The organism is Amycolatopsis sp. NPDC005003 (assembly GCF_053600695.1).
Window position 1 is genome coordinate 1 of record NZ_JBSGAI010000029.1, and the last position, 55,876, is coordinate 55,876.

General features: G+C 71.0%; 56 protein-coding genes and 1 pseudogene (1 of these 57 cut by a window edge). 32 read left to right on the forward strand and 25 right to left on the reverse strand.

What is annotated here, in order from left to right; translation table 11 throughout:
* Window positions 1-120: 120 nt before the first annotated feature.
* Window positions 121-1,092: pseudogene (locus ACWED2_RS29635) on the reverse strand (sugar-binding transcriptional regulator); the annotation flags it as partial.
* A gap of 129 nt (window positions 1,093-1,221) precedes the next feature.
* On the opposite strand from ACWED2_RS29635, the gene ACWED2_RS29640 reads away from it, so the two are divergent.
* From ACWED2_RS29640 to ACWED2_RS29655, 4 genes are read left to right on the forward strand one after another with little or no spacing between them, the layout of a single operon-like run.
* Window positions 1,222-2,226 (forward strand): zinc-dependent alcohol dehydrogenase family protein, encoded by a 1,005-nt coding sequence (locus tag ACWED2_RS29640; protein WP_449693783.1) that lies wholly within the window; start codon window positions 1,222-1,224, stop codon window positions 2,224-2,226.
* On the forward strand, window positions 2,213-3,553 hold the full coding sequence (locus ACWED2_RS29645) for an ABC transporter substrate-binding protein (protein WP_449693784.1): 1,341 nt from the start codon (window positions 2,213-2,215) through the stop codon (window positions 3,551-3,553). The genes ACWED2_RS29640 and ACWED2_RS29645 overlap by 14 nt, the downstream gene beginning before the upstream one ends.
* The gene (locus tag ACWED2_RS29650) at window positions 3,553-4,485 is read left to right on the forward strand and encodes a carbohydrate ABC transporter permease (RefSeq protein ID WP_449693785.1); all 933 of its coding nucleotides are present in this window, start codon (window positions 3,553-3,555) and stop codon (window positions 4,483-4,485) included. The genes ACWED2_RS29645 and ACWED2_RS29650 overlap by 1 nt, the downstream gene beginning before the upstream one ends.
* Window positions 4,482-5,315: a carbohydrate ABC transporter permease gene (locus ACWED2_RS29655; protein WP_310971086.1), complete on the forward strand. Its 834-nt coding sequence runs from the start codon at window positions 4,482-4,484 to the stop codon at window positions 5,313-5,315. Before ACWED2_RS29650 ends, ACWED2_RS29655 begins: the two co-directional genes overlap by 4 nt.
* 44 nt (window positions 5,316-5,359) lie before the next feature.
* Here ACWED2_RS29655 and ACWED2_RS29660 read toward each other — a convergent pair whose 3' ends face one another.
* From ACWED2_RS29660 to ACWED2_RS29670, 3 genes are read right to left on the reverse strand one after another with little or no spacing between them, the layout of a single operon-like run.
* Complete coding sequence (locus ACWED2_RS29660) at window positions 5,360-5,554, reverse strand: ferredoxin (RefSeq protein ID WP_449664584.1); 195 nt, start codon at window positions 5,552-5,554, stop codon at window positions 5,360-5,362.
* A 36-nt stretch (window positions 5,555-5,590) separates the two neighbouring features.
* Complete coding sequence (locus ACWED2_RS29665) at window positions 5,591-6,781, reverse strand: cytochrome P450 (protein WP_449693786.1); 1,191 nt, start codon at window positions 6,779-6,781, stop codon at window positions 5,591-5,593.
* A gap of 10 nt (window positions 6,782-6,791) precedes the next feature.
* On the reverse strand, window positions 6,792-8,012 hold the full coding sequence (locus tag ACWED2_RS29670; RefSeq protein ID WP_449693787.1) for a cytochrome P450: 1,221 nt from the start codon (window positions 8,010-8,012) through the stop codon (window positions 6,792-6,794).
* Between the two features lie 179 nt (window positions 8,013-8,191).
* Between ACWED2_RS29670 and ACWED2_RS29675 the strand changes: the two genes are divergently transcribed.
* On the forward strand, window positions 8,192-8,830 hold the full coding sequence (locus ACWED2_RS29675) for a TetR/AcrR family transcriptional regulator (protein WP_449693788.1): 639 nt from the start codon (window positions 8,192-8,194) through the stop codon (window positions 8,828-8,830).
* A 179-nt stretch (window positions 8,831-9,009) separates the two neighbouring features.
* Entirely contained in the window at window positions 9,010-9,879 is an 870-nt protein-coding gene (locus ACWED2_RS29680; protein ID WP_449693789.1) for a GH12 family glycosyl hydrolase domain-containing protein, read from the forward strand.
* Here the strand turns inward: ACWED2_RS29680 and ACWED2_RS29685 are convergent.
* The 4 genes from ACWED2_RS29685 to deoC all read right to left on the reverse strand — a co-directional run bounded on the left by ACWED2_RS29685 (window position 9,876) and on the right by deoC (window position 14,352).
* Window positions 9,876-10,955, reverse strand: a complete 1,080-nt coding sequence (locus ACWED2_RS29685; RefSeq protein ID WP_449693790.1) for a beta family protein — start codon at window positions 10,953-10,955, stop codon at window positions 9,876-9,878. The genes ACWED2_RS29680 and ACWED2_RS29685 overlap by 4 nt on opposite strands.
* A 130-nt stretch (window positions 10,956-11,085) precedes the next feature.
* On the reverse strand, window positions 11,086-11,952 hold the full coding sequence (locus tag ACWED2_RS29690) for an aldehyde dehydrogenase family protein (RefSeq protein WP_449693791.1): 867 nt from the start codon (window positions 11,950-11,952) through the stop codon (window positions 11,086-11,088).
* Entirely contained in the window at window positions 11,945-13,378 is a 1,434-nt protein-coding gene (locus ACWED2_RS29695) for an aldehyde dehydrogenase family protein (protein ID WP_449693792.1), read from the reverse strand. Before ACWED2_RS29695 ends, ACWED2_RS29690 begins: the two co-directional genes overlap by 8 nt.
* Entirely contained in the window at window positions 13,378-14,352 is a 975-nt protein-coding gene (gene deoC / locus ACWED2_RS29700) for a deoxyribose-phosphate aldolase (RefSeq protein WP_449693793.1), read from the reverse strand. The genes ACWED2_RS29695 and deoC overlap by 1 nt, the downstream gene beginning before the upstream one ends.
* Before the next feature lie 162 nt (window positions 14,353-14,514).
* Between deoC and ACWED2_RS29705 the strand changes: the two genes are divergently transcribed.
* Complete coding sequence (locus tag ACWED2_RS29705; RefSeq protein WP_449693794.1) at window positions 14,515-15,039, forward strand: Uma2 family endonuclease; 525 nt, start codon at window positions 14,515-14,517, stop codon at window positions 15,037-15,039.
* Here the strand turns inward: ACWED2_RS29705 and ACWED2_RS29710 are convergent.
* Window positions 15,036-15,650, reverse strand: a complete 615-nt coding sequence (locus tag ACWED2_RS29710) for a DUF1707 SHOCT-like domain-containing protein (RefSeq protein WP_449693910.1) — start codon at window positions 15,648-15,650, stop codon at window positions 15,036-15,038. The two genes, ACWED2_RS29705 and ACWED2_RS29710, sit on opposite strands and share 4 nt — an antisense overlap.
* A gap of 86 nt (window positions 15,651-15,736) precedes the next feature.
* Here ACWED2_RS29710 and ACWED2_RS29715 point away from each other — a divergent pair, with 86 nt between their 5' ends.
* From ACWED2_RS29715 to ACWED2_RS29730, 4 genes are all read left to right on the forward strand, one after another.
* Window positions 15,737-16,159, forward strand: a complete 423-nt coding sequence (locus ACWED2_RS29715) for a protein-tyrosine phosphatase family protein (protein ID WP_449693795.1) — start codon at window positions 15,737-15,739, stop codon at window positions 16,157-16,159.
* 5 nt (window positions 16,160-16,164) lie between these two features.
* The gene (upp, locus tag ACWED2_RS29720) at window positions 16,165-16,788 is read left to right on the forward strand and encodes a uracil phosphoribosyltransferase (RefSeq protein WP_449693796.1); all 624 of its coding nucleotides are present in this window, start codon (window positions 16,165-16,167) and stop codon (window positions 16,786-16,788) included.
* Between the two features lie 128 nt (window positions 16,789-16,916).
* Window positions 16,917-17,486, forward strand: a complete 570-nt coding sequence (locus ACWED2_RS29725; protein WP_449693797.1) for an RNA polymerase sigma factor — start codon at window positions 16,917-16,919, stop codon at window positions 17,484-17,486.
* Window positions 17,483-18,748, forward strand: coding sequence for a hypothetical protein (locus ACWED2_RS29730; protein WP_449693798.1), 1,266 nt, complete (start codon window positions 17,483-17,485; stop codon window positions 18,746-18,748). The genes ACWED2_RS29725 and ACWED2_RS29730 overlap by 4 nt, the downstream gene beginning before the upstream one ends.
* On the opposite strand, the gene ACWED2_RS29735 is transcribed toward ACWED2_RS29730, so the two are convergent.
* On the reverse strand, window positions 18,721-19,338 hold the full coding sequence (locus ACWED2_RS29735) for a TetR/AcrR family transcriptional regulator (RefSeq protein WP_449693799.1): 618 nt from the start codon (window positions 19,336-19,338) through the stop codon (window positions 18,721-18,723). The genes ACWED2_RS29730 and ACWED2_RS29735 overlap by 28 nt on opposite strands.
* An 82-nt stretch (window positions 19,339-19,420) precedes the next feature.
* Between ACWED2_RS29735 and ACWED2_RS29740 the strand changes: the two genes are divergently transcribed.
* The 8 genes from ACWED2_RS29740 to ACWED2_RS29775 all read left to right on the forward strand — a co-directional run bounded on the left by ACWED2_RS29740 (window position 19,421) and on the right by ACWED2_RS29775 (window position 27,900).
* Window positions 19,421-19,822 (forward strand): MerR family transcriptional regulator, encoded by a 402-nt coding sequence (locus ACWED2_RS29740; protein ID WP_449693800.1) that lies wholly within the window; start codon window positions 19,421-19,423, stop codon window positions 19,820-19,822.
* 50 nt (window positions 19,823-19,872) lie between these two features.
* Window positions 19,873-20,796 carry an aldo/keto reductase gene (locus ACWED2_RS29745; protein ID WP_449693911.1) on the forward strand — a complete coding sequence of 308 codons (924 nt, stop codon included), beginning with the start codon at window positions 19,873-19,875 and terminating at the stop codon, window positions 20,794-20,796.
* 82 nt (window positions 20,797-20,878) lie between these two features.
* On the forward strand, window positions 20,879-22,414 hold the full coding sequence (locus ACWED2_RS29750) for an NAD(P)-binding domain-containing protein (RefSeq protein ID WP_449693801.1): 1,536 nt from the start codon (window positions 20,879-20,881) through the stop codon (window positions 22,412-22,414).
* Window positions 22,414-23,484, forward strand: coding sequence for an alpha-hydroxy acid oxidase (locus ACWED2_RS29755; protein ID WP_449693802.1), 1,071 nt, complete (start codon window positions 22,414-22,416; stop codon window positions 23,482-23,484). Before ACWED2_RS29750 ends, ACWED2_RS29755 begins: the two co-directional genes overlap by 1 nt.
* Window positions 23,481-24,710, forward strand: coding sequence for a cytochrome P450 (locus ACWED2_RS29760; RefSeq protein WP_449693803.1), 1,230 nt, complete (start codon window positions 23,481-23,483; stop codon window positions 24,708-24,710). The genes ACWED2_RS29755 and ACWED2_RS29760 overlap by 4 nt, the downstream gene beginning before the upstream one ends.
* Window positions 24,707-25,987, forward strand: coding sequence for a cation:proton antiporter (locus tag ACWED2_RS29765; RefSeq protein ID WP_449693804.1), 1,281 nt, complete (start codon window positions 24,707-24,709; stop codon window positions 25,985-25,987). The genes ACWED2_RS29760 and ACWED2_RS29765 overlap by 4 nt, the downstream gene beginning before the upstream one ends.
* A 63-nt stretch (window positions 25,988-26,050) precedes the next feature.
* The gene (locus tag ACWED2_RS29770; protein ID WP_449693912.1) at window positions 26,051-26,698 is read left to right on the forward strand and encodes a response regulator transcription factor; all 648 of its coding nucleotides are present in this window, start codon (window positions 26,051-26,053) and stop codon (window positions 26,696-26,698) included.
* Complete coding sequence (locus tag ACWED2_RS29775; protein ID WP_449693805.1) at window positions 26,695-27,900, forward strand: sensor histidine kinase; 1,206 nt, start codon at window positions 26,695-26,697, stop codon at window positions 27,898-27,900. Before ACWED2_RS29770 ends, ACWED2_RS29775 begins: the two co-directional genes overlap by 4 nt.
* A gap of 136 nt (window positions 27,901-28,036) precedes the next feature.
* Here the strand turns inward: ACWED2_RS29775 and ACWED2_RS29780 are convergent, their stop codons facing one another.
* The 9 genes from ACWED2_RS29780 to ACWED2_RS29820 form a co-directional block, all read right to left on the reverse strand.
* Window positions 28,037-29,290: a HEAT repeat domain-containing protein gene (locus ACWED2_RS29780; RefSeq protein WP_449693806.1), complete on the reverse strand. Its 1,254-nt coding sequence runs from the start codon at window positions 29,288-29,290 to the stop codon at window positions 28,037-28,039.
* A gap of 54 nt (window positions 29,291-29,344) precedes the next feature.
* Complete coding sequence (gene hisS, locus ACWED2_RS29785) at window positions 29,345-30,634, reverse strand: histidine--tRNA ligase (RefSeq protein WP_449693807.1); 1,290 nt, start codon at window positions 30,632-30,634, stop codon at window positions 29,345-29,347.
* Window positions 30,635-30,657: 23 nt separating this feature from the next.
* Complete coding sequence (locus ACWED2_RS29790; protein WP_449693808.1) at window positions 30,658-31,047, reverse strand: hypothetical protein; 390 nt, start codon at window positions 31,045-31,047, stop codon at window positions 30,658-30,660.
* Window positions 31,048-31,132: 85 nt separating this feature from the next.
* Window positions 31,133-32,293, reverse strand: coding sequence for an amidohydrolase family protein (locus ACWED2_RS29795; protein WP_449693809.1), 1,161 nt, complete (start codon window positions 32,291-32,293; stop codon window positions 31,133-31,135).
* A gap of 1 nt (window position 32,294) precedes the next feature.
* Window positions 32,295-33,419: an MAB_1171c family putative transporter gene (locus tag ACWED2_RS29800; RefSeq protein WP_449693810.1), complete on the reverse strand. Its 1,125-nt coding sequence runs from the start codon at window positions 33,417-33,419 to the stop codon at window positions 32,295-32,297.
* A complete protein-coding gene (locus ACWED2_RS29805; RefSeq protein WP_449693811.1) occupies window positions 33,416-33,937 on the reverse strand; it encodes a hypothetical protein in 522 nt (173 codons plus the stop codon). Before ACWED2_RS29805 ends, ACWED2_RS29800 begins: the two co-directional genes overlap by 4 nt.
* Window positions 33,934-34,353 carry an XRE family transcriptional regulator gene (locus ACWED2_RS29810; RefSeq protein ID WP_449693812.1) on the reverse strand — a complete coding sequence of 140 codons (420 nt, stop codon included), beginning with the start codon at window positions 34,351-34,353 and terminating at the stop codon, window positions 33,934-33,936. The genes ACWED2_RS29805 and ACWED2_RS29810 overlap by 4 nt, the downstream gene beginning before the upstream one ends.
* Window positions 34,354-34,648: 295 nt before the next feature.
* Window positions 34,649-35,101, reverse strand: coding sequence for a flavodoxin family protein (locus ACWED2_RS29815; RefSeq protein ID WP_449693813.1), 453 nt, complete (start codon window positions 35,099-35,101; stop codon window positions 34,649-34,651).
* A complete protein-coding gene (locus ACWED2_RS29820) occupies window positions 35,101-36,711 on the reverse strand; it encodes a phospho-sugar mutase (protein ID WP_449693814.1) in 1,611 nt (536 codons plus the stop codon). Before ACWED2_RS29820 ends, ACWED2_RS29815 begins: the two co-directional genes overlap by 1 nt.
* Window positions 36,712-36,741: 30 nt before the next feature.
* Between ACWED2_RS29820 and ACWED2_RS29825 the strand changes: the two genes are divergently transcribed.
* Window positions 36,742-37,908, forward strand: coding sequence for a glycosyltransferase (locus ACWED2_RS29825; RefSeq protein ID WP_449693815.1), 1,167 nt, complete (start codon window positions 36,742-36,744; stop codon window positions 37,906-37,908).
* A 66-nt stretch (window positions 37,909-37,974) separates the two neighbouring features.
* On the opposite strand, the gene ACWED2_RS29830 is transcribed toward ACWED2_RS29825, so the two are convergent.
* The 3 genes from ACWED2_RS29830 to ACWED2_RS29840 are packed head-to-tail and all read right to left on the reverse strand — an operon-like array spanning window position 37,975 to window position 40,036.
* Window positions 37,975-38,754, reverse strand: coding sequence for a purine-nucleoside phosphorylase (locus ACWED2_RS29830; RefSeq protein WP_449693816.1), 780 nt, complete (start codon window positions 38,752-38,754; stop codon window positions 37,975-37,977).
* A complete protein-coding gene (locus ACWED2_RS29835) occupies window positions 38,751-39,170 on the reverse strand; it encodes an ABA4-like family protein (RefSeq protein WP_449693817.1) in 420 nt (139 codons plus the stop codon). The genes ACWED2_RS29830 and ACWED2_RS29835 overlap by 4 nt, the downstream gene beginning before the upstream one ends.
* Window positions 39,167-40,036, reverse strand: coding sequence for a hypothetical protein (locus tag ACWED2_RS29840; RefSeq protein ID WP_449693913.1), 870 nt, complete (start codon window positions 40,034-40,036; stop codon window positions 39,167-39,169). The genes ACWED2_RS29835 and ACWED2_RS29840 overlap by 4 nt, the downstream gene beginning before the upstream one ends.
* A gap of 251 nt (window positions 40,037-40,287) precedes the next feature.
* Between ACWED2_RS29840 and ACWED2_RS29845 the strand changes: the two genes are divergently transcribed.
* Window positions 40,288-40,914, forward strand: a complete 627-nt coding sequence (locus tag ACWED2_RS29845) for a MerR family transcriptional regulator (RefSeq protein WP_449693818.1) — start codon at window positions 40,288-40,290, stop codon at window positions 40,912-40,914.
* Here ACWED2_RS29845 and ACWED2_RS29850 read toward each other — a convergent pair.
* Window positions 40,911-42,650 (reverse strand): serine/threonine-protein kinase, encoded by a 1,740-nt coding sequence (locus ACWED2_RS29850; RefSeq protein ID WP_449693914.1) that lies wholly within the window; start codon window positions 42,648-42,650, stop codon window positions 40,911-40,913. The genes ACWED2_RS29845 and ACWED2_RS29850 overlap by 4 nt on opposite strands.
* Window positions 42,651-42,803: 153 nt before the next feature.
* Between ACWED2_RS29850 and ACWED2_RS29855 the strand changes: the two genes are divergently transcribed.
* From ACWED2_RS29855 to ACWED2_RS29880, 6 genes are all read left to right on the forward strand, one after another.
* Window positions 42,804-44,639, forward strand: a complete 1,836-nt coding sequence (locus tag ACWED2_RS29855) for a methylmalonyl-CoA mutase family protein (RefSeq protein WP_449693819.1) — start codon at window positions 42,804-42,806, stop codon at window positions 44,637-44,639.
* Window positions 44,636-46,804: a methylmalonyl-CoA mutase gene (gene scpA / locus ACWED2_RS29860; RefSeq protein WP_449693820.1), complete on the forward strand. Its 2,169-nt coding sequence runs from the start codon at window positions 44,636-44,638 to the stop codon at window positions 46,802-46,804. The genes ACWED2_RS29855 and scpA overlap by 4 nt, the downstream gene beginning before the upstream one ends.
* Before the next feature lie 3 nt (window positions 46,805-46,807).
* Entirely contained in the window at window positions 46,808-47,791 is a 984-nt protein-coding gene (meaB, locus tag ACWED2_RS29865) for a methylmalonyl Co-A mutase-associated GTPase MeaB (RefSeq protein ID WP_449693821.1), read from the forward strand.
* Window positions 47,792-47,840: 49 nt separating this feature from the next.
* Window positions 47,841-48,143, forward strand: a complete 303-nt coding sequence (locus ACWED2_RS29870) for a hypothetical protein (protein WP_449693822.1) — start codon at window positions 47,841-47,843, stop codon at window positions 48,141-48,143.
* Window positions 48,144-48,340: 197 nt separating this feature from the next.
* Window positions 48,341-49,642, forward strand: a complete 1,302-nt coding sequence (locus tag ACWED2_RS29875) for an amidohydrolase (protein WP_449693823.1) — start codon at window positions 48,341-48,343, stop codon at window positions 49,640-49,642.
* Between the two features lie 201 nt (window positions 49,643-49,843).
* Window positions 49,844-50,677 carry a DUF559 domain-containing protein gene (locus tag ACWED2_RS29880; RefSeq protein ID WP_449693915.1) on the forward strand — a complete coding sequence of 278 codons (834 nt, stop codon included), beginning with the start codon at window positions 49,844-49,846 and terminating at the stop codon, window positions 50,675-50,677.
* Window positions 50,678-50,740: 63 nt separating this feature from the next.
* On the opposite strand, the gene ACWED2_RS29885 is transcribed toward ACWED2_RS29880, so the two are convergent.
* Window positions 50,741-51,193 (reverse strand): gamma-glutamylcyclotransferase, encoded by a 453-nt coding sequence (locus ACWED2_RS29885; RefSeq protein ID WP_187324689.1) that lies wholly within the window; start codon window positions 51,191-51,193, stop codon window positions 50,741-50,743.
* Between the two features lie 126 nt (window positions 51,194-51,319).
* On the opposite strand from ACWED2_RS29885, the gene ACWED2_RS29890 reads away from it, so the two are divergent.
* The 5 genes from ACWED2_RS29890 (at window position 51,320) to ACWED2_RS29910 (ending at window position 55,427) form a co-directional block, all read left to right on the forward strand.
* A complete protein-coding gene (locus tag ACWED2_RS29890; RefSeq protein WP_449693824.1) occupies window positions 51,320-52,720 on the forward strand; it encodes an NAD(P)H-quinone dehydrogenase in 1,401 nt (466 codons plus the stop codon).
* A 72-nt stretch (window positions 52,721-52,792) separates the two neighbouring features.
* Complete coding sequence (locus ACWED2_RS29895; protein WP_449693916.1) at window positions 52,793-53,251, forward strand: hypothetical protein; 459 nt, start codon at window positions 52,793-52,795, stop codon at window positions 53,249-53,251.
* A 124-nt stretch (window positions 53,252-53,375) separates the two neighbouring features.
* On the forward strand, window positions 53,376-53,894 hold the full coding sequence (locus ACWED2_RS29900; protein WP_449693825.1) for a hypothetical protein: 519 nt from the start codon (window positions 53,376-53,378) through the stop codon (window positions 53,892-53,894).
* 1 nt (window position 53,895) lies between these two features.
* Window positions 53,896-54,543, forward strand: a complete 648-nt coding sequence (locus tag ACWED2_RS29905; RefSeq protein ID WP_449693826.1) for a class F sortase — start codon at window positions 53,896-53,898, stop codon at window positions 54,541-54,543.
* Between the two features lie 80 nt (window positions 54,544-54,623).
* Window positions 54,624-55,427: a VOC family protein gene (locus ACWED2_RS29910; protein WP_449693827.1), complete on the forward strand. Its 804-nt coding sequence runs from the start codon at window positions 54,624-54,626 to the stop codon at window positions 55,425-55,427.
* 49 nt (window positions 55,428-55,476) lie between these two features.
* On the opposite strand, the gene glpK is transcribed toward ACWED2_RS29910, so the two are convergent.
* Window positions 55,477-55,876: the final stretch of a glycerol kinase GlpK gene (glpK, locus tag ACWED2_RS29915; protein ID WP_449693828.1), read on the reverse strand. Its footprint extends 1,115 nt past the window's final position; 400 of the gene's 1,515 nt are visible here — the last part of the coding sequence; the start codon falls outside the window, past its right edge; it ends in the stop codon at window positions 55,477-55,479.

Here is a 55,876-nt window from a genome sequence, read left to right on the forward strand (position 1 = left end):
ACCCCCCCGCCCCCGGGGCGGGACCCCAAACCCGGGGTGGTCCCCGCACCCCAAGCCCCCCCCGCGCGGTTTTTTTGTTTTTTTTTCTTCCCCAAACAACCCAAAAACCCCCCCCACGACGGGGTTTTTCGCCGCCAGCGCCAGCAATGGAACTGCCGCGGCCGCGTCGGTGATGAGCGTCGAGACCATGCCGGACCGCAACACCGCGTCCACCGCAGCGGCTTTGGGCCTGCTGTAGCCGAGGGCGATCACCTCCGGGACCGCCATCAGCTCCTCGTGGCTGATCGCCAGGACGTGGTGGGCCAAGCCGGTCGAGAGAGCGTTTCCCGAGGCGTCGAAGAGGCGGGCCGCGACCTCCGCCGTCGCTCCCCGGGCCGCGATCGCCGCGCGCTCGGCCTCGTCCAGGGCGTCGTACACCGTCGACTCGCCCGGCTGCCACGCGCCGATGCTGACCACGGCCTTCGTCAGGTTCTTGAACTGGCCGAACGTCTCCGCGATGCCCGGCTGCCGCCGCAACGTCTCCGTCGTGCGCCGGTCCGGCAGCACCAGCGGGCCGAAGATCGGGTACGCGTCGCCGCCGGAGACCGACGTCACGCGGCTGACCGTCTCCACCGAGCGGCCGCGCATGTCCATCCCGGCCTGCACCCCGCAGAGCTGGACGATCGGGCAGCGCGGCAGCGACCGGACCGCTTCCGTCATCGCGTTCACCGACCGCGCCCACGACAGCCCGATCACGTCGGACGGGACCGCGATCTCCTCCAGCAGCCGCGCCGCCAGCGAGCCGATCTTCGCCCGGACGACCTCCTTCGGCTCGCGCTCGGTTGAGCGTTCGAGCACCAGTGCCCGCTCCAGGCCGTACGCCGAGCGCACCTCGTCCGACAGCGCCAGGTCGACCGGCGCCGGCAGCGAGAACTCCACCCTGACCAGGCCGGACTCCATGGCCGTGTCGAGCATCCGCGCCACCTTGAACCGGCTGACGCCGAACTCGTCGGCGATCTCCAGTTTGGAGTGTCCCTGCACGTAGAAGCGCCGGGCGACGGTGGCGAGCAGCATCGCTTCAGTGAGCGAAGAGCTCTTACGAGAAGCGCTCATCTGAGCATAATAGCGCGAAATCCAGCCGAAAGGTTGACGTAATGCCGACGTCAGACCTGTAATGCCTTCACATGTTCTCGACGCGATAGGTCAATGTTGCTCATATGAGCGGCGAGGAAGGGGTAAGGCATGCGTGCCGCCATCGTCGACCGGCCCGGTGAGATCAGGGTCGGCGAGGTGCCCGATCCGAAACCCGGGGAACGTCAGGTCGTCGTCAAGGTCGGAGCGTGCGGCATCTGCGGCACCGACCTGCACATCGCGGACGGGCACTTCCCGCCCACCCCGTACCCCATCGTCCCCGGCCACGAGTTCGCCGGGGAGATCGTCGAGCTCGGCGCGGACGTACCGGGCGAGTGGAAGGTCGGCGACCGCGTCGCCGTCGACCCGTCGCTGTTCTGCGGCTACTGCGGCCCCTGCCGCGCCGGCCACGGCAACCTCTGCGCGAACTGGGGCGCCACCGGCGACACCGTCAACGGCGCCTTCGCCGAATACGTCGCCGTCCCGTCCTCCACCTGCTACCGCATGCCCGACGCGATGACCTGGGAGCAGGGCGCGCTGGTCGAGCCGGTTTCCTGCGCGGTGCACGGCGTCCGCCGGGTCGGCGTCGAGGCCGGCGAACGCTTCCTCGTCGTCGGCGCCGGGACCATGGGCCTGATCATGCAGCAGCTGCTGCAGCGGTCGGGTGCGCAGGTCACGGTGGTCGACCGCAACGAAGCCCGGCTGCCGCGCGCGAAGAGCCTGGGCGCGGTCGCCACCGCAAAAGACGTAACCGACCTCAACGGCGAGAAGTTCGACGTCGCCGTCGACTGCACCGGCGCCGCGCCCGCCATCGAAGCCGCCTTCGACTCGATCCGGCGCGGCGGACGGCTGCTCGTCTTCGGCGTCGCCCCGGCCGAAGCCCGCGTCGCGCTCTCGCCGTTCCGCATCTACAACGACGAGATCACCGTCGTCGGCTCGATGGCCGTGCTGCACAGCTTCGGCGCTGCCCTCGACCTCGTCGCGAGCGGCGCCATCGACACCGACGCCCTGCTCACCGACACCCTGCCGCTGGAGCAGTACCCCGAGGCGCTGGCCAAGATGCGCAGCGGCGCGGGCCTGAAGGTGCAAGTTCTCCCCGGAGGTGGCCGTGCGTAAGCTCCTCACCCTGCTCGCGGCGACGTCGCTGCTGGCCACCGGCTGCGCGGGCGCGGGCTCGCTCGGCACCGGCAGCAGCACGCTCGTCATCGCCATCGTGTCCAACCCGCAGATGAAGGACGCCATCGCGCTCGCGCCCGAGTTCGAGAAGGCCACCGGCATCGGCCTGAAGTTCGTGTCGCTGCCCGAAAACCAGGCCCGCGCCAAGATCACCGCGTCGACCGCCACCGAGGGCGGCGAGTTCGACGTCGTCATGATCAGCAACTACGAGGCCCCGCAGTGGGCGGCCAACGGCTGGCTCGAGAACCTCGAACCGCACATGGCGGCGACCCCGGGCTACGACGAAGGCGACTTCATCCCCAGCATCAAGACGTCGCTGTCGTACCAGAACCAGATGTACGCGGTGCCGTTCTACGGCGAGTCGTCGTTCCTGGCCTACCGCAAGGACCTCTTCGACAAAGCCGGGCTGACCATGCCGGCCAAGCCGACCTGGCAGCAGATCGCCGACTTCGCCGCGAAGCTCGACGACAAGGCCGCCGGCGTCGCGGGCATCTGCCTGCGCGGCAAGCCCGGCTGGGGCGAAAGCCTCGCGCCCTTCACGACCGTGGCCAACACCTTCGGCGCACAGTGGTTCGACAAGGACTGGAACGCCAAGCTGACGTCACCGGAGTTCACCGAGGCCGCGAAGTTCTACGTCAACCTCATCCGCGAGCACGGCGAAGTCGGCGCCTCCAGCGCCGGGTTCTCCGAGTGCGGCACCCGCTACACGCAGGGCAACGCGGCGATGTGGTACGACGCCACGGTCATGGCGGGCACCAACGAGGACCCGTCGAGCAGCAAGATCGTCGGCAAGTCCGGCTACGCGCCCGCACCCGTCGTCAAGACGCAGGCGAGCGGCTGGCTCTACACCTGGGCCCTGGGCATCCCGAAGGTGGCCAAGGACAAGGACGCGGCCTGGAAGTTCATGGCCTGGATGACCGACAAGGCGTACGTGCAGAAGGTCAGCCACACCTACGGCTGGAACCGCGTCCCGCCGGGCGTCCGCCAGTCGACGTACGCCATCCCCGAGTACGCCGACGCGGCGAAGGCGTACGCGAAGCCGACGCTGGACGGCATCGCGGACGCCAACCAGCAGAAAGTCATGGCGAACCCGGTGCCCTACCCCGGCATCCAGTTCGTCGGCATCCCCGAGTTCCAGGACCTCGGCACCCGGGTGAGCCAGCAGCTGTCGGCCGCGATCGCCGGCCGCGAATCCGTCGAAGACGCGCTGAAGCAGTCCCAGGACTACGCGCAAACCGTGGGCGACTCGTACAAGGCGGTGCAATGATGTCCACGCTCTCCGTATCCACGCCGGCGTCCACCACCCAGGAGAAGGTCGCGGAGAAACGCGGCCTGAGCACCGCGGCCAAGCGGCGGCTGCCGCTGCTGCCCGCGCTGATCTTCGTCATCGCGGTGACGCAGCTGCCGTTCCTGCTCACCGTGTTCTACTCCTTCCAGTCGTGGAACCTGGTCCGGCCGGGTTCGCGGCACTTCGTCGGCTTGCAGAACTACGTCGACGTCTTCAGTGACACGACGTTCCTGGTGGCGCTGCTCAACACGGTGCTGCTGACCGTGGTGTGCGTGTTCGTCGCGCTGCTGCTCGGCCTCGGCCTGGCCATCCTGCTCGACCGCAAGTTCCTCGGCCGCGGCGTCGTCCGGACGCTGCTGATCACGCCGTTCCTGATCCTGCCGGCGGCCGGCGCGCTGCTGTGGAAGACGACGATGTTCGACCCGACCTACGGGCTGCTGCACTTCGTCTTCGGCACCGACGTCGACTGGCTGTCGGAGTTCCCGCTGGCGTCGGTGATGGCCCAGATCGTGTGGCAGTGGACGCCGTTCATGATGCTGCTGATTCTCGCGGGCCTGCAGAGCCAGGCCAAGGACGTGCTCGAAGCGGCCAATGTGGACGGTGCGGGCCGCTGGCGGACGTTCGTCTCCATCACCCTGCCGCACCTTTCCCGGTTCCTGCAGCTGGCCACGCTGCTGGGCGCGATCTATATCGTGAACAGCTTCGACGCGATCTTCCTGATGACCCAGGGCGGCCCGGGCACGGCGAGCACCAACCTGCCGTACTACATCTACCAGCGCGCGTTCGAGGGCTTCGACGTCGGCCAGTCGTCGGCGATGGGCGTGGTCGTGGTGATCCTGACGATGATCGTCGCGACCTTCGCGCTGCGCCTGATGTTCCGGACCTTCTCGGTGAGCGGAGGGATCAAGTGACCACGGTTGCGCCCCGAAAGCGGGCTTACGGCAAGGGTTCGCTGACCGTCGCGACCTGGGTGATCGCGATCCTGTTCGTCTTCCCGCTGCTGTGGATGATCCTCACGGCGTTCAAGCAGGAGGCGGACGCCTACACCGACCCGCCGAAGCTGTTCTTCACCCCGACGTTCGAGCAGCTCGGCAACGTCCTGGGCGGCGGGTTCCTGCCGTACCTGTCGAACTCGGCGTTCGTCACGATCCTCTCGACGCTGCTGGTGCTGCTCCTCGGCGTCCCGGCGGCGTACGCGCTGTCGCTGGCGCCGGTCAAGGGCACGTCGAACGCGCTGGGCTTCTTCCTGTCGACGAAGATGCTGCCGATCGTGGCGGCGATCATCCCGCTGTACGTGATCTCGCAGAACACCGAGCTGCTCGACACGGTGTGGGCGCTGGTCATCCTGTACACGTCGATGAACCTGCCGCTGGCCATCTGGATGATGCGGTCGTTCTTCCTCGAGGTGCCGCACGAGATGATCGAGGCGGGCCGCATCGACGGCGCCAACCTGCCGACGCTGCTGCGCAAGATCATCATGCCGGTGGTCGCGCCCGGGATCGCGGCGACCGCGCTGATCTGCGTGATCTTCTCCTGGACGGAGTTCTTCTACGCGGTCAACCTGACGGCGGCGCGGGCCGGGACCGTGCCGGTGTTCCTGGTCGGGTTCATCACCAGCGAGGGTTTGTACTGGGCTCAGTTGTCGGCGGCGGCGCTGCTGGCCTCGCTGCCGGTGATGATCGTCGGCTGGATCGCGCAGAACCACCTGGTCCGCGGCCTGTCGATGGGCGCGGTCAAGTAGCGGGTCAGCGGTGAGGGCCACCGCGAGGTGGCCCTCACCGCGGTTCACTCCTGCAGGGAGAGGGCCTGGCTCGGACAGACGTGCACCGCTTCACGGGCCTTCTCGACCAGGTCGCCCTCGGGCTGGTCGTCGAGCACGATGACCGTGCCGTCCTCCTCGCTCTGGTCGAACAGCGAGGGCTCGGTGAGTACGCACTGACCGGCGCCGACGCACTTGCCGGTGTCCGCGATGATCTTCATGGTCCTCTTCTCCTGTGGTGGTTTGGCAGTTCGTCTCTACCAGGTCACCGGCAGCCGGTACAGGCCGTAGATGTTCGCGTCGTCCTTGAACGGCAGGTCGTCGACCGGCGCGGTCAGCTTCAAGCCGGGGACCCGGCGGAACAGCGTGTCGAACACGATCTGCAGTTCCATCCGGGCCAGGTTCTGGCCGAGGCACTGGTGCGGGCCGAACCCGAAGGCGACGTGGTGGCGCGCGCCGCGTTCGATGTCCAGCTCGTCCGGGTTGTCGAACGCGGATTCGTCGCGGTTGGCCGCGTACCCCAGCGCCAGCACACCCTCGCCGGCCCGGATCAGCTGGCCGCCGACCTCGACGTCCTCGACGCAGAGCCGGGCCGTGGCGGCGTCGACGATGGTGAAGTAGCGCAGCAGTTCCTCCACGGCGTCGAGCGTCTTGCCCGGGTCGCCGGTGATCAGCGCCAGCTGGTCCGGGTTCTCCAGCAGCCCGACCGTGCCGAGGGAGATCATGTTCGCCGTCGTCTCGTGCCCGGCGACGAGCAGCAGGAACCCGGTCGCGGCCAGCGACGCCCGCCGGTAGGTGCCCTCTTCGCGCAGCTTGACGATCTGCCGCCCGAGCAGGTCGTCCGGCGGGTTGTCCTCCTTACCGGCGATGAGGTCGCCCATGTACTCGCGCACGGCCTCGACCGCGGCCCGCCGCTCCTGCGGGGGCGTGTCGCGGTTGATCAGCTTCGCCGTGTGGGTCTGGAAGAAGTCGTGGTCGGCGTACGGCACGCCGAGCATCTCGCAGATGACCAGCGACGGCACCGGCAGCGACAGCGTCTCGACCAGGTCGCCGGGCTTAGGGCCGGCCAGCAGCGCGTCGATCCGCTCGTCGACGATCTCCTGGATCCGCGGCCGCAGCGCCTCCATCCGGCGCACGGTGAACTCGCCGAGCACGGCCTTGCGGGCCGGCCCATGCTCGGGCGCGTCCATGGTGATCATGGTGCGCTCGTCGTCCGGCCGCCGGAACCCGGGCACCAGCTGCGGGAAGTCCGGGTGCTGCCGGTCGGCGCTGAACCGCCGGTCGTTCAGCACCGTCCGGACGTCCTCGTGCCTGCTGACCACCCAGGCCTGCTTGCCCTCGGGCAGCCGCACCCGGGTGATCGGGTCTTTCTCGCGGATCTCGGTGTACGCCGGCGGCGGCGCGAACGGGCACGTCCGCGTCATCGGGAATTCGTGGACCGCGGTCATGACGTCTCCCTCACCAGGTCACGGGCAGGCAGTAGAGGCCGAAGATCGACGAGTCGTGCTTGAAGGGCAGCCGGTCCACCGGTGCGGCCAGCTTGAGGTCCGGGATGCGGCGGAAGAGGGTGTCGAAGACGATCTGCAGTTCCATCCGGGCCAGGTTCTGGCCGAGGCACTGGTGGGGGCCGAACCCGAAGGCGACGTGGTGGCGGGCACCGCGCTCGATGTCCAGCTCGTCCGGGTTGTCGAACGCGGCCGCGTCGCGGTTGCCGGAGTAGCTCAGGCCGAGCACGCCCTCGCCCTCGCGGATCAGCTGCCCGCCGAGCTCGACGTCCTCGGTGGCGACGCGCGAGGTCGCGAACTCGGCGATGGTGAAGTACCGCAGCAGCTCCTCGACGGCGTCGAGGGTCTTGCCGGGGTCGTTCTTGATGATCTCGAGCTGCTCCGGGTTCTCCAGGAGGGCGACGGTGCCGAGGGAGATCATGTTCGCCGTCGTCTCGTGCCCGGCGAGCAGCAGCAGGAAGGCGAGCGAAACGAGCTCGTCGTGCGCGGCTTCGCCGTGCTCCTCGCGCTGCTTGAGGATCTGGCGGCCGAGCAGGTCGTCGGTCGGGTTCGCCTCCTTCGCGGTGACCAGCTCGTCGAGGTAGTTCTGGAGCCCTTCGACCGCCTGCATCCGCGCTTCCTGCGAGACCTCGCGGTTCAGCAGGGTGGAGCTGCGCGACTGGAAGAAGTCGTGGTCGGCGTACGGGACGCCCAGCTGCTCGCAGATGACCAGGGACGGCACCGGCAGGCTCAGCGCGGAGACCAGGTCGGCGGGCTTGGGGCCGGCCAGGATCGCGTCGATGTGCTCGTCGACGATCTGCTGGATCCGCGGCTGCAGCGCCTTCATGCGCTTGACGGTGAACTCGCCGACGACCTCGCGGCGGGCGGCGCCGTGCTCCGGGGGATCCATGTTGATCAGCGACGCGGTGAAGCGGCGGCGCTGCGGGCGGCCCTCGCGGGTCAGGATCGGGAAGCCGGGGTTGAAGCGGTCGGAGCTGAACCGCGGGTCGTTCAGCACGGTCCGGACGTCTTCCAGGCGCGTCACCGCCCACGCCTCCTGGCCGGACTGCAGCGTGACGCGGTGGACCGGGCCGGCTTCGCGCAGCTTTTCGTAGGCCGGCGGCGGGGCGAACGGGCAGGTGCGGGCCAGCGGGAAGGTTTCGTTCTGCGTCGCGGGCTCGGCCAATTCGGTCATTTCGGATCCCCTAGATCGGACGGAAAGTATGCGGAGGATTACATTCCGGTTCTCTGGTCCAAGGTACCGAAGCGGAAGGAAGTCGTCCACTAGATGCCGACTACCCGTTCGAGGAGGCGGTGTGTGGCCGGTTGACCATGCGAGAATCACCCCGCGCGATTCAGCGGAAGGCGAACGGCATGACGGCAGACCCCGAGACCACCCTGCGGGCGGACGCGCGCCGCAACCGCGACCAGATCCTGGCCGCCGCGAAGAGCATCTTCGCCGTTTCCGGTCCCGAGGTGCCGATGGAGGAGATCGCCCGCGCGGCCGGCGTCGGCGTCGGCACGCTGTACCGCCGCTTCCCGGACCGCGACGCGCTGGTCCGCGCGGTCGCCATGGACAACTTCGAGCGGGTGCTGGTCGACGCGCGGGTGATCGCGGCCGAGGAGACGTCGTCGTGGCGCGCGCTGGAGCGGCTGCTGCGGCAGTCGGTGGAGCTGCAGCTGAGCGTGCAGCTGGCGATGGTGTCGCACCGGGCGCTGGTGATCCTCAAGAGCGACCCGGAGGTCCGCCGGCTGCGTGACGAGATCTTGGACGTCCTCGACGGCTTCGTCGAAGGCGCCAAGGCCGAGGGCAAGCTCCGCGAAGACGTCGGCGCCGGCGACATCGCGATCCTCTTCGCGACACTGCTGCGCCAGATGCGCGCGAAGTCGCCGGAAGTGTCCGAGATGGCGGCGCGCCGGTGCGTCGGCATCATGATCGACGGCCTCAGCGCGCGGCCGGGTTCGCCGCTGCCCGGCCGTCCGATCACCTCCGGCGACCTCGACCCGGACTGAATTCGCAGAATCTCCGTTGTCAATCCGGCCGAAAGTAGGCGGATGCGGACGGAAGAGCTGTGCGTCGGTGCCTTTGTTCCGCCGTGACTGCCGGCTGGATTGACAACCATCGGCAGGGTAGGGTTCCGCCTCGTTCTGCCGGAATTGCAGCTGCGGGCGGGAAAATGCGACGAAGAACAATGGCCGTGCTGTTGGCGATTTCCTTCCCGGTGCTGGCCGGGTGTGGCGGCACACCCGTCGACGGCGTCGCGGCCGCTCCGGTGCCGCCGCCTGCGCCGGCGACCTCGCCGCCGGCTGCTCCCACCACGTCCGGGACGCCGGCTTCGGCTTCGCCTTCCTCGGCCCCACCTGCGACTTCGCCCCCGCCGACGCCGACGCCGCCGTCGACAACGCCGGTCCGTAACTGCCGCACCCCGGAGTTCGCCACCAGTGACCCCGACGGCGGCTGGTCGGACGGCGGCTACTACGTCCACAACAACATGTGGAACACCGGGGAGGCGGGCCCGGAAACGCTGCGTGCGTGCGCGTACGACAACTGGTACGTCGATTCCACCCAACCCGATTCGACGTCGGTGAAAACCTATCCGAACGTGCACAAGGACATCAACAACCTGAACGGCAAACCGTTCAACGACTATTCGGTGATCAAATCCACCTTCGCCGGACGCGGCCCGGGCACCGGCATCTACGACGTGGCCTACGACCTGTGGCTGAACGGCGTGGGCAACGGCAAGGGCGTCACCGAGGTGATGATCTGGACGGAGAACCGCAAGCAGGTCCCGTCGGGCGACAAGCTGACGACGTACACGGCGGGCGGCTTCACGTACGACGTCTGGGCGGACGACGAGGGGTACGTGGCGTTCGTGTCCCGGTCGACGCAGTACTCGGGCAGCGTGGACCTGAAGGCGATGATCGCGTGGGCGATCGGCAAGGGCCTGATCCCGGCAAACCCGACGATCAACCAGATCGGCTACGGCATCGAGTTCTGCTCGACGGGTGGCGGCAAGGCCCGGTTCACGCTGTCGGACTTCTCGGTGACGATGAGCTAGCGGGTGTCTTGCCGGCCGGTCAAGTGGGCCAAGTGCGCCAGGTGGTGTGAAGTGGCGAGCGCGACCGGCTTGCTGCTCGATCCGAAGCCTCCGCCGCGTCCGTCGGCGGCTTCGAGGATTTCGCGATCGCCCCAGGAGAAATCCGGGCCGGAGAAACCGCCGGACTCGACCAGGTGGCGGCACACGACGCGGAACGTGCGCGTACGCGCGGAGTCGGTTGCCTGCTCGTCCGGATCCGGCATGCGCTCGCGCGAGTAAAGCCAATGACGCGGGCAGGTGTACTTCATGCTGACGTGCTTGCTGGGGAACCCCTTGCCCAAGACGGGGTGAGTGGTGCCGTAGTCGCCCAGCCGGAGGCCTGTGGTGTTGCCCCGGCTGAGCTTCTCCCAGAGGACCTCCTCGGCTCGGGGTTTCTCCCAGACCGATGTTTGCGCAAGAGTGCGGGGGATAGAGCCGCTCAACAGGGTCGTCGTCCTGAAGTTGCCGAGCGTGGCCAGCGTGGCGAGAACGGTCTCGGTTTCGTCGATGACCAGCGTGGTCACCTCCGGGACGTACTGCAGATCGATGATCACATCGATGCGGGAGGGATCCAGTGCGAGCTTTCGGATGAGTTGCTCCAGGTTGCCCGAGTCCGCGGTGGCCGGCCGGACGCGAAGGGCTCCGCCGGCGTCCAGTTCGTGGCACAGGCGTCCCAGGGCGGCCGCCGAATCCGGATCGATGTCACTTCGGATCACGGGAACGAAGGTGGCCGGGGCCAGCGTGTCGAGCAGGTCCACCGGCGCGTTCAGGCGATCGGCCACCTGACCGAGTGCGCTGGTCGGCCCATGTCCGAAGGCGGGAAGGTGCGCGACCTCGGAAGCGTCCACCATGATCCGGCGGCCCAGCCTGCCGAGAGTGCGGATCACTTCCTCGACGGCATCCAGCTGACTCGCCGGCGCGCTGCCCTCCGGTTCGAACTGCAGCAACGGCTGCACCAGCCGGACCTGCTCCGGGGCCGAGAACGCCCGCAGGGCGGTCAGCTCGCCGCTCTTCACGCGCAATGCGACGAGACTTTCGAATCCTTCCGCAGCGTCCACGGCACCCCTCGATCACACCAAGTGAGAACCTGGTCACTCATCGAGGGTAGGTCGCGAAGATCGAAGTGAGAATCCACCACAAGGTGGACGGCCGCCACCCAGCTTCGGGTGGCGGCCGCCGCTTGTGGGGTCAGACGCCCAGGGGGTGCCAGACCGTCTTGGCCTCCAGGTACCGCCGCAGCCGGGTGAGGTCCGGGGCTGCCGTCCAGTCCGGTTCTGCCTCCGGGACCGTCAACACCCGCTTCACCGTGCTCGCCGCTTCGCGCGCCAGGCCCGGGCGGTCCGCCGGGGCGGCTCCCGTCGGGTCCAGGGCGTTGACGTCGCCGTGGGAGGCCAGCCAGGGGCCCAGCTCCGCGGCCCGCCCGGTCAGGATGTTCGCCACCCCGCCCGGGACGTCGGACGTGGCCAGGACCTCCGACAGCGTGATCGACGGCAACGGCCGCTCCGCGCTCGAGACCACCACCGCCGTCGAGCCCGTCGCCAGGACCGGGGCGAGCACCTCGACCAGGCCCAGCAGGGACGACCGCTGCGGCGCCAGGACGCCCACCACGCCCGTCGGCTCCGGGACCGTGAACGAGAAGTACGGGCCCGCCACCGGGTTGGCCGCGCCGAGGACCGTCGCGATCTTGTCCGTCCAGCCCGCGTACCAGACCCAGCGGTCGATCGCCGCGTCCACAAGGGACTCGGCCTTCTTGCCGCCGAGGCCTTCCGACGCCGACACCTCGGCGATGAACTGGTCGCGGCGGCCCTCCAGCACCTCGGCCACCCGGTAGAGCACCTGGCCGCGGTTGTAGGCCGTCGCCGCGGCCCAGCCTCCGAACGCCTTGCGGGCCGCCACCACGGCATCGCGGACGTCCTTGCGGGACGCGTGGGCCGCGTTCGCCAGGAACTTGCCCTTCGCGTCCGTCACCGGGTACACCCGGCCGGACTCCGAACGGGGGAACTTGCCGCCGATGTACAGCTTGTACGTCTTCGCGACGGAAATCCGGTCAGACATTCAGGTACGCCTCCAGCCCGGTGCGGCCGCCTTCGCGCCCGAAGCCGGATTCCTGGTAGCCGCCGAACGGGGCGGCGGGGTCGAAGCGGTTGAAGGTGTTGGCCCAGACCACGCCGGCGCGCAGCTGGTTCGCCATCCACAGGATCCGGGAGCCCTTTTCGGTCCAGATGCCCGCCGAAAGCCCGTACGGCGTGTTGTTCGCCTTCGCGACGGCCTCGTCCGGCGTGCGGAACGTCAGCACCGAGAGCACCGGGCCGAAGATCTCCTCGCGCGCGATCCGCATCGACTGGTGGACGTTCGCGAACACCGTCGGGGCGAAGAAGAACCCGCGGTCCGGCACCGGGCAGGGGCTGGTCCAGCGCTGCGCGCCCTCGGCGTCACCCGACTCGACGAGTCCGCGGATCTTCGCCAGCTGCTCGGCGGAGTTGATCGCGCCGATGTCGGTGTTCTTGTCCAAGGGGTCGCCGATGCGCAGCGTCGAGACGCGGTAGCGCAGCTTCTCCAGGACCTCTTCGGCGATCGACTCCTGGACCAGCAGGCGCGAGCCCGCGCAGCAGACGTGGCCCTGGTTGAAGAAGATGCCGTTGACGATGCCCTCGACGGCTTGGTCGAGCGGCGCGTCCTCGAAGACGATGTTCGCCGCCTTGCCGCCCAGTTCCAGGGTCAGCTTCTTCGGCGTGCCCGCGACCTGGCGCTGGATCGCCTTGCCGACCTCGGTCGAGCCGGTGAAGGCGATCTTGTCGATGTCCCCGTGCTCCACAATGGACGCACCGATGTCACCCGCGCCCGGGAGGATGTTCACCACACCCGGCGGCAGGTCGGCCTGCTGGCAGATCTCCGCGAAGACCAGCGCGGTCAACGGCGTCGTCTCGGCCGGCTTGAGGACCACCGTGTTGCCGGTGGCCAGCGCCGGGGCGATCTTCCACGCCAGCATCAGCAGCGGGAAGTTCCACGGGATGATCTGCCCCGCGACGCCGAGCGGACGCGGATTCGCGCCGTAGCCCGCGTACTCCAGCTTGTCGGCCCAGCCCGCGTGGTAGAAGAAGTGCGCGGCGGCCGTCGGGACGTCGGAGTCGCGCGACTCCTTGATCGGCTTGCCGTTGTCGAGGCTCTCCAGCACGGCCAGCTCGCGCGAGCGTTCCTGGATCAGCCGGGCGATGCGGAAGAGGTACTTCGCGCGCTCGGTGCCCGGCATCTTCGACCAGACACTCGTGTACGCCTTGCGCGCCGCCTTCACCGCGGTGTCCACATCGGACTTCGACGCGGTGCCGACCTCCGCCAGCACCTCTTCGGTGGCCGGGTTGATCGTCTTGAGCGGCTCACCCGAGCCGTCGACGAACTCGCCGTTGACGAACGGCTTGTAGGAATCCTTGAGGTTCGCGATGGCCCGGGACTCCGGCGCCGGCGCGTATTCGAAAACGGGCATCAGTCCACCGTCACGTAGTCGGGGCCGCTGTAGTGGCCGTCCACCTGGGTGCGGCGCTGCAGCAGCAGGTCGTTGAGCAGGCTGGACGCGCCGAAGCGGAACAGGTCCGGGGTCAGCCACGGCTCGCCGGCGACCTCGTGCACGGCGACCAGGTACTTGATCGCGTCCTTCGTCGTCCGGATGCCGCCCGCGGGCTTCACACCGCGCAGCTCGCCGGTCTGGACGTGCCAGTCGTGGACGGCCTGCAGCATGATGTGGGTGACCGGCAGTGTCGCGGCGGGGGAGACCTTGCCGGTGGACGTCTTGATGAAGTCACCGCCGGCCAGCAGCGCCAGCCACGACGCGCGCCGCACGTTGTCGTACGTCGCCAGCTCGCCGGTCTCGAGGATGACCTTCAGGTGGGCGTCGCCGCAGGCTTCCTTGACGGCCTGGATCTCTTCGAACACGGCCATGTACCGGCCTTCGAGGAAGGCACCGCGGTCGATCACCATGTCGACTTCGTGCGCGCCGGCGTCGACGGCGATCTTCGTGTCGGCCAGCTTGATCTCGCGGCTGGTGCGCCCGGCGGGGAAGCCGGTGGCGACGCTGGCGACGTGCACGCCGCTGCCCTTGAGCGCTTCGACGGCCGTGGCGACCATGTCGGGGTAGACGCAGACGGCGGCGACGCGCGGGGTGTCCTGGCGTTCGGGATCGGGCCGGACCGCCTTCGCGGCCAGCGCCCGGACCTTGCCCTGGGTGTCGGCGCCCTCCAGGGTGGTCAGGTCGACCATGGAGATGGCGGTGTCGATGGCCCACCGCTTGGCGTCCTTCTTGATGCTGCGCGTGCCGAGGCCCGCCGCGCGCTGCTCGACGCCGACCTGGTCGACACCGGGCAGCCCGAGCAGGAAGCGGCGCAGGCTCGCGTCGTCGCGAGTCGCGTCCATCAGCGGTGCCGGGGTGGCCGGCGCCGCTGACGTGCTGGTCGTGGCTGTCATGCGCCTGAGTCTAGGCGGCGGGTCCGACACTTCGCGGTGTCCCGGTCAGACCGGGTCGGATAGGCTGTATACACACTTGTGATCAAGCGCGGCGGTGGTGATGGGAGGGAGAGCATGACGGCTCTACCCGACTGGATGTTACTGTCGGCATCCGGATTGAGTGTGGACGATTACGAAGCGTTGCCGGAAGAGGTCTGCCGCCGCATCGAAATCGTTGATGGAGCCATCGTCGTGAATCCGGCCCCGCGCCGTTCGCACCAGATCTTCGTCCGGCGGCTGGCGAACGCGCTCGAAGCGGCCTGCGGTCCCGCGTTCGAGGTTTCCACCGACGTCGACCTGCGGCTCCGTGACGTACCGCTGCTGAACCGGCGGCCGGACATCGTCGTCTACGACTCGTCGCTGCCGGACGACTTCGTGCTGAGGGCCGAGCACTGCGTGCTCGTGGTGGAGCTGATGTCACCCGGTTCGGTCACGGCCGACCGGGTCGACAAGCCGGGCGAGTACGCCGCCGGCGGCATCGAGCACTTCTGGCGCATCGAAAACACCGACGACCTGGAAAAGCTCCGCGTCTACCGGTACGTGCTCGATCCGGCGTCCAAGGCCTACGCACCCGCGGCCGTGCACGACGGGCCGTTCACCGTGACCGCGCCCTTCACGGTGAACGTCGACCTCGCCGCGCTGCGCTAAGCCCCTTCGATCTGCGGTGGCTCGGTCCGTTTCGCCGGCTTCCGGTACACGACCACCCCGCCCCAGAACGCCAGCCCGTTGATCTTCACCGTGGGTGCCGTCGGCGGCGCGGGCGGCGCGCCCGACTTGTCCTCCAGCACGAACCCGCCCATCAGGCCGAGCCCCGTCACGTCGACGTTGATGTCGTCCGGGACCGTGATCTGGATGCCGCCCATGATCGCCACCGCGGTGATCGTGCAGTGCCGGTCCGCGAAGCGGGCCTGCCGCAGGTCGATCTCCGCGCCGCCCCAGAACGCGAAGCTGTTGTGCTGCGGGGGCAGGACCCAGCTGCCCTTGCGGACCGCTCCCGACAGCACGCCGATCGACACCGGGCTGCCCGGGTGGCCGCCGATGCGCTGGTCGGGGAAGCCCAGAGCGCGCGTCGTGGCCGGTTCGACGGCCGCCGCCGACGACGGCAGGTCCGCCGTCACCGGTTTGAGTTCCCCCAGCGTTTTCGCCGCGTAGACCGTCGTGAGCCGTTCTTCCAGCTCGTTGACCGTGATCCGCCCCTCCGCGAGAGCGTTGTGCAGCACCTGGGCGACGCGTTCGCGGTCCGCGTCGGAAGCCCGCATCTGGTCGGGCGTCAGTTCGCTCACCCGGCGCAGCTTATCCGCGAAAACCACCCCGCGTGTCCACCTTCTGCGAGGACACTGGGTGGATGGTCGAGTTTCCGGACGGCACCCGCGTACACGGGCGTGGGCTGCGGCGCCCCCGCCCCGACGGACCCGAGCCCGATTTCGGGCTCTACCTGGGGACGAGCAAGCTGCGGCGCAAGTACGGCGGGGGCATCACCTGGCCGCACGAGTGGATCACCTGGCCCGACTTCCTGCTGCCCACCCAGCCCGCCGATGCCCGCGAAAAGATCAAGGCCCTCCACGAACGGGCGAAGACCGAGACCGTCGAAGTCGCCTGCTACGGCGGCTCCGGCCGGACCGGGACGGTGCTGGCCTGCCTGGCGGTCCTCTCCGGCGTCCCGGCCGACCAAGCCGTCGCCTGGACGAGAGCGCACTACCACGAGCGAGCCGTCGAAACGCCCTGGCAGCGCGGCTGGGTGAAGAGCTTCGCGAAACAGCTAGATTGACCCGCATGGATGTGCACGTCGTCGACCACCCCCTCGCGAAGGCCCGGCTCTCCACGATGCGCGACGCGCGCACCGACAGCGCCGCGTTCCGGGCCGCGCTGCACGAGCTGACCGTCATGCTGGTCTACGAAGCCACGCGCAACGTGCCGGTGAAGGTCGAGAAGATCCACACGCCGGTCGCCCGCACCGACGGCCACAAGCTGGCCAAACCGCCGCTGCTGGTGCCGGTGCTGCGCGCCGGGCTGGGCATGGCCGACCAGGCGCACAAGCTGATCCCGGACGCGCAGATGGGCTTCGTCGGCCTGGCGCGCGACGAGGAGACGCTGAAGCCGACGCCGTACCTGGAGTCGCTGCCGGAGTCGCTCGCCGACCGGCCGGTGCTGGTGCTCGACCCGATGCTCGCCACCGGCGGCTCGATGGAGTACACGATCCGCCTGCTCACCGACCGCGGCGCCGACGACGTCACGGCGATCTGCGCGCTCGCGGCCCCGGAAGGCCTGGCGCACCTGGAGAAGACCGGCCTGCCGGTCCGGGTGGTCACGGCGAGCATCGACGAGCGCCTCAACGACTCGGGCTTCATCGTCCCGGGCCTCGGCGACGCGGGTGACCGCCAGTACGGCGCCGTCTGAGCCGGTACCGGTCCTGAAGTGGCGGTGGATCGCCGTGACCGCGGCGGTCCACATCCGCGGTTCGCGGACGCGCGGTTTCCTGCCACCGAGGAGCGCAACATCCGGGCCGGTGCCGGCCATGAGTGGGTGTGACCAGCCATGCGACGGGGGCGCCGGTGGACGACCGGGATCTGTGGGACCGGGCGTCCGAAGGTGACGAAGCAGCCTTCAGCGAGCTCTTCGAACGCCATGCGGAGGCCGTCTGGAACCACGCCTACCGGTTGACCGGCTCGTGGACCGCGGCCGAGGACCTGACCTCGAACACCTTCCTCACCGCCTGGCGCCGCCGCGCCGACGTGCGGCTGGTGCGCGACAGCGCGCTGCCGTGGCTCTACACCGTCGCCGCCAACGCGGCCCGCGACGAGTACCGCGGCGCGCGAAGACGGCTGAGGCTGCTGCGGAAGATGCCGGACCCGCCGGTCGTGACCGACCACGCCGACGCGGTGGCCGAGCGGCTCGACGGCGAGCAGCGGCTGCGTGAGGTTCTCGAGGCCGTCCGGACGCTGCCGAAGGCGCAGCGGGAGGTCGTCGAGCTGTGCCTGCTCGGCGACCTCAGCGCCGCCGACGCCGCGGCGCTGCTGACCGTCGCCGAGGTCACCGTCCGCTCCCACCTGTCCCGGGCCCGCGCCCGGCTGCGCACGTTGCTGGAGGAGAAATGAGCGACGACTTCGGCCTGCCGTCCCGGCAGGAGCTGCCGGACGACGTCCGGGCGCGGGTGCGCGCCGAACTCCGCCAGGGCATCGCGAAACCACGGCGGACGAAGCACCTTTGGTACGCCGCCGCGGCCGCGGTGCTCGTTCTGGCCGTCGGTGCGGTCGTGGCGACGCAGGTGATCAGGCACCCGTCCGTGGCCGGCCCGGGTCCGTCGCCCGGCCCGGACGACCGCAGCCCGCTCACCCTCGACCTGAAGGTGGCGACCTCGTCCCTGGACCGCTGCTGGGCGGCTGTGCAGACGGCGGGCAAGGCGGACCGGGTGCCGCCGCGCGCGGACTGGGTTCCGTTGTTCACCAAGGTCCTGCGGACGGACGCGGTGGTCGCGGCGACCGCCGCCAGCAAGCCGATGTTCTGCGAGACCACCGATACGACCGTGACGCTGACGGATCCGGCAGCCGTGCCCGCCTACGCCCCGGGCACGCGCACGGGGCTGCTGCTGCACAGCGCGACCGGGGCGGTCGGCGGGGTCCTCGCCACGGGCGGGGACGGCAGCTACCTCGAGACGGAAACCGAGAGCGGGGACAGCGGCAGGTCGGACCTGTTCGCCTCCCCGGTCACCCGCCAGTTCGTCGACATGACCCAGAGTCGCCCGGCGGCGACGAGGCTTGCCATCGGCAAGCCGGCGCAACCGGATGTGCCGCTGCCCGCCGCACCGCCGCCGCTGCTCGCGGTCGTCGACCGGCCGGTGACCGCCGACCGGACGTCCCCCGCGGGCCGGGCGTTGGGCGACTGCCTGGCGGCGGCGGACTTCGAGGCGCTTCCCGATGCCGCGGCGTACGCGCCCGGGCCGCTGCTCGAAACGGACGTCTACCGGGTGGCCACCGGTCGCTACGGCGACCGGACCGTGGTGTGCACGACCGAGCCCGACTACCAGCGGCCGGGCAAGACGAAGTCCCGTGCCACCTTGGACGAACCCCCACCGCAGGGACCAGCGGCGTACACCTTGATGGTGAGCACCCTGGGCGCGGTCGAAGCGGGCGGCGAGCCGGGCAAGTCACGGACGCCGTTCGCGGCGGCGCTGCCCGCCACGGCGACCAGCGCGACAGTCGACTTCGGCGCCGGGGCGAGCGTCGACGCCGCGGTCACCGTGGGGATGCTCGCCGTCTGGATCCCGAAGGACCGGTACGAGCCGGGCCGGCAGGTAGGGGTGGTGGCGCGGGACGCGCGCGGCGAGGTCGTCTATGCCGGCGAGCTGCTGCTGATGTGAGGCCGCAGCCAGCCGGAGGCGTTCGCACGCAGGGCCGCTTCGTAGGAGGTCGTGACGTCGAACTCCTCCGGCAGGTTGCCGGTCAGCTCCAGGGACACCAGGCCGTGCACGATGGCCCAGCAGCCGACCGCCACCGTCTCCGGCGGGACGTCGAGGAAGACGCCGTCGGCGATGGCGCGGCGGATGATCCGCTCGAGGGGCTTGAGCGTCTCGCGGGCGAGCTTCTCGGCGTCTTCGTTCGGCTCGAACCCGGGGACCGACTTGGTGAACATGATCCCGTAGAGGTGCGGGTCGGCCAGCGCGCTCGTCCGGTACGCGCTGCCGAGCGCGACGAGGTCCTCGACGGGGTCGCCGGTCAGCGCCGTGCCGGCCATCCGGGCGCCGAAGCGGCGGAAGCCTTCGGTGTAGAGGGCGTTCACCAGGTCGGGCTTGCTGCCGAAGAGCGAGTACACGGCGGTGGTCGACGTCCCGGCGTCGGCGGCCAGCTTGCGCAGCGAAAGCGCCTTCGGCCCGTCGGCCGCGAGGAGCTCGCCGGCCCGGTCGAGCAGCTTGAGCCGGAGCGCTTCGTCGTGCGTGCGTGGTCGCGCCATGCACCCAGCGTATCGGAACAGTGTTATGGAAAGCGAGGGACGGATTTGACCTGGAGTGCACTCCAGGTCGTACTGTCGGCGCATGAGCTACTCGATAGCGGAAGCCGCGCGACGTAGCGGACTGTCCATCGACACCCTCCGGTACTACGAGCGCATCAAACTGCTCGACCCGCCCGCGCGGGACGCCGCGGGCCGCCGCGCCTATTCCGACGACGACCTCAACTGGCTGGGCTTCCTGACCAAGCTGCGCACCACCGGGATGCCCATCAAGAGCATGCGCGAGTACGCGTCGCTGCGCCGGCACGGCGTCGCGAGCGCGGGCCGCCGCAAGGCCCTGCTGGTGGAGCAGCGCCGGTCGGTCGCCGAGCGGATCGCCGAGCTGCAGGGCTGTCTCGACATCCTCGACTACAAGATCGAGAACTACGCCCAGGTCGAGCGCAACGTGCTCGGCGTGGAACCCGGTAGGGAGGAGATTTCGGCGTGAAGAACAGGAAACTGGGCGGCCTGGAAGTCGGCGCCCAGGGGCTCGGCTGCATGGGGATGAGCCAGGCCTACGGCGTCCGCGACAACGACGACGAGTCGATCGCGACCATCCACCGCGCGCTCGAGCTCGGCGTGACGCTGCTGGACACGGCGAACGTCTACGCCAACGGCGTCAACGAGGAGCTGGTCGGCCGCGCGATCGCCGGCCGCCGCGACGACGTCGTGCTCGCGACCAAGTTCGGCATCGTGTGGAACGACGGCGCGATGGGCGCCCGCGGTGACGCCGCGTACGTCAAGCAGTCCTGCGACGAGTCGCTGCGCCGGCTCGGCGTCGACCACATCGACCTGTACTACCAGCACCGCGTCGACCCGGACACGCCGATCGAGGAGACCTGGGGCGCGCTGGCTTCCTTGGTGGAGGCCGGAAAGATCCGGTACGCCGGGATTTCCGAGGCGAGCGCGGCGACGATCCGGGCCGCGCACGCGGTGCACCCGGTGACCGCGCTGCAGAGCGAGTGGTCGCTGTGGACCCGGGGGATCGAAGGCGAAATCCTGGACACGTGCCGGGAGCTCGGCATCGGGATCGTCCCGTTTTCGCCGCTGGGCCGGGGTTTCCTGACGGGCGCGGTGACGTCGGTCGCCGACCTGCCCGAGGACGACATGCGCCGCGGCCTGCCCCGCTTCGCCGAGGGCAACTTCGAGCGCAACATGGCGATCGTCGAGGCGCTGCGCAAGCTGGCCGGGGAGAAGGGCGTCACCGCCGGGCAGCTGGCGCTGGCGTGGGTGCAGGCCCAGGGCGAGGACGTGGTGCCGATCCCGGGCACCAAGCGCCGCAAGTACCTCGAGGAGAACGTCGCGGCGGCGTCGCTGGAGCTGACCGCGGACGACCTGGCGGCCATCGAGGCGGCCGCCCCGGCCGACGCGATCGCCGGAGAGCGCTATCCGGAACGGCTCGCCCGCGCCGCCGGGAAGTAACTTTCCTCTGAGGCTTTTCTGAGATCTCCGGGGCAGGCTCGGCGCCGATCACGTGGTCGGTGCCGAGCCCCAGGAGGTCGTCGTGGCGGAGGAAGTGCTCGATTATCTGATCGTCGGGGCCGGGCCGGCCGGGGTGCAGCTGGGGCAGCACCTCGGCCGCGCCGGGCACCGGTACCTGGTGCTGGAGGCCGGGTCCGCGCCCGGGCACTTCTTCGAGACCTTCCCGCGGCACCGGACCCTCATCTCCATCAACAAGAAGCACACCGGGTACACCGACCCGGAGCTGCGCCTGCGGATGGACTGGAACTCGATCCTCGCCGACGGCGACGACGACCCGGTCCTCTTCACGGACTACAGCGAAAAGCTCTTCCCGGACGCGCCGGACCTCCTGCGCTACCTCGCCGACTACGTCGAGAAGCACCAGGTCGAGGTCCGCTACGACACCCGCGTCACGCGCATCCGCCGCGACGGCGAAACTTTCGTCCTCACCGCCGGTGAAGAAGAGTTCCGGTCGAAACGGCTGATCATGGCCACCGGCGTCACCAAGCCGTACCTCCCGGACTTCCCCGGCGTCGAGCTCATCGACCAGTACGTGGACGTCGACGTCGACCCGAAGAGCTTCACCGACCGGCGCGTCCTCGTGCTCGGCAAGGGGAACTCCGCCTTCGAGACCGCCGACAACCTCATCGAGCACGCCGCCGTCGTGCACGTCGGAGGGCCGCGGCCGGTGAAGCTGGCCTGGCGCACCCACTTCGTCGGCCACCTCCGCGCCTACAACGCCGGCATCCTGGACATGTACCAGCTCAAGCTGCAGCACGCGATCCTCGACGGCGACGTCCGCGAAGTCCGCAAGGACGCCGACGGCTACCACGTCAAGTTCGCCTTCGCCCGCGCCGACGAAGTGATCAAGGAGATCCGCTACGACCGCGTGATCGGCTGCACCGGCTTCCGGTTCGACGCGTCGCTGTTCGACGAGGACTGTCGTCCGGAGCTCACCATCAACGACCGCTTCCCCGCGCAGACGCCGAGCTGGGAGTCGGTCAACGTGCCCGGGCTCTACTTCGCGGGCACGATCACGCAGGTCCGCGACTTCAAGAAGGCCACCAGCGCGTTCATCCACGGCTTCCGCTACGGCGTCCGCGCGCTGGCGAAGGTGCTGAACGAACGCCACCACGACGTCCCGTGGCCGCACACCGAGCTCCCGGCCAAACCGGACGCGCTGACCGAGGCCGTGATCACCCGGATCAACCGGACTTCCGCGCTGTACCAGCAGTTCGGCTTCCTCGGCGACGTCGTGGTCGTGGACGGCGACACCGCCCGCTACCTCGAAGAGGTGCCGGTCGACCGGGTGCTGGCGAACCCGCCGGGCGACGCCTACGTCGTCACCCTCGACTACGGCCCGGACCACGACAAGGTCGACCCGTTCGACTTCGTCGCCCGCGCCGCCCAGGACAAGGCCAACGACCACGGCGAAGGCCACTACCTGCACCCGATCGTCCGGCACTACCGCGCCGGTGAGCTGGCCGCCACCCACCACGTCACCGAGAACCTCGAGAACGAGTGGGACAAGGAAGTGCACGTCGAGCCGCTGATCGCCTTCTTCACGCGGGAGCTGTGATGCGCACGGTCGCGGAGTTCGAGGCGGCCGCCCGGCAGCGCCTCGACCCGGTGCACTACGACTACTTCGCGGGCGGCGCGCAGGACGAGATCACCCTGCGGGAGAACGAAACCGCGTTCCAGCGGTTGCGGCTGGTGCCCCGGGTGCTGCGCGGCAGCGACAAACGGGACCTGAGCATCGAGCTGCTCGGGACACCGTCCTCGATGCCGATCCTCGTCGCGCCCACGGCGTTCCACCGGCTCGCGCACCCCGACGGCGAGCTCGCCACCGCGCGGGCCGCGGCGCGGGCGGGCACGATCATGATCGTCAGCATGGCCTCGACCACGGCGATCGAGGACATCGCCGCGGCCGCCCGCGAGGTCGCGCCGGACCCGGGCCTGTGGTTCCAGCTCTACCTGCAGCCGGACCTGGAGTTCACCGAGGCGATCGTGCGCCGCGTCGAAGCCGCGGGGGTGAAGGCGTTCGTCGTCACCGTCGACTCGCCGGTGCTCGGCCGCCGCGAACGCGACGACCGCAACGCCTTCCACGACCTGCCGGCCGGGTTGTTCGTCGAGAACCTGCGCAACATCGGCGAGAACCGCAGCGGCGGGAACACCAGCCATGTTCGCGAGATCGTCATGTCGGCCGGGTTGAACTGGGACCACATCGCGTGGCTGCGCTCGAAGACCAAGCTGCCCGTGCTGATCAAGGGGGTGCTGCACGCCGAGGACGCGCGGCTGGCCGTGCACCACGGTGTCGCCGGGATCGTCGTGTCCAACCACGGCGGCCGCCAGCTCGACACCGTTCCCGCCACCATCGACGTCCTGCCCGAGATCGCCGCGGCCGTCGGCGGGGCGGTCCCGGTGCTGCTGGACGGCGGGATCCGCCGCGGCACCGACGTCGTCAAGGCGCTCGCACTGGGCGCGGACGCGGTCGGCGTCGGCCGCCCGGTCGTGTGGGGCCTGGCGGCGGGCGGCCGCGAAGGCGCCTCGGAGGTCCTGGAGCTGCTGCGTACCGACTTCGACCAGGCCCTCGCGCTGTGCGGCGGACGGCTGCCGGCGGAGCTGACCGCGGACCAGGTGCGGCGATGATCGGCAAGGCGCTCGCGTGGCTGCCCGAGCATGTCGTCGCGCTGCGGATGCGGATCTTCGCGCTGGTCAACGGCCAGGACGTGGTGACGATCCCGGGCCCGCAGGTCGGCGCCGCCGACTTCCGGCGCGTCTACGCCGACCCGGCGGCGAACGGCCGCAGCCGCGGCGCCGCGCTGTCCGACCTGTTCTGGTACTGGCTGTCGCCGGGCCCCGAAGTGCACCAGGAGCACCTCGAAGCCGGCCCGCGCTACGACGAGGTCGCCAAGTGCACCCGCCACATCCTGGTCAAGTCCAAAAAGGACTCCGAGGAGCTGGCCCGGCGCGTTGCCGGCCACGTCCTGGACGGCGTCCGCCCCGGGCTCGTCCGGCTGCGCGACGAGATGATGCCGATCTGGGCCGAGCTGTACTACGAGCTGGTGTTCGACGAGCCGTGCCCGCCCGAGGCGCGTGCTCTGATCGTGGCCCACGCGGACGACGTCGCCTCGGCGCTGAAGTGCGTGCGGCCGCGGAACATGCGCCGCCGGGCCCGGCTGACGAAGTACCTCAGGCAGCGGCTCGCCGACGTCCCGCACCCGCTCCCGGAGTCACTGAGACCCCAGGAGCAGGCGTACTACCTGCAGGGCACCTTCTTCACCACCGCCGTCGTGCAGATGTCGGAGGCGATGGCGCACCTGCTGATGATCATCGCGCAGGACGAACGCGGCCAGCGGCGCCTCGCCGGCCACCCGGAGGACATCGACCGCGTCATCGAGGACGGGCTGCGCGCGTACCCGCTGTTCGGCATCGCGCACCGGATTTCCACCGCGGACATCGAGCTGGACCGGCTGACCATCCCGGCGGGCACGGTGCTGTGCTTCAGCTACCCCGATTTCGCCGAGCAGTCCACGAAGGAGGAGTTCGTCCCGTTCGGCGTCGCGCAGAACCGCGCCTGCCCGGCCCGCGGGCTCGCGCCGCCGACCATGCGGGTCGTCGCGCAGGAAGTGCTGCGCCGCTTCAGCCTCGCCTCGACGGCCGCCCACACGCGTTCGATCCCCAACCGCGGCCCGGTGCTGCTGACGCCGCGCGGTGCCCGGCACCGGCGCGCACCCCTGGTGTGGCTCGCGGTCCGCGACCGCTGGGAAGACGTCTGGCGCAGCTTCGCCCAGCTCGTGTTCGGCACGTACATGGTCCTCGACGCCCGTCGCCAAGCCCTGTGTTCGACCTACTTCGCCGGAGGCAACCGATGAGCCCGTCCGAAGCGGCGCCCGTGTTCTTCCTCGCCGTCGTGGTGATCCTCGTGGTGGTCCGGCTGGTCTGCCTGGCCGCGGTCAAGCTCGGCCAGCCGCCGGTGGTCGGGGAGATGATCGCCGGCGTGCTGCTCGGCCCGTCGCTGTTCGGGCTGCTGCTGCCGGGCGTGCAGGCGGCGCTGTTCCCGGACGGCATCCGCTCGCTGCTCTACGTCGGCGGCCAGATCGGCCTGGTCATCTACATGTTCGGCGCCGGCTACGAGTTCAACCTGGGCAGCGTCGTGAAGTCGCGCAAGTCGGTCGCGGCGATCTCCTCGGCCGGGACGCTGGTGCCCTTGGCGCTCGGGGTCGGCGTCGCGGTGCTGGGCACGTCGTGGGTCGGCATCGGCAAGGACGGTGTTTCGCCGGCGACCTCGGCGGCGTTCGTCGGCGTCGCGCTGGCGATCACGGCGTTCCCGATGCTGGCCCGGATCATCACCGAACGCGGGATCGCCTCGACGAAGTTCGGCTCCCTGGCGCTGGCCTGCGGTGCGCTCGACGACGTGCTGGCGTGGCTCCTGCTGGCCGTCGTGCTGGGGATGCACGCGGGGTCGGCCGGGCCGGTGGCGCTCGCGCTGGGCGGCGGCCTCCTGTTCGCCGGGCTGGTGTTCATCATCGGACGGCGGCTGCTGGCGAAGGCGATGCGCAGTGAGCGCATGGGGCTCGACCAGCGGGTCCTCGTCACGGCGATGACGTTGTTCGCCGCCGCCTGGTTCACCGACGTGATCGGCTTGTACGCGGTGTTCGGCGCGTTCTGCGTCGGGATCGCGTTCCCCCGCACGCCCGCCGCGGACGCCGTGCTGGCGAAGATCATGCCGATCGGCCGGATCGTGTTCCTGCCGCTGTTCTTCACCTATTCCGGCCTGAACACGCGGTTCGCCCTGCTCGCCGACCCCAAGCTGCTCGCGTTCGCCGTGCTGTGCGTGGTGGTCGCGATCGTCGGCAAGCTGGGGGCGTCCTGGGGTGCGGCCCGGCTGGCGGGGGAACCGCCGGCGATCGCGTCGCGCGTCGGCGTGCTCGTCAACGCGCGTGGCCTGATGCAGCTGATCGCGCTCAACATCGGGCTGGCCGCCGGGATCGTCTCGCCGGCGCTGTTCACGGTGCTGGTGCTCGTCGCGCTGGTCACCACGATCATGACCGCGCCGGTGCTGGCCTGGCTCGACCGGCGCGATGCCCGCAAGGGGAGCACCGAAGTACTCCTGACGGCCGAACCCGTTCCGGTAACCGGGAAAAGTTGATTATTCAAGGTCGGAAATAACTGTCAAGATGGATCGGTGCGCGACGGGGTGGCGAAACCGAAGGTGCTGCTGGTCGAAGACGACCGGGAGCTGGCGGGCATGCTGGGGGAACTGCTCGCGGACGAGGGCTACGAGACCGAGGCGGCGCACGACGGCCAACGGGGTCTCCACCTCGGCCTCACCGGGCACTACGACGTGCTGGTCATCGACCGCCGGCTCCCGGTCATCGACGGGCTGGAGCTGCTGCGACGGCTGCGGGCCCGCGCGGTGACCACGCGGGTGCTGGTGCTCTCGGCGCTGGGGGAGGTGGCCGACCGCGTGGCGGGCCTCGACGCCGGCGCGGACGACTACCTCGTCAAGCCGTTCGAGGCCGAGGAACTGCTCGCGCGGCTGCGCGCGCTGGGCCGCCGCGACCTCGACGGCGCCGAGTGCCTGCCGCTCGGCACGGCGGCGCTCGACCTGCAGCGCCACGAAGTCGTGTTGCCGCGCGGCGAGCGGATCACGTTGTCCGGGCGCGAGTTCGAGCTCCTGCGGACGCTGGCGCAGCGGCCCAAGGCGATCCACCCGCGGGCGGCGTTGCGCACGCGCGTGTTCGCCGACTCGACCGGCGAGTCCATTGTGGACACGTACGTGTACTACCTGCGGCGCAAGCTCGGCCGGGACGCCGTGCGGACCGTGCACGGCCTGGGGTACCAGATCGGCGTGGTATGAGTTCCGAACCCGAGGCGCGGGCCCTGCGGCGGGCGCGGTGGGTGATCACCGCGCAGATCGCCGTGGTGGTGTCGCTGCTCGTGGCCGTCGCGGGCGCGATCGCGTACGGGATCCTGCTGTCCGGCCAGCACGCCGACGCGGACCGGCTGCTGGCCAGGACCATCCAGCTCGGCCCCGGCGCGACCCCGCCCGGCTGCGTCTGGCTGTTCACGCCGGGAGCGCACGCGCCGGCGGGACCGCCGCCCGCGGGGATGCCGATCCCGGAGCTGAACGCGCTCGTACCGGCCCCCGGCGACGTCCACACCGAACGGCGGGCGATCGACGGGATGACGTACACGTTCCGGGTGGAGAACCGCGGCGGCGTCGTCTCCCAGGCGTTCTTCGAAGAGCGGTACCAGATCCAGGACCGCGCGTCGCTGGTGTCCGGGCTCGGCGTCGCCGAGGTGCTGGCGCTGCTGGCGGCCCTCGGGTGCGGGCGGGTGCTGGCCCACCGGGCGATCCGGCCGCTGGAAGACGCCCTGCGGCGGCAGCGGACGTTCGTCGCCGACGCGTCCCACGAGCTCCGGGCACCGCTGACCCGGCTGCACACGCGCGCGCAGCTGCTGGCCCGGCGCGCGTCCGGCCGCGACGCGGCGGAACTCGACCACCTGGTCCGCGGCACGCGGGAACTCGGCGAAGTCGTCGAGGACCTGCTGCTGTCGGCGCAGGCGTGCGGCGAACGGCCGTCGCTGGAGCTGGTCGAGCTGGGTGTGCTGGCCGAGGAGGCGGTGGCGGCCGAGGCGGTGCGCGCCTCGGCGGGCCAGGTCCGCTTGGCGGTGACGCGCGAGCGGCGGCCGTACGTCGTCCAAGGCGTGCCGACGGCGTTGCGCCGCGTGCTGTCGGCGTTGCTGGACAACGCGCTCGGCCACACCCCGCCGGGCGGCTCGATCGAGGTGTGGCTCGGCGTCCCCGACGAACGGCACGTGGAGCTGCGCGTCCGCGACACGGGCGTGGGTTTCCCGGCCGCGGACGCGGACCGCATCTTCGAGCGGTTCGCCCGGGGCTCCGACGGCGACGGCCGCCGCTTCGGCCTCGGCTTGGCCCTGGTCCGCGAAGTGGTGACGGGCCACGGCGGAACGATCGCGGCCGCGGCCCGCCCCGGAGCCGGAGCAACATTCACCCTCCGCCTCCTCCGCGCCGACCCGCCGGGGCAGCACGCGTGATCGAGCGGGCATCTCGCGTGACTGAAGGGGCATCACGCGTGATTGAGCGGGCATCAGCGCGATGCCTCCCCGATCACGCGAGATGCCCCGCTGGTCACATGAGATGCCCCTCCGATCACGCGAGATGCCCCGCTGGTCACGGGAGCTTCGGGAGGGCGAAGCGGATCTCGCGGGCCATTTGCGGGGGGAGGGCCGAGCAGGCCGCGTCGATTTCGGCCGCCAGGGGCGGGGGCGGGGTGGTGTAGGTGGCGGCCGAGTGCTGGAGCCAGGCGTGGAGGTCGTGGTGGGCGTCGGCGGCCAGGTCCGGGTCGGCGAGCAGGGTGAGGTTCGTGTGCAGGCGCAGCCAGGTGTCGTGGTCGCGGAGCAGGGCCGCGGCCGCCCGGCGCGTGTGGCCCGGACGTCCCGGCGCCAGCAGCTCCCGCAGGGTGGGGACGCCGACGAGGCCGGGCTTGCCGCGCAGGAATGCCACCACCTGACGGACCACCGCGGGCGACGGGTCCGTCAGCAACGGCTGCACCGACGCCGACTCCGGCGCGATCCGGCGCAGGCCGCGCACGGCCGCCCGGCGGATCCGGGGCCGGTCGTCGGCGAGGTGTCCCTCCAGGAACCCGGCGTCGGCGGCGGTGCCGGTCTCACCGAGCCCGGCGAGCACGCCGAACGACACCGGCATGGCGCGGTAGTGCGCCGCCGGGTCCCCGCCGGCCTTCAGGACCAGGGCCTGCGCCATCGACCGGACCGCCGACGACCGGTCCGCCAGGTGAGCCACGGCGGCCTCGGGCCCGAGCAGCGTCAACGCCCGCATCCGGACCTTCGGCACCCCGGCCCGCAAGAGCTCTTCGACGCACTCGCCGCCGTCGAGCAACGCGTTGCCGCACACCGCGCGGACGACGAAGTCGGGGTCCCGCACCGCGATGTCGAGCAGCCGCTCGCGGGGAAGAAGCCCGATCGCCTCGCCGTGGAGCCAGCGGCGGGTCTTCCGGTCCTCCAGCGCCAACGCGTCCTCGAGCATGCTCGGCAGTGCTTCGCGCAGCAGCGTGGTCATCCAGTCGTCGACCTGACGCCGGCGCAGCACGCCGAGCAACGGCAGCATCGCGCGGAGCCCGGACGTGTCCAGCTTGGACACCACCGCCGCCCGGGCCGCCGCCCGGACCTGCGGGACCCAGTCGACGCAGCGCACCAGCAGCAGCGGCAGCGCTTCGGGGTCCGGGCTGACCGCGAGCCGGTGGATCGCGGCCTCGCGCAGATAGCCGTCACCGGAGCAAGCGGCGACGACCAGCGCTTCACGCGGGGTGCAGCGGGTGCCGGCGGGCCAGTACGTCCGCCGCAGTTCGAGGTCGAAATCCGCCCAGCGCCGCACGTCACCGGCGAGCAGGCGGTCGAGATCCAGCATGGCCATCCCCTCCGGCGCCCAGGATGCCCGGGTCCCGGAGGGGAGTCGAACCGATTACGCCAGCAGCGCCCGCACCGCGGCGGGGGCCTCGGCGATCGCGACCGGGTTCTGCTCCCGCGTCGCCAGGCTCCGGACCGTCACGTTCCCCGCGGCCCAGTCCTCCTGGCCGACGATCACCACCGCGGCCGCGCCCGCCTTGTCCGCGCGGGTCAGCTCCTTGCCCAGCTTGCGGTGCTCGATCGGGGTCGACGTCCGCAGCCCCGCCGCGCGCAGCGACGAAGCGACCGAGCGGGCCGCGTCGGAGAGGTCCTCGGTCACCGGGATCACCATGACGTCGACCTCGCTGCGCGGGGCCGGCGTCAGGCCGTGCGTGTCGAGGAAGTCCATCAGGGTGACGTCACCCATGCCGAACCCGATGCCCGGGATCTGCTGCGGCGTGAACATCGACGCCAGATCGCTGTAGCGGCCGCCGCCGAAGAGGGCCCGGCGGTTTTCCGGCGAGGTGTCGAAGACCTCGAACACGGTCGACGTGTAGTACGCCAGCCCGCGCACGATCATCGGCTCGTACTTGACCAGCGAACCCGCGCTGCTGTTCAGCACGCGGACCAGGTTCGACTGCTCCCGCACCTCGGCCGGCAGCTCGTCGAGCAGCGCCTCGCCCGCGTCGAGCGTCTCGGCCAGCTTCTCGAACTGCTTGTCCGAAAGCCCGATCTCGCCCGCGCTCTCGGCCAGCTTCTCGCGCGGGTACTTCTCCCAGCGGTCGACCAGCGCGAACACCTGGGACAGGTGGTCCTCCGACACGCCGGCGACGTCGGTGAGCGCCGACGTCAGCAGGTTCCGGTCGTTGACGCGCAGCACGAACATGTCCGGCGTCGCGCCCAGCGCGGCCATCATGTCGTGCACCAGCTCGAAGATCTCGATCTCGCAGTTGGCGCTGTCCGAGCCGAAGATGTCCGCGTTGATCTGCCAGTGCTCGCGCACGCGGCCGCGCTGCGGCGCCTCGTAGCGGTGGCAGTTCGGGTGGCTGTACCAGCGGACCGGGAACGACAGCGACTTCGCGCTCCCGGCGATCATCCGCGCCACCGACGGCGTCATCTCCGGCCGCAGCGCCAGCCGCCGCCCGCCCTTGTCGGTCAGCGTGTACAGCTGCTTGTCGGCGATCTCCTGGCCGGACTTCCGCTCGTAGATCTCGGCCGACTCGAGGATCGGGCCGTCGTAGCGGAGGAAGCCGCGGCGCTCGAGGACGTCGTAGAGATGACCGAACACCTGGGTACGCACGGACATTTCGGCGGGCAGGAAGTCCCGGGTCCCCTTGTAGGGCGCGGTCGGCAGGTATTCAGGCACGTCACCAGCTTAACGACCGGCGCTCAGGCGAAAGCGACCCCGTACGCCGTGAGCAGCGTCGCCGCCGCCAGGAGCACCGCGCCCACCGACGTCACGCGCCCGCCGAGCTTGCCGCGGTTCGGCAGCAGGTGCAGGAAGAAGCCACCCGACTGGGCGAGGATCCCGAACAGCAGCAGGAAGCAGGTGATCCACAACGTCGGGTCGGACAACGTCGTGCGGCTGAGGATCTGCAGCGCGACCAGGGCGAGGATCAGCAGGACACCGGCGTGGGCGTGACCGGCGCGGAACATCGCGCGCTGGTGCTCGGTGAGCTTGCGGTCGCGCAGGACGCCCATCAGCGCGTAGCCGCCGTACATCACGGTCGGCAGCGAGACCAGGGCGATCACCGTGAACAGCTGGGTGGGTCCGTGCATCGGGGGGCTCCTTCGAAGTGGCTGCGGCTACAGTAACACTGTTTTAAAACGCTGTCACCAAAGCCGGCATTCCCCGATCGGGAAGTCAGGCGACGCGGCCCTGGGCGAGCACCAGCAGGGGGTTGCGGAGCGCGGCCAGCGAGGCGAGCGGGTCGCCTTCGACGACCAGGACGTCCGCCGCGAGCCCGGCCTCGAGCCGTCCGGTCACGTCGCCGAGCCCCAGCCCGGCCGCGCTGTCCTCGGTGGCGATCTCCAGGATCCGGCGCCGGGGGAAGCCGAGCCACTCGTACAGCTCGAGCGCGCCGGCCGGGTCGTCGAACACCGAACCGGCCAGGCCCGCGTCGGTCCCGGCGAGCAGCCGGACGCCCTGTTCCTCGAGCCAGGGCAGCCGTCCGTACACCGCCAGCCCGAGCTCCTCGCCGAGCCGCTCGACGATCGTCCGCCAGTTGCGGCTGCTCGTCGAGCACGCCGAAATCCCGTCGGCGACCATCCGCTTGGCCACGTGCTCCCGGCGGTCGAACGAGCGCGGGCCGGTCATGAAGCTGCAGTGCTCGACCGTCGACACCCCGGCCTCGACGGCGGCCTCGATCGCGTCGGCGCCGTGGGCGTGCGCCGCCACCGGCAACCCGTGGCGCGTCGCGTGCTCGGTGACCACCCGCAACTGCCGGGCGTCGAACTGCGACTCCCACATGTCCGCGCCGCCTTCGGTGATCTGGCCGCCGCTGGCCATCACCTTGATCACGTCGGCGCCCGCGGCCGCGTTCGCGTCGATCAGAGCGCGGATTTCGCCGTCGGAAGCCGTTTCACCGCCGAAAAAGTGGCAGTGCCCGCCCGGCACGGTGATCGGCGGTCCGGACACCAGCAGCCGCGGCGCCACCGAGCCTTCGAACGAGCGCCGGACGGCCGCGCCGAGGTGCCCGCGGTCGCCGAGGTCCCGCACGGTCGTGACGCCGCTGCGCAGCATCGCCTCAAGCCGCGAGCGGGCGCCCTCCAGCGGAGCGTCGGACAAGTGCGCCAGCATCTCGCGGGACGCGTCGAACGCCAGGTGCACGTGGACGTTGAACAGGCCGGCGAGTGCGGTCCCGGTCGGGAAGTCGTGCCGGGCCGCGTCCGGCGCGGCCTGCGCGACGACGTCCGCGCGCCGGCCTGCCGCGACGATCACGCCGTCGCGCACCAGCACGGCGCCGTCTTCGATCGGGGTGGCCGGCCGGGGCAGCACCCGGCCGGCGGTGATCAGGGTGTCCACGTCACTTCCCGTTCGTCATCGCGGCCGACAGCGCGAGCAGCGGCCGGACGTCGGATTCGAGGTCGTCCGCCCCGGCGGGCAGGACCTGCTTGGCGCGGCCGTCGCTGGGCTCGCCGTCCGCGTGCCGCCGCAGCGCCGCCTTCAGCGCGGCCGCCGCGGCACCGGGATCTTCGGCGACGACCGTGCCGAAGTCCGCGTCGAGGTACGGCGACAGCTGCACCAGGCCGTCGCGGATCTCGATCACCCGGCGGTAGTGCCCGCGGTGGGTGCCGCGCGGGGACAGCCGGTCGCCGCGGCGCGGCGGGGTGCGCAGCACGATGCTGGGGAACGCCTCGACGAGCACCGTCCACAAGGGAGCGAGCGCCGCGTGCTCCCGCCGGTGCCGCCGCCGGCGCCGCAGCGCCGAAACCCGCGCCCGCATCCCGGGGTAGGTCACCCCGGCGAGGAACAGCATCCCGCCGGCGATCACGAACGGCACGCCGAGCAGCAGCAGGATCTTGACGACGGGCCCGAACACCCACGCCACCACGATGTACAGCGCGCGGAAGATGCTGCCGGCGGCCGCGCTGGACAGGCCGATCGCACCCAGCCGGAGCCCGATCCGCAGGTCCCGGTCGGCCACCCGCTGGTACCGCAGGATCCAGGCGGTGCAGGCGATGAGGCCGTAGATCAGGTACAGCCCGGCGCCGAGGTAGAACACCGCGACGCCGCTGTCGTGGATCGTCGACGGCCCCAGCGGCAGTCCCCGCAGTTCCGGCGGTGTCGCCCTCATCGCGACGACCATCAGCGTGATCGCGGCCGCGAGCGGGACGAGTTCCAGCGCCACCCGGCGGTACCGGCGGGGCCCCAGCGCCGAGCCGAGGAAGAAGATGACCAGCGCGCAGAGGCCGCACGCCAGCAGCGCGTTGTTCGCCACCCGCGCCGCGCCCCGGCCCAGCAGCGCGTCGACTTCGTCGGAGAGCACCGGCTGCTGCAGCAGGAAGGCCGCCGCGAACCCGGCCACGCACGCGGTGACGGCCCAGTTCGGCACCGTCGGCGCGCGCGTCACCTGGTAGATCCGCCACGCGAGCGCGGCGGAGAACAGCACCAGAGCCAGCAGGTTGACCGGGCTGAAAAGCGTGCTCACAACCACCCTTGGTGATCGCCGAGCGTCCCTTGGATCCGGCGGAGATCCCGGTCCGCGGCACGCCGGGGGATCGTGTAGTTCAGGACCGACGCCCATTCGAGGATGATCGTCGCGACCGTTTCGGCTTCCCACTCGTGCGCGTCATCGTAGGACGAGCGGCGCAGTGCGCGGTGTACGGCATCCGGGTCGAGATCCGGCGCCGGGCCGCGCAGGAAGTCCGCCGGCTCGGCGTCGCCGTGCGGGTGGTGGTCCGCCAGCATGTGCCCGAGCTCGTGCAGGATGATGTGGTCCTGGTGCGATTTCGTCGTTTCGGCCTGGTAGAAGATGTAGTCCGCGGACGACGTCGCGATCCAGCAGCCGAACGGCCCCGGCACTTCGAGCGGGTACGCCAGCAGCCGGATCGGCTTCCCACGCCGCTCGCCCAGCCGCGCGCACAGCAGTTCGACGTCCAGCGGGGGCCCGATGTCCAGGTCCTTGAGCAGCTTCCGGCAGCGGCGGCGCAGCTCGCGCTCCCTCATCGCGCCGCGTTCCCGAGGCCCCGGTCCTCCGGGCTGCGGCCCTCGCGTTCGGCCCGCTCGTAGCGCTCGACGAGCTCCAGCAGGTCCATCACCTGCCGGCGGCCCTGCGGAGACAGCTCCTGGGCCCGCATCGCCATCAGCTGGGCTTCGCCCGCGGGCGGCGCGGCCGCCTCCGCGTCGAAGAAGTAGGTCACCGGCACGCCGAACAGCCTCGCCAGCGCCTCGACGTAGTGGATCTTCGGGTTGACCCGCTTGCCCGTCGCCAGCTGCTGCAGGTAGGCGGGCGACATCGCCGGGCCGCCCGCCCGCTCGACGGCGGCCGAGATCTCCCGGTAGCTGTGCGGTGCGCGGCCGTCCACCCGAGCGGCCTCGATCAGGGCGCTCAGGCGCTCCGCGAAGGTGCGTTCCCGTGCCATCTCCACCCCCTGGGAATCCAGCCGCGGAAATTCTAGCCGGAGAACCACTGTACGCATATGTTGACAGCCGTCGTATGCAGTGGTTTACAGTTGGCTCGCCTCTCGCCTGACCCTCCGTGCCCTGGGGGTGCACGGAACGGCTCAGGCGAGAGGTTGTCGTGCCTTCGACTCGTCATGATCGGCCGTCTGTAGTACGCTTCACAGGCCAAGGTTGATCGCCCTCGGGCGAACCCTTGGCCACGGCCTGTTGCCGGAGGTCGACCCCCAGGGCTTCCGGTGACAGGCCCCTTTACGTTCAGGCCATCACCGTGGCGGCCAGCGTGCCGCCCAGTTCGGTGCAGGCTTCGAGAGTCTTTTTGTCCGGATCACCCGTGGTGATGACCGGTTCCGCCGCTTTGACCCACGCCAGGCCCGTCGTGATGGCCAGCAGTTGCCGTTCCGTGCCCGAAGTGTCGCTGTTGCCGTGAATCCAGTACCCGAACGGGCGACCTCGCGTCTCGTCCAGGCACGGGTAGTAGATCGTGTCGAAGAAGTGCTTCAACGCGCCGCTCATGCTGCCCAGGTTCGCCGGGGTGCCCAGCAGGTAGCCGTCCGCCTCGAGGACGTCGGTGGCGGTGGCCGCCAGCGCCGCGCGGCGGACCACCTCCACCCCCTCGATGTCCGGGTGCGTCGCGCCCGCCAAGACCGCCTCGAACAGCGCCTGCGTCGACGGTGACGGCGTGTGGTGGACGATCAGCAGCCTGGGCATCAGGCGAGCAGCTCCTCGACGTCCGCCCGCAACGCCGTCAACCGCTCCTGCCCCGCCTCGCGCGCGCCCGCCACCACCTGCAGGTACGCCTTCAGCTTCGGTTCGGTCCCGGACGGCCGCACGACCACGCGGACGCCGTCACCGGTCAGGCGCACCACGTCGGCGTCCGGCAGCAGGTCTTCGAGCGTGACGTCGGCGCCGCCGAGCCGGGCCGGCGGGGTCTCCCGCACCCTGGTCATCAGCTGCCCGCGGACGGCGAGATCGGTGACCCGCAGCGAAACCTGGTCCGTCAGGTGGACGCCGTGGCGCTGGGCCAGCTCGTCGAGCACGTCGAGCGGCGTGCGGCCCTGCGCCTTGAGCTGCGCGGCGAGGCCCGCGGCCAGCGTCGCGGCGGCGATGCCGTCCTTGTCGCGCACGAAACCCGGGTTCACGCACAGCCCGAGCGCCTCTTCGTAGGCGAACACCAGCCCTTCTCCGGCGCGCACCAGCCACTTGAAGCCGGTCAGCGTCTCGGCGTACCGGGCGCCTTCGGCCTTGGCGATCTCGCCGAGCATCGACGACGACACGATCGTGGTCGCCACCAGCGGGTCCGGCAGCACCGTGCGATCCACTGTGGACAGGACGTACGAGCCTAGCAGCACGCCCGTTTCGTCGCCGCGCAGCATCCGCCAGCTCCCGTCGCGCTCGCGGACGCCGAGCGCGCACCGGTCGGCGTCCGGGTCGAGCGCGATCGCCAGGTCGGCGTCCACATCGGACGCCAGCGCGAGCAGCAGGTCCGTCGCGCCCGGTTCCTCCGGGTTCGGGAACGACACGGTCGGGAAGTCCGGGTCCGGCGCGGCCTGGGCTTCGACCAGGTGCAGGTCGGTGAACCCGGCCCGCTCGAAGGCCGCTCGCAGCGTCTCGGCGCCGACGCCGTGCAACGCCGTCGCCGCCACCCGCACCGCGCGCTCGGAGCCCAGCGGCAGCGTCGCCACCTCGTCGAGGTAGCGGTCCAGCAGGTCGACGACTTCGGCGCCGGCCGCCCGCGGCACGTCGATCGCGGCCGGTGCGGCCTCGATGGCGCGCTCGATCTCGCCGTCGGACGGCGGGACGATCTGCCCGCCGGTCGCGTCGTAGAGCTTGTACCCGTTGTCCGCCGGGGGGTTGTGCGACGCGGTGATCTGGATCCCGGCCACCGCGCCGAGCCGGCCGACGGCGAACGCGAGCACCGGCGTCGGCAGCGGGCGGGGGAACACCTTGACGTCGAAGCCGGCCGCGGTCAGCACCTCGGCGGCGGCCGTCGCGAAGGCTTCCGAGCCGTGCCGCGCGTCGCGGCCGACGACGACCAGCGCGCCGGCGTGCCCGTGCGCCTTCAGCCACTGCGCGACCCCGGCCGTCGTGCGGGTGACGACGGCGACGTTCATGCCGTTCGGCCCGGCGCGCACCGGGCCGCGCAGGCCGGCGGTGCCGAACTCCAGGGGGCCGGCCAGCCGGTCGGCGAGCTCTCCGGCGGCCGCGGGGTCGCTGTCCGCCCGGGCCACGACGGCCTCGAGTTCGGCGCGGGTGGCGGGGTCCGGATCGGCGGCGATCCAGCGGGAAGCGGCGTCACGCAGGGTGGAATCCGATGTCACCGCGACAGCCTACGGGCTATGGTCGGGTAGGTGCGCTTACTCTTCACCTCACTGGGGTCCTTCGGCCACACCTTCCCGCTCGTCCCGCTGGCGGTCGCCGCGCGCGACGCGGGCCACGACGTCACCTTCGCCACCTCGGAAGACTTCCTGCCACAGCTGACCAAAGCCGGGCTCGACGCGGCCGCCGCCGGGCTCGCCATCAAGGACGCGTTCGCCCAGGCGTTCGCCGAGACGTTCGGCGACGCGGGCCCGCCCGGCCCGCCGGGAGACATCCCTCGCGAGGTGCTGTTCCCGGTCGTCGCGAAGGTGTTCGGCGAGGTGATGCCGAAGCGGTTCCTCGCCGACCTGCTGCCGCTGTTCGAGCACGTCCGCCCCGATCTGGTGGTCAGCGAGGCGGGCAATTCGGGCGGGGCGTTCGCCGCCGTCAAGGCCGGTCTGCCGGTGGTGGCGCACGGTTTCGGCCGCGTGTCGACCGGCGATCCGATGACCGGGAAGATCCGGGACGCGATCCGCGAGCACGGCGCTTCGCTGGGCATCGAGATCGGCGAGGACCTGGCGTTCGGCGGCCCGTTCGTCGACATCTGCCCGGAGTCGGTGCAGGACGCGGATTTCCTGGCGCGCACCCACCGGGTGCCGCTGCGCCCGGTCGGCTGGAGCGAGCCGGGCGAGCTGCCACCCGGCGTGCTCGACGAGCGGCGGCGTCCGCTGGTCTACCTGACGCTCGGCACGGCGATGGGCCACGCGGGCGTGCTCACCGAAGCGATCGCCGGACTGTCCGGTTTGGACGTCGACGTCCTGGTCGCCACCGGCCCGTCGCTGCCCGAGAACGCGCTGGGCGAGGTGCCGGAGAACGTCCGGCTCGAGGCGTGGGTCCCGCAGGCGGCGCTGCTCCCGCACGTCGACCTGGTGGTCCACCACGGCGGCAGCGGCACGACGCTCGGCGCGTTCGGCGCGGCCCTCCCGCAGCTGCTCCTCCCGCAGGGCGCGGACCAGTTCACCAACGGGGACGCGGTCCTCGCCGCCGGCGTGGGCGACCGCCTGCTCGGTGCCGAGGTCACCGCCGAGGCCGTCGCCACCAAGGCCCGCCACCTCCTCACCGACACCGCGGTCCGCGACGCGGCCCAGGCCCTGGCCGCCGAAGTCGCGGCCATGCCCTCCCCGGCCGAGGTCGCCGCCGAACTCCCCACCCTCGTCTGAGTTCCGGCTCCGATCACGCGAGTTCCGGCTTGAATCACGCACTCACGTGATTCAAGCCGGAACTCGTCAGGCGCGGGTGACCAGTTCGCGGAGCAGGGAGCCCATCTTCGTGGCCGCGGCGCGGCCGGCTTCCAGGACTTCCTGGTGGTTCAGCGGTTCGCCGGTCATGCCCGCGGCGAGGTTCGTCACCAGGGACAGGCCGAAGACCTCGACGCCGGCCGCGCGGGCGGCGATCGCCTCCAGCACCGTCGACATGCCGACCAGGTCCGCGCCCAGCGTGCGCAGCATCCGGATCTCCGCCGGCGTCTCGAAGTGCGGCCCGGTCAGGCCCGCGTAGACGCCTTCTTCGAGCGACGGGTCGATCTCGCGGGCGATGTCCCGCAGCCGCTTCGAGTACAGGTCCGTCAAGTCGACGAAGTTCGCGCCGACGATCGGCGAGCGCGCGGTCAGGTTCAGGTGGTCCGAGATCAGCACCGGCTGACCCACCTGGAAGCCTTCGCGCAGGCCGCCCGCCGCGTTCGTCAGCAGCACCGTCCGGACGCCGGCCGCCGCCGCGGTGCGCACGTTGTGCACCACCGGGTCGATGCCCTTGCCCTCGTAGAAATGCGTCCGGCCGAGCATCACCAGGACGTTCTTGCCGCCGATCTTCAGCGAGCGGATGGTGCCGCCGTGGCCCACCGCGCCGGGCGTGGTGAAGCCGGGCAGCTCGGCGAACGGGATCTCCGTCTCGTGCTCCCCGATGACGTCCGCCGCCGGGCGCCAGCCCGACCCCAGGACCACCGCGATGTCGTGCTCGGCCACGCCGGTGCGCTTGGCGATGGCGCTCGCGGCCTCTTGTTCACTCATGCGAGGGAGCGTAACCGGACGGCTCTCACCACCAGGAACACCACCAGCCCGAACGGCGAGAGGAAGATCGTCAGCAGCAGGATCGGGCTGACCACCCAGGGCGAGAGCCCGGCCGAGCGCCCTTCGAAGTACATCCACCGCGCGATGAACAGGTCGAACGCGATCAGGTGCGCCCAGACCAGCCCGGCGCCCCACGGCGTCGCGAGCAGCGTCTGCAGGACGCCGAGGTCGGGCCGCAGCATCGTCCGCCCCCACTCGCCGAAGTGCGGCAGCACCAGCGCGAAGTAGCACACCAGCGGCAGCAGCGGCACCCACGGCGACCGCATGATCCGCTCGGTCCACCGCCACTCGGGCGCCAGGATCATCAGCGCCCAGAACGGCGCCGCCAGCGGGAAGGCCAGGTCGAAGAGGCTCATCGGACGCGCACCGCAGCCCACGAACCCAGGCCGACCGCCGCGGCCAGCAGCGCGAAGGCGCCCAGCGTCACCGCGTCCGGGTGCACGATCGACTGAGCCCGCAGCGCCTGCCAGGTGACCAGCGCGATCAGGCCCGCGTACCCGGCCGCGCCGATCAGGACGAGCCGCGCGCGGACGACGTCGTCACGCAACCGGGTGAAACGCGGGGCGAGCGCCGCCAGCGCGATGGCGAGCAGCGGCAGGGCCTGCAGGGCGTGCATCCCGACGAAGTGCGGGATCCGCAGGTCGCCGCCCACCGTGCTCCAGCCGAGGATCGGCAGGCCGGGGCCGCCGTCTTCGAGCCCGACGGTGTGCCCGCCGACCATGTCCGGCCGTCCGCCGGTCCGCCACTGCGCGAGCTGCTGCGCGGTCGGCGACGTCATCAGCTGCCCGAGCGAGATCCCCACCAGCGACAGGACGGCCCCGGCTCGCACCGCCCAGTACGACGCCCGGTCGGGCACCTTCGTGAACAGCACCAGCACCGTGAGCACCAGGGTGGCGACCCACAGCACGGCGATCATCGCGGCCATGCTGCCGAAGATCGCGGCGTCCTGCGGGGTCGCGACGTTGAAGTGGCTCGCCCGGCCGCGCGCGGCCTGGAACACCAGCAGGACGTACTCGGCGCCGAAGATGAGGATCAGGAGGTCGGTGAGCAGGTTCGCCGCGCGCCGGAACCGCGGCAGCAGCGAGACGAGCCAGCTCCAGGTGGCGAAGTAGAGCGCGCCGGACACCGCGAACTTGAACGGCTTCGCCCAGATCGCCGCGCCGCCCAGGGTCCGCTGGTCGAGGACCATGGCGGCCACGCACAGGACCGCCACCACCGCCAGCGTGCCGGCCGCGACCGCGGACGGCCGGTGCCACGTGTTCGTTCTGCTTCGGAGATCGGCGAAACGCTTCTTTGCGGGGGTTCCGGGTGGCGGAGCCCCCGGCCCGGGGCGAAGCCCCGGAAGGCGCAAGATGGTCATGGTTTCTCCCAGGACGGATAGTGAAGCTCTCCGTTTTGGAAAGTTAAACTATCCATGCTGAGAAGTCTTCAGGGTTGTCCCCGAGACGGACCCCGGGATCGGAGCGGAAACGCATGCGGATGGCCGAGCTGAGCGCCGAGTCCGGGGTGCCGGTCGCGACCGTCAAGTACTACCTGCGCGAAGGCCTGCTCCCACCCGGGGAGCGCACCAGCCCGAACCAGGCGCGGTACTCGGCCGCGCACGTCCAGCGGCTGCGGCTGATCCGGGCGCTCACCGAGGTCGGCGGGCTGCCGCTCGCGTCGGTCGGCGTGGTGCTCAAGGCGATCGACGGGCACGAGACCCCGCACCGGACGATGGGTGTCGTCCAGCAGGAGCTGGCCGGACCGGCGCCGAAGGTGTCCGACGAGGCCGCCGAATGGGCGTCCGGGCGGCTGACCGACCTCATGCGCCGCCACGGCTGGAAGGAGCACCCGACCGAGCACCGCGCGATGGCCAACCTCATCGCCGCGCTGGCGACGGCCAAGGAGCTGGGCCAGGAGAAGCTGACGGAACGGCTCGAGGAGTACGCCGACCTGGCGCTGCGCGTCGCGGAACTCGACGTCGCGTCGGTGGCCGGGCTGACGTCGGTGGACAAGATCATCGAGACCGGGCTGGTCGCCACCGTGCTCGGCGACCGGATCTTCGCCGGCCTGCGTCACCTCGCCCAGGAGCAGGTGTCCCGCGAAGTCCTCGGCGGCTAGTCCGAGACGCTCAGGGTGGGGGCGACGCGGTCGAAGACGTCCGCGCGGCCCGAGTTCTCCTGCTCGGCCGGCACGGTGACCGAGAGGATCCACAGGCTCGTGCCCGCCTGGACCAGGTTCATGAACGTCACCCGGGTGCCGCCGCCCCCGTCGCGTTCGGGCAGGGTGCCGCCCTCGGCCAGGCGGTAGGTCAACGTCGTCCCCTTGCCGTCGGGCAGCGGCGACGGCGGGAACAGGTAGAACGCGTTGCCCGGGTAGGACCCCTTCAGCCAGCTGATGTACTCAGTGTCGTCGGGGAACTGGGTGAAGTACTTCACCAGCCGCTCCACCCGGAGGGACCGGCGGCCGTCGGGGGAGACGTACTGCACCGCCGTGCTCGCGCCGAACTTCGTGGTGGTGTGCGGGGCGACGAACTTCTGCCAGCCCTCCGGCACCTGGAGGCCGAACTGGCCGCCGTTGCCGGTCACGTAGCTCGCGTCGCCGGACTGCTGCACCAGCGTCGGCGGCGGCACGTCGGTCGGGCCGTTCGACGTGCTGCGCGGAGCGGCGTCCGGCGGCAGCAGCGGCTGGCCGCCGACCGCCCTGGCCAGCGCGAACCCGCCGCCCGCCGCGAGCAGGAAGAGCAGGATCGCGACCGCGATGAGCACGGCGGTGGCCGTGGAGCTGCGCCGCGCCGGCCGCGGCGGTGGCGGGACGAACATCGTCGGCGCGCTCGCGGTGGGAGCCGCCGAGGGCGCCGGGGCGGGCGGACGCAGGAACGGCAGCGGGCCCGGGTCGGCGGCGAGTTCGCTGCTCGACGTCTCGGCCTTCTTCTCCGCCTTGGCCTTTTCGGGCAGGACGGTCTTGATCACCTGGGTGTCGGTCGCGTCCGGCTGCGCGGACGTCTTCTTGCCGTCCGGGGTGTGGAACAGCTCGGGCCCGAACAGGTCGAGCGGCGTCTTCGTCTGCAGCGGGTACAGCCGGTGCCGGACCTCGCGCAGCGTGATCCGCTTGCCCGGCTCCTTCTTCATCAGCGCGCCGATGACGTCGGCCAGCGGGCCGGCCTTCGGCTGCGGCACCTTCCCGTTGACGACCTTGCCGACCGTTTCCAGCGGATCGCCGTCGGCGTCGTACGGCGGCGCGCCCTCGACCGCGGCGAACAGCGTCGCGCCGAGGCCCCACAGGTCCGCGGCCGGCGTGACGGCCCCGCCGGAGGCCACTTCGGGCGCGATGTACGCGGGGGAGCCGAGCATGATCCCGGTGCGGGTCATGGTCGCCTCGGAGACGTTGCGGGCGATGCCGAAGTCGGTCAGCTTGATCCGGCCGTCGCTGGCCACCAGCACGTTGCCCGGCTTGACGTCACGGTGGGTGATGCCGGCCGAGTGCGCAGCCTCCAGCGCGGACGCCACGGCGATGCCGACCGCGGCGGCCTGCCCGACGGTCAGCGGCCCGTGGTCGCGCAGGATGTGCGCGAGGCTGCGCGAGGGCAGCAGCTCCATCACCACGAACGGCTGGTCGTCCTCGCGGGCGACGTCGTGCAGGATGATCACGTTCGGGTGGGAGAGGACGGCGATCGCGCGGGCCTCGCGCAGCGTGCGCTCCCGCAGCTCGTCCGCCTGGGACGCCGGGATGCCCGGCGGCACCTTCATCTCCTTGACGGCCACCTGCCGGTGGAGGAACTCGTCGTAGGCCGACCAGACGGTGCCCATCGACCCGGAGCCGAGCACCGAACGCAGCCGGTAGCGACCGGCGACCACTCGTGTCTCTTCGCTGGAGGGGGGCACCCGCCAATTGTGGCGTACGGGACCGACAGTCTCGACGCAGCGTGCGCGTTCCGGCTCCGAAGCCGTCCCGGCAGCGCGACCAGACTCACAGGTCGAGCGCGGCGAGTGCCTCTACCATCACAGGTTATGACTGATGTGGCCGGTCCGGAGTCAGTGCCGATCTCCGAACTCGACCTGGCGGCCGAGTTCCCGCAGGCGACGCGCGAGCAGTGGCAAGAGCTGGTCGCGGGCGTGCTGCGCAAGAGCGGGAAGCTGCCGGAGGACTTCGCGGGCGCCCCGGAGAGCAAGCTCGTCACGCGGACCTACGACGGGATCGAGATCCAGCCGCTGTACACGGCCGAGGACGTCCCCGGCGACATCGGCTTCCCCGGCCTGCCGCCGTACGTGCGCGGGTCCCGCCCGGACGGCCAGGTCGGCACCGGCTGGGACGTCCGCGCCCGGTTCGCCGGAGCCGACGGCCGCGCGGTCAACAAGGCGATCCTCGCCGACCTCGAAGGCGGCGTGACGTCGATCTGGCTGTCGGTGCCGCCCTCGGCGCTGGCCGACGCGCTCAACGAGGTCTACCTGGACCTGGCGCCGGTCGTGCTGGACGCGGGGCCGGCCTACGAAGAGGCGGCCGCCGCCTTGTTCGAGCTGCTCGCCGAGCGCGAGATCCCGGCGAGCGAAGCCACCGCCGTGCTGGGCGCCGACCCGATCGGGCTGGCGGCCCGCTCCGGTTCCGCCGTCGAGCTGGAACCGGCCGCCGCGCTCGCCGTGCGTGTCGCCGGGAAGTACCCGAAAGTGCGGACGATCGTCGCCGACGGCCTGCCGTTCCACGAGGCAGGCGGCTCGGACGCGCAGGAACTGAGCGCGCTGGTCGCCGCCGGTGTCACCTACCTCCGGTCGCTGACCGACGCGGGGCTCGACGTCGAAGCCGCGGCCGCGCAGATCGAGTTCCGGCTCGCCGCGACCGCCGACCAGTTCTCCACCATCGCGAAGCTGCGCGCGGCGCGCCGCCTGTGGGCCCGGGTCGCCGAGGTCTGCGGGTTCACCTCGCCGATGCGCCAGCACGCCGTGACGTCGCCGGCCATGCTGACCAGGCGCGATCCGTGGGTGAACATGCTGCGCACGACCGTCGCCTGCTTCGGCGCGGGTGTCGGCGGCGCGGACGCGGTCACCGTGCTGCCGTTCGACGCGGCGATCGGCAAGCCCGACGCCTTCGCCGCGCGGATCGCCCGCAACACCCACGCCGTGCTGCTGGAGGAGTCCAAGCTGGCCGGCGTGGCCGACCCGGCGGGCGGCTCCTGGTACGTCGAGAAGCTCACCGACGACCTCGCGCACGCCGCCTGGGCCGAGTTCACCGCCATCGAAGGCGCGGGCGGGCTGGTCGCCGAGCTCGCCTCCGGCGCGCTGGCCTCGCGGTTGGCTTCGACGTGGGAGAAGCGCTCGAAGCGGATCGCCACCCGGCGCGACCCGCTCACCGGCGTCAGCGAATTCCCGGACCTGGCCGAGAAACCGGTGGTCCGCGAACCCGTGGCGGCCACCGTGGAAGGCGGGCTGCCGCGGCACCGGTACGCCGAAGGTTTCGAGGCGCTTCGCGACGCTTCGGACGCGCACCTCGCTTCGCACGGTTCGCGGCCGAAGATCTTCCTGGCCACGCTGGGCCCGGTCGCCGCGCACACCGCGCGGGCCGGGTTCGCCGCCAACCTGTTCCAGGCGGGCGGCATCGAAGCCGTCAACCCGGGCGCGACCGACGACCTGCCCGGCGCGTTCCGCGCGTCCGGCGCTCGCATCGCCTGCATTTGCGGCACCGACGACGCCTACGCGGCTTCTGCTTCCGACGTCGCCGCGTCGCTCGGCGCCGAGTACGTCCTGCTCGCGGGCAAGGGCACCTACGACGGCGTCGACGGATGCGTCTTCGCCGGTTGCGACGCCCTGGAAGTCCTCAACGGCCTGCACGCCAAGCTGGGAGTCACGCGATGAGCATCCCGAACTTCGCCGGTCTCGACCTCGGCACGCCGTCGCCGGGCGATCGCGACGCCTGGGCACGCGCCGTGGAGGACGCGACCGGCAAGGGCCCGGACGCCCTGGCCTGGGAGACGCCCGAGGGCATCGGCGTGAAGCCCGTCTACACGGCCGCCGACCTGTCCGATGTGGACTTCCTCCTCACGTACCCCGGCATCGCGCCCTTCCTGCGCGGCCCGTACCCGACGATGTACGTCAACCAGCCGTGGACCATCCGCCAGTACGCCGGGTTCTCCACCGCCGAGGAGTCCAACGCCTTCTACCGGCGCAACCTCGCCGCCGGGCAGAAAGGGCTTTCGGTCGCCTTCGACCTGGCCACCCACCGCGGCTACGACTCCGACCACCCGCGCGTCTCGGGCGACGTCGGCATGGCGGGCGTGGCCATCGACTCCATCTACGACATGCGCCAGCTCTTCGACGGCATCCCGCTCGACAAGATGTCGGTGTCGATGACGATGAACGGCGCGGTGCTGCCGGTGCTCGCGCTGTACGTCGTCGCGGCGGAGGAGCAGGGCGTCAAACCCGAGCAGCTCGCGGGGACCATCCAGAACGACATCCTCAAGGAGTTCATGGTCCGCAACACCTACATCTACCCGCCGCAGCCGTCGATGCGGATCATCTCCGACATCTTCTCCTTCACTTCGCAGCACATGCCGAAGTACAACTCGATCTCCATCTCCGGCTACCACATGCAGGAAGCCGGGGCGACGGCCGACCTCGAGCTGGCGTACACGCTCGCCGACGGCGTCGAATACATCCGATCAGGGGTCGACGCCGGGCTCAGCGTCGACAAGTTCGCGCCGCGGCTGTCCTTCTTCTGGGCGATCGGCATGAACTTCTTCATGGAGGTCGCGAAGCTGCGCGCGGCGCGTCTGCTGTGGGCGAAGCTCGTCAAGGGCTTCAACCCTTCGTCGTCGAAGTCGCTTTCGCTGCGGACGCACTCCCAGACGTCGGGCTGGTCGCTGACCGCGCAGGACGTCTACAACAACGTCGTCCGCACCTGCGTCGAGGCGATGGCCGCGACCCAGGGGCACACGCAGTCGCTGCACACGAACGCCCTCGACGAGGCCCTCGCGCTGCCGACGGACTTCTCCGCGCGGATCGCCCGCAACACGCAGCTGCTGCTGCAGCAGGAGTCCGGCACCACGCGCGTGATCGACCCGTGGGGCGGGTCTGCTTTCGTCGAGAAGCTGACTTATGACCTGGCGCGCAAGGCGTGGGGGCACATCAGCGAGGTCGAGCAGGCCGGCGGCATGGCCAAGGCGATCGACGCGGGCATCCCCAAGCTGCGCATCGAGGAGGCCGCCGCGCGCACCCAGGCGCGCATCGACTCCGGGCGGCAGCCGGTGATCGGCGTCAACAAGTACCAGGTCACCGACGACGAAGACATCGACGTCCTGAAGGTCGACAACGCCGGGGTCCGCGCCCAGCAGCTCGAGAAGCTGCGGCGGCTGCGGTCCGAACGCGACTCCGCGGCGACCGAGGACGCGTTGCGGCGGCTCACCGAGGGCGCTGGGAACGGCGGCAACCTGCTGGAACTGGCCATCGACGCGGCCCGCGCGAAGGCGACCGTCGGCGAGATCTCCGACGCGCTCGAGAAGATCTGGGGACGGCACTCCGGCCAGATCCGGACCATCTCGGGTGTCTACCGCGAGGAGGTGGGGAAGACGCAGAACGTCGAGAAGGCCCGTCAGCTGGTCGAGGAGTTCGCCGCGGAGGAAGGGCGCCGCCCCCGGATCCTCGTCGCGAAGATGGGCCAGGACGGCCACGACCGCGGCCAGAAGGTGATCGCCACCGGCTTCGCCGACCTCGGCTTCGACGTCGACGTCGGCCCGCTGTTCTCCACCCCGGCCGAGGTCGCGCGGCAGGCGATCGAGGCGGACGTGCACGTCGTCGGCGTCTCGTCGCTGGCCGCCGGGCACCTGTCGCTGGTGCCCGCGCTGCGCCACGAGCTCGCCGAGCTGGGCCGCGAGGACATCATGGTGGTCGTCGGCGGCGTCATCCCGCCGCAGGACTACCCGGCGCTGCGCGAGGCCGGGGCGGCGGCGATCTTCGGGCCCGGCACGGTGCTCGCGGACGCGGCCATCGACCTGCTCGGCCAGCTGTCGGCGCAGGAGTCCTGACCGTTGCCGCGCAAGATCGACGTCACCGCCTACGCCAAGGGGGTCCTGGCGGGTGACCGCGGGACGCTGTCGAAGGCGATCACGCTGGTCGAGTCGCAGCGGGAAGACCATCGGGCGCTGGCGCAGGAGCTGCTGGTGGAGCTGCTGCCGTCCGCCGGCGGCGCGCGGCGCGTCGGCATCACCGGCGTCCCCGGGGTCGGCAAGTCGACATTCATCGACCAGCTGGGCACCGACCTGACCGCGGCCGGGCACCGCGTCGCCGTGCTGGCGGTCGATCCGTCGTCCACGCGGACCGGTGGGTCGATCCTCGGCGACAAGACCCGGATGGCACGGCTGGCGGTCGACTCGCGGGCGTTCATCCGGCCGTCGCCGACGTCCGGGACGCTGGGCGGGGTCGCGCGGGCGACCCGCGAGACGATCGTGCTGATGGAGGCGGCCGGCTACGACGTCGTGCTGGTCGAGACCGTCGGGGTGGGACAGTCCGAAGTGACCGTCGCGAACATGGTGGACTGCTTCCTCTTCCTGACCCTGGCCCGCACCGGCGACCAGCTCCAGGGCATCAAGAAGGGCGTGCTGGAGCTGGCCGACGTCATCGCCGTGAACAAGGCCGACGGCGACCACGAGCGGGACGCCCGGCGGGCGGCGCGGGAGCTGGCCGGCGCGCTGCGGATGATCTACGGGCCCGAGGCGTCGTGGACGCCACCGGTGCTGACCTGCAGCGGCCTGCACAACCTGCGGCTCGACGAGGTCTGGGGCGCGATCGAGCAGCACCGCGAAACGCTTTCGGCGTCCGGCGAACTCGACGCCCGGCGGCGGCAGCAGCAGGTCGACTGGACCTGGGCGATGGTGCGCGAGCAGCTGCTGGGTCGGTTGGCGGTGCATCCGGACGTGCGAACGGTCGTTCCCGACGTCGAACGGGCGGTGCGGGACGGTGAACTGACCGCTACCCTCGGTGCACAGCGGATCCTCGACGCGTTCGGTGGCTGACGCGCGGGCGGTCCGTGGGCAGAATGCCTGGTCGTGGCGAAAGGATGACATGGCGAAACTGCGGGGTCTGGTCCTGGTCGGGCTGCTCGGGGCGGTGCTGTTCACCGCGTCGCCCGCGTATGCCGCGCCGGTGCGCCCGGTGGCCGTGACGGTGTCGACGGCGCACGCTTCTCCCGTGCTGGTCCCGGCGCAGACCCAGCCTCCGGGCCCGGTCCTCGACCCGGCGCAGACGGACAAGGCGAACACGGAAAAGACCAGGAACAAGCTGATCGCGGGCCTGATCGCGGTCGTCCTGCTCGGCATCGTGATCTGGGGGCGCAAGATCCGTTCGAAGCGGGCCAAGGGGTCCTGAGGTTTTCGGCTTTGCCGAACTAGTGCACACCGTTCAACGCAGATCCGGTACCGGCCGTCTAGGACGGCCGTTTTCGAGGCGCGGCTTGCCGCCTGCATGGTGCACGATCGTCTGCAAATGCGTACGACAGATCGATCGGCACGACGCGTGACCCCAGCCGCTGCGCGGGTTACCCGTGTTGCGGGAGGAGGTGCGGCGTGACGGTGCTCGACTCACGGCCGGACGTTCCAGGCGACCCCCAAGGGCGCATCATCAACCCCATGGAGGGGTCCGAGGCGCTCATTTCCGAAGCCGGCGTAAGCATGGCTCCCGTGGAGGACCTTGGTGCGGGCCGCGGCCCGTTCTGGCTGGACGACTGGCTGCGCGCCAACGCCACCGACGTGCTGGCCTGGCGGCGGCACATCCACGCGCACCCGGAGCTGTCGCGGCACGAGTTCGCGACCACGGAGCTGATCGTCACGCTGCTGCGCTCGGTCGGGCTCAAGCCGTGGGTGCTGCCGGGCGGCACCGGCGTCGTGTGCGACATCGGCAGTGGTGAGCGGTGCGTGGCGCTGCGCGCGGACATGGACGCGCTGCCGCTGACGGAGGCGACGGGCCTGCCGTACGCGTCGACCACCGAGGGCGCGGCCCACATGTGCGGCCACGACGCTCACACGGCGATCCTCCTCGGCGCGGCCCGCGCGCTGGCCGGGGCGCCGGAGCTGCCCGGCCGCGTGCGCCTGATCTTCCAGCCGGCCGAGGAGGTCATGCCCGGCGGCGCGCTGGACATGATCGCGGCGGGCGCGCTGGACGGCGTCGAGCGGATCTACGGCCTGCACGTCGACCCGCGGCTCGAAGTGGGGCTGGTCGGGATGCGCGTCGGCGCCCTGACGTCGGCGGCGGACCTGATCGAGCTGCGCCTGACGTCGCCGGGTGGCCACACGTCCCGGCCCCACCTGACGGCGGACCTGGTGCACGCGCTGGGCACGGTGATCACGTCCCTGCCCGCGGTGCTCTCCCGCCGCGTCGACCCGCGCTCCGGCACGGTCCTGGTCTGGGGAGCGGTCCACGCCGGTCAGGCGGCCAACGCCGTCCCGCAGGACGGCGTCCTGCGGGGCACCCTGCGTACGGCGGACCACGAGGTCTGGACGGCCCTGGAGCCGCTGGTCGCCTCCTCAGTCGAGTCCCTCTTGGCCCCGACCGGCGTCGGCTTCTCCCTGGACTACCGCCGCGGCGTCCCACCGGTGGTCTCGGACCCGGAGTCGACGGCCCTGATGCGCGCCGGCGTCGAAGCGGCGTTGGGCGAGGGCGCGGTCGCCCCGACCGAACAGTCCTCAGGCGGCGAAGACTTCGGCTGGTACCTGGAGCACGTCCAGGGAGCCTTCGCCCGCCTCGGCGTCTGGCCCGGCCCGCCCGCCCCCCAATCGGACATCCACCGCCCCACCTTCATCCTCGACGAGCGCGCCCTCCTCTGCGGAGTCCGAACCCTAGTCCACACCGCCCTAACCACCCTCGCCTAACCGACCCTCCAGGTACGCAAGCCGACCCTCCAGGTACGCAAGCCGACCCTCTGGGTACGGAGTTGTCCACAGGTAGGCCGAGTTGTCCACAGCCTGAGCATGAGGGTCTTCCGTCGACCGCGGAAGGCCCTCATGCTCGATGCTGTGATCAATTGGGGAGGAAGACACGGGGCGGCTCTGCGTAGCGAAGCCGTCGAGGTGCTGGGGCAACGAGCGGTCCGTCAGGCGCTTGCCAGCGGGCTGCTCGCGCAGCCTTGGCGAGGCGTCGTGGTACCGGCCTCGGACTCGCTGAAGATGGCGACTCGTGCGGAGGCCGCGCTACTGCTGGCCGGTCCGCCGGCAGTCCTATCGGGAGCTACTTCTCTTGCGCTGCATGGGATTTCGGTGGTCGATGGTGCGGATATCCACCTCACCGTCCCCTACGCGCGGCGGGTCAGATCCAAGCCCGGACTGGTCGTGCACCAGAGCGATTACGAGCCGCACGACGTGATCGAAATCGACGGTCTGCCGACCTTCAGCCTGGATCTCGCACTGGCCGATTTCCTCTGCCGCGGTGACAAGCGAACCGCGTTCGCGGCGGTCGAAGAGGCCATGCGCGGGCTGCCGCCGGACCACCTCGAGAAGCTCCGCGAGAACGTGCGTGACCGCATTGCCGACCGCTCGAGCCGCCAAGGTATCCACAGGGCGCTGTCGATGCTCGCCCTCGCCGGCGGCAAGGCCGAATCGCCGCCCGAGAGCATGCTGAGGCTGATCGTGGTCGAGGCCGGCTTGCCGGCTCCGGAGGTGCAGTACCCGATCAACGACATCGAGGGCAAGCTGCTGTACGTGCTCGACATGGCCTGGCCCGAGCGGCGCGTCGCACTCGAGTACGACGGGTTCGCAGCGCACGAGGACCGGCAGGACGCCGACGCCGAGCGGGACCGGCGGATGGCGGGCCGTGGTTGGATCACCATCCGCGCAGCCGCCGCCGACCTACGCGATCCGGCTCGGGTCCTTCGCGAGTTGCATGAGGTCCTTCGGGCCCGGGCTGCGTAGTTGGCGTGCCTGGAGGGTCGGGTCGCGTACCTGAACGGTCGGCTTGCGTACCTGGAGGGTCGGTTAGCCGGTTATGCCGGAGCAGGGGCGGGTTCGGAGGTCGTCGACGTAGTCGGCGGGGGCGCCGGCCGCCTCGGCGGCGTCGGCCAGGACGCCCAGGTAGCGGGCGGAGGGGAGGCCGCCTTCGTAGGCGTCCAGGACGTACAGCCAGGCCAGGACCGAGCCGTCCATCGTCTGGACGCGGAGGCGGATTTTCGAGTGGATTCCCAGCTCGCCGCCTTCCCAGCGGTCCAGGCCCGTCTCGTCCAGGGGTGTCACGTCGTAGAGGACGACGAAGACGCGTGATCCCGGGTCCTCGACGATCGTGGCCAGGGCACCTTCCCACCCCAGGTCCTCGCCGCCGAAGGTCAGGCGCCAGCCCTCCAGCCAGCCGGTGCCGGCCATCGGAGAGTGCGGCGCGCGCTCCAGCATCTGGGCGGGCTCCATGTTCGATCCGTACGCGGCATACAACGGCACGCCGACAGCGTAGCGATACCTGCCTCACCCGAGTGGACGCACTCGCCGTGTTCGCCCACTTCGGTGTCCGGTCACCTTCGCCGCGTACGGTGAGAGCACCGCACGGACTGCCTTAGGAGGACCCAGGTGACCAGGATCGTGATCATGGGCGGGGGCCCGGCCGGCTACGAAGCGGCGCTGGTCGCGGCCCAGCACGGGGCCGACGTCACGATCGTCGAGCGCGACGGCCTGGGTGGCGCCTGCGTCCTCTACGACTGCGTCCCCTCGAAGACGTTCATCGCGAGCTCGGGCGCACTGGCGAAGATGCACGACCTCAGCGAGCTCGGCATCAACACCGACCTGGCCGACACCAGCATCGACCTCCCGACCGTCCACGGCCGGGTGAAGGGCCTCGCGCTCGCCCAGTCCGCCGACATCCGCGCCCGCGTCCAGCGCGAGGGCGTCCGCGTGATCGCCGGCGAGGCCCGCTTCTGCGACGAAGAGCCCGGCCTGGCGACGCACAAGGTCGCCGTCACGACCAAGGACGGCACCGAGAAGCTGCCCGCCGACGTCGTCCTCATCGCCACCGGCGCCACCCCGCGCGTGCTGCCCGGCGCGGTGCCCGACGGCGAGCGCATCCTCGACTGGCGCCAGCTCTACGAGCTCCAGGAGCTGCCGGAGCACCTCGCCGTGATCGGCTCGGGCGTCACCGGCGCCGAGTTCGCCTCCGCCTACACCGAGATGGGCGTCAAGGTCACCGTCGTCTCGAGCCGCGACCGAGTCCTCCCGCACGAGGACGCCGACGCCGCCGCCGTGCTCGAGGAGGTCTTCTCGCAGCGCGGCACGACCGTCGCGAAGCAGGCGCGCGCCGACCGCGTCGAGCGCACCGAGAAGGGTGTCGAGATCTTCCTCGCCGACGGCCGCGTGATCGAAGCCAGCCACGCGCTGATGACCGTGGGGTCGGTCCCGAACACCCGGGACATCGGCCTGGACAAGGTCGGCATCGAGCCCGGCCCCGGCGGGTTCATCACCGTCGACCGCGTTTCGCGCACCTCCGTTCCCGGGATCTACGCCGCCGGCGACTGCACCGGCGTGCTCATGCTGGCCTCGGTGGCGAGCATGCAGGGCCGGATCGCGATGTGGCACGCGCTGGGCGAAGGCGTCGCGCCGATCAAGCTCAAGACCGTCGCCGCCAACGTGTTCACCCACCCGGAGATCGCCACCGTCGGCATCAGCCAGCAGGCGATCGACTCCGGCGAGGTGCCCGCGCGCACCATCATGCTGCCCCTGGCCACCAACGCGCGCGCGAAGATGGAGGGCCTCCGCCGAGGCTTCGTGAAGCTGTTCTGCCGCCCCGCGACCGGCGTGGTCGTCGGTGGTGTCGTCGTGGCGCCGCAGGCGAGCGAGCTCATCCTTCCCATCGCGCTCGCCGTCCAGAACCAGCTCACAGTGGACCACCTGGCACTGACATTTTCGGTCTACCCGTCGCTGTCGGGCTCGATCACCGAGGCCGGCCGCCAGCTCATGCGCCACGACGATCTCGACTGATTCCGTACGCAACCCGTCGCGCCCCGTCGCGTCTTGTCGGTGGTAAGGCTGAAGGACGTGAAGGGTGTGAAGGTGCGCAAGACGGTGTTTTTCGTTGCGGCAGCGGTGTTCGGGGCGACGGCGCTGACGGGACCGGCGATGGCGCAGCAGAGCACGGTCCCGGCGCCGAGCGGCGCACCGGCGAAGGGCAGCGTCCAGCTCAACGTGAACACCGCGATCAACCAGACGCTGGTGGACAAGTACGTCCGCGACGCGCCGAACGTCGCCCTGGCGAAGTGCGAAGGCCCGTCGCCGGCGTTCTCCTCGCCGGTGCTGACCTTCGCCAACTACACGCCCGGGCCGTTCATGGGCGCGGACGCGAACATCAGCGCCGACGTCGAGCTGAAGCCCGGCACCGCGGCGGGGACGTACCCGCTGACGGTGACGTGCGGCGGCCAGACCTACACCACGCAGTTCTCGGTGCCCGCCCCGCAGGTCGCGAAGGTGCCGTCGGGCGCCGCGAAGGCGGGCGACGGCAGCATGGCGGGCTGATTTCCGGAAACCGGCACGACCACCCCGGAGCCACGCTCCGGGGTGGTTTTTTCTTCGCCCCGGGCAACCTCTCCGCAGGTAGAGCGTCTTCTCCAGCAGAACTCCCGGGGGAGGGGAAAAGGAAATGAAAAAGATTTTGGCCGTCGCCGTCGTTTCGGGTGGATTGGTGCTTTCGTCCCCGGCGGCCTTCGCCGCCTCTCCGGCGGAGCACGCCGGGAACCCGAAGGCCTACCTCCGCGTCATGCCGGCCGCCGCCCGCCCGGGCGCGAAGGTGGCGATCCGGCTCGGCTGCGAAGCCGCGAGCACGCAGGACCTGGCGTCCCCGGTCCTCGAAATCGGCGCGCTGCGGCGCATCGGCCCGCAGGACGACCCGGCCAAGGCACCCGCCGCGGCCGCGTCGGCGACCGTGCGGCCCGCGGAACCCGGCGTCTACCGGGTTTCGTTCTCCTGCGGCGGCGCGGAACTGACCGCGAAGTTCACCGTCCTGGGTGAACGTCGTCAGGTGGCGAAGGTCCCGTCGGGAGCGCCGGCGACCGGTGGCGGCCCGGCCGGGCACGGCCCGCTCGCCGCGGCGGGCGCCATGGGCGTGCTGGCCCTCGGCGGAGGCGGCCTCGTGCTGGCCCGCCGGACCTGGCGGCGCTGACATGACCAGGCGGATCACGAACAGGCGGGGGGTCCTGATCGCCGTCGTCGCGGCGCTGCTGGCCGCGCTGGTGGTGCTGGTGCTGACCCTCGGCGACGGCCCCGGCCCGGGCACCGCGCAGCCGCCGCCCGCCCAGCCGGTCGCGGTCGAGCCCGCGCCCCAGGCGGACAGCCGGAACGCCGTTGCGGCGCTGCCCAAGTCCGAGCCCGTCTCGATCGACATCCCGAAGATCGGCGCGCACTCGTCGCTGGTCCCGCTGGGACTCAACCCCGACAACACCGTCCAGGTGCCGCCGGTGACCACGCCGCTGCAGGCGGGCTGGTACACCTACGCGCCGACGCCGGGCGAGACCGGCCCGGCCGTCGTCCTGGGGCACGTCGACGGCAACCACCAGAAGGGCATCTTCTTCCGGCTCAAGGAGCTGGCCGCCGGCGACCGGGTCTCGATCGCCCGCAAGGACGGCACCACCGCGGTGTTCGAGGTGACGAAGGTGCACCAGGTGCCGAAGAAGGACTTCGAGGCGGAAGGCGTCTACGACGACACCGCCGGCCCCGAGCTCCGGCTGATCACCTGCGGCGGCGTCTTCGACCGGAGCGCGCACAACTACGTCGACAACGTCGTCGTGTACGCCCGGCTGGTCCAGGCCTGATTTTCGGTTTTTGTCGGTCCCCGGTGCAACACTGTGCCGGTCGTCACAGGAGGCGGCGCAGACGAGGGTTGGGAGTCGGCATGGTGTTCCGGGACGAAAGATGGCCCGACGGTACGCCCAGCTGGGTGGACCTGATGGTGCCCGACCAGGCGAAGGCGATCGCCTTCTACGGCGGCCTGTTCGGCTGGGACGTGCGGCGGGGCGGTGAGGAGACCGGTTTCTACGGCATGGCGGAGCTGCGGGGGCGGCCAGTCGCCGGCATCGGCCAGACCCCACCGGGCCAGGACATCCCACCCGCCTGGACGACGTACCTCGCCGTGTCCGATGTGGACCGCACGGCCGCGGCCGTCACCGAGGCGGGCGGGCGGATCGTCATGCCGGTGACGGAAGTGATGAAGGAGGGCCGGATGGCCATCGCGGCCGATCCGGCGGGCGCGGTCTTCGGCCTTTGGGAGGCCGGCAACCACATCGGCACGCAGGTCACGGCGGCCCCGGGCACGCTGGCCTGGAACGAGTGCATGAGCCGCGACTACCCGGCGGCGAAGCCGTTCTACGAGGAGATCTTCGGCTACGGCTTCCAGGACATCTCCGGCGACGATTTCACGTACGCGGTGGTGCTCATCGACGGGCGTCCGGTCGGCGGCCTCGGCGCCGTGCCCGCATCGGTGCCACCGGAGGTGCCGTCGTACTGGTCGGCGTACTTCTGGGTGACGGACGCCGACGCGAGCGCGGCCAAGGTCACCGAGCTCGGCGGCACGGTCGAGGGGAAGCCCTTCGACTCGCCGTACGGGCGGCAGGTGCGGGTCACCGACGACCAGGGCGTGCCGTTCATGATCATCGCCCCGAACGCACAGTCCGGCGAGCCGGAGGGCTGGGAAGTGTGAACGGGCGGGCCGGGAGCGCCACCAGGCGGCACCCCCGGCCCCCGTCCGGTCAGTCCTCTTCGGCGACCCAGTCGAAGGTCTTGGTGACGGCCTTCTTCCAGTTGCGGTACTCGCGCTCGCGGCGGGCGTCGTCCATCGACGGCTCCCACTGCTTGTCCTGGGCCCAGTTGGTGCGGATGTCGTCCTCGGACTTCCAGAACCCGACGGCGAGGCCGGCGGCGTAGGCGGCACCCAGCGCGGTGGTCTCGTTGACCACCGGGCGGATCACCGGCACGCCGAGGATGTCGGCCTGGAACTGCATGAGGAGCTCGTTGACGACCATCCCGCCGTCGACCTTGAGCGCCTTCAGCGGCACTCCGGAGTCGGCGTTCATCGCGTCGAGCACCTCGCGGGTCTGGAAGGCGGTCGCCTCCAGCACCGCGCGGGCGAGGTGGCCCTTGTTGACGAAC

Bases quoted from the DNA above. Each gene is read 5' to 3' on its own strand.
- ACWED2_RS29810 (WP_449693812.1), bottom strand. From the start codon at position 34,353: ATGGCACGGGAACGCACCTTCGCGGAGCGCCTGAGCGCCCTGATCGAG.
- ACWED2_RS29710 (WP_449693910.1), bottom strand. From the start codon at position 15,650: ATGCGGGCTTCCGACGCGGACCGCGAACGCGTCGCCCAGGTGCTGCAC.
- ACWED2_RS29760 (WP_449693803.1), top strand. From the start codon at position 23,481: ATGATCGGCAAGGCGCTCGCGTGGCTGCCCGAGCATGTCGTCGCGCTG.
- ACWED2_RS29835 (WP_449693817.1), bottom strand. From the start codon at position 39,170: ATGAGCCTCTTCGACCTGGCCTTCCCGCTGGCGGCGCCGTTCTGGGCG.
- ACWED2_RS29730 (WP_449693798.1), top strand. From the start codon at position 17,483: ATGAGCGACGACTTCGGCCTGCCGTCCCGGCAGGAGCTGCCGGACGAC.
- upp (WP_449693796.1), top strand. From the start codon at position 16,165: ATGGATGTGCACGTCGTCGACCACCCCCTCGCGAAGGCCCGGCTCTCC.
- ACWED2_RS29650 (WP_449693785.1), top strand. From the start codon at position 3,553: ATGTCCACGCTCTCCGTATCCACGCCGGCGTCCACCACCCAGGAGAAG.
- ACWED2_RS29740 (WP_449693800.1), top strand. From the start codon at position 19,421: ATGAGCTACTCGATAGCGGAAGCCGCGCGACGTAGCGGACTGTCCATC.
- ACWED2_RS29855 (WP_449693819.1), top strand. From the start codon at position 42,804: ATGACTGATGTGGCCGGTCCGGAGTCAGTGCCGATCTCCGAACTCGAC.
- ACWED2_RS29695 (WP_449693792.1), bottom strand. From the start codon at position 13,378: ATGCCCGTTTTCGAATACGCGCCGGCGCCGGAGTCCCGGGCCATCGCG.
- ACWED2_RS29680 (WP_449693789.1), top strand. From the start codon at position 9,010: ATGGCCGTGCTGTTGGCGATTTCCTTCCCGGTGCTGGCCGGGTGTGGC.
- ACWED2_RS29910 (WP_449693827.1), top strand. From the start codon at position 54,624: ATGGTGTTCCGGGACGAAAGATGGCCCGACGGTACGCCCAGCTGGGTG.
- ACWED2_RS29745 (WP_449693911.1), top strand. From the start codon at position 19,873: ATGGGGATGAGCCAGGCCTACGGCGTCCGCGACAACGACGACGAGTCG.
- ACWED2_RS29780 (WP_449693806.1), bottom strand. From the start codon at position 29,290: ATGCTGGATCTCGACCGCCTGCTCGCCGGTGACGTGCGGCGCTGGGCG.
- ACWED2_RS29790 (WP_449693808.1), bottom strand. From the start codon at position 31,047: ATGCACGGACCCACCCAGCTGTTCACGGTGATCGCCCTGGTCTCGCTG.
- ACWED2_RS29755 (WP_449693802.1), top strand. From the start codon at position 22,414: ATGCGCACGGTCGCGGAGTTCGAGGCGGCCGCCCGGCAGCGCCTCGAC.
- ACWED2_RS29775 (WP_449693805.1), top strand. From the start codon at position 26,695: ATGAGTTCCGAACCCGAGGCGCGGGCCCTGCGGCGGGCGCGGTGGGTG.
- ACWED2_RS29690 (WP_449693791.1), bottom strand. From the start codon at position 11,952: ATGTCTGACCGGATTTCCGTCGCGAAGACGTACAAGCTGTACATCGGC.
- ACWED2_RS29670 (WP_449693787.1), bottom strand. From the start codon at position 8,012: ATGACCGAATTGGCCGAGCCCGCGACGCAGAACGAAACCTTCCCGCTG.
- ACWED2_RS29640 (WP_449693783.1), top strand. From the start codon at position 1,222: ATGCGTGCCGCCATCGTCGACCGGCCCGGTGAGATCAGGGTCGGCGAG.
- ACWED2_RS29735 (WP_449693799.1), bottom strand. From the start codon at position 19,338: ATGGCGCGACCACGCACGCACGACGAAGCGCTCCGGCTCAAGCTGCTC.
- ACWED2_RS29765 (WP_449693804.1), top strand. From the start codon at position 24,707: ATGAGCCCGTCCGAAGCGGCGCCCGTGTTCTTCCTCGCCGTCGTGGTG.
- ACWED2_RS29665 (WP_449693786.1), bottom strand. From the start codon at position 6,781: ATGACCGCGGTCCACGAATTCCCGATGACGCGGACGTGCCCGTTCGCG.
- deoC (WP_449693793.1), bottom strand. From the start codon at position 14,352: ATGACAGCCACGACCAGCACGTCAGCGGCGCCGGCCACCCCGGCACCG.
- ACWED2_RS29675 (WP_449693788.1), top strand. From the start codon at position 8,192: ATGACGGCAGACCCCGAGACCACCCTGCGGGCGGACGCGCGCCGCAAC.
- ACWED2_RS29715 (WP_449693795.1), top strand. From the start codon at position 15,737: ATGGTCGAGTTTCCGGACGGCACCCGCGTACACGGGCGTGGGCTGCGG.
- ACWED2_RS29905 (WP_449693826.1), top strand. From the start codon at position 53,896: ATGACCAGGCGGATCACGAACAGGCGGGGGGTCCTGATCGCCGTCGTC.
- ACWED2_RS29845 (WP_449693818.1), top strand. From the start codon at position 40,288: ATGCGGATGGCCGAGCTGAGCGCCGAGTCCGGGGTGCCGGTCGCGACC.
- ACWED2_RS29805 (WP_449693811.1), bottom strand. From the start codon at position 33,937: ATGAGGGAGCGCGAGCTGCGCCGCCGCTGCCGGAAGCTGCTCAAGGAC.
- ACWED2_RS29900 (WP_449693825.1), top strand. From the start codon at position 53,376: ATGAAAAAGATTTTGGCCGTCGCCGTCGTTTCGGGTGGATTGGTGCTT.
- ACWED2_RS29870 (WP_449693822.1), top strand. From the start codon at position 47,841: ATGGCGAAACTGCGGGGTCTGGTCCTGGTCGGGCTGCTCGGGGCGGTG.
- scpA (WP_449693820.1), top strand. From the start codon at position 44,636: ATGAGCATCCCGAACTTCGCCGGTCTCGACCTCGGCACGCCGTCGCCG.
- ACWED2_RS29815 (WP_449693813.1), bottom strand. From the start codon at position 35,101: ATGCCCAGGCTGCTGATCGTCCACCACACGCCGTCACCGTCGACGCAG.
- ACWED2_RS29830 (WP_449693816.1), bottom strand. From the start codon at position 38,754: ATGAGTGAACAAGAGGCCGCGAGCGCCATCGCCAAGCGCACCGGCGTG.
- ACWED2_RS29660 (WP_449664584.1), bottom strand. From the start codon at position 5,554: ATGAAGATCATCGCGGACACCGGCAAGTGCGTCGGCGCCGGTCAGTGC.